This is a genomic window from Haliscomenobacter sp., from assembly GCF_041740695.1.
Lineage (GTDB): Bacteria > Bacteroidota > Bacteroidia > Chitinophagales > Saprospiraceae > Haliscomenobacter.
Window position 1 is genome coordinate 1 of record NZ_JBGSLK010000087.1, and the last position, 43,693, is coordinate 43,693.

At 45.8% G+C, this 43,693-nt stretch carries 36 protein-coding genes and 1 tRNA gene; 20 read left to right on the top strand and 17 right to left on the bottom strand.

What is annotated here, in order from left to right; genetic code table 11:
- Window positions 1-295: 295 nt before the first annotated feature.
- The gene (pxpB, locus tag ACEW9O_RS17635; RefSeq protein ID WP_373551505.1) at window positions 296-1,009 is read right to left on the bottom strand and encodes a 5-oxoprolinase subunit PxpB; all 714 of its coding nucleotides are present in this window, start codon (window positions 1,007-1,009) and stop codon (window positions 296-298) included.
- 156 nt (window positions 1,010-1,165) lie between these two features.
- Here pxpB and ACEW9O_RS17640 point away from each other — a divergent pair, with 156 nt between their 5' ends.
- The 5 genes from ACEW9O_RS17640 to ACEW9O_RS17660 all read left to right on the top strand — a co-directional run bounded on the left by ACEW9O_RS17640 (window position 1,166) and on the right by ACEW9O_RS17660 (window position 4,831).
- A complete protein-coding gene (locus tag ACEW9O_RS17640; protein WP_373551506.1) occupies window positions 1,166-1,873 on the top strand; it encodes a YebC/PmpR family DNA-binding transcriptional regulator in 708 nt (235 codons plus the stop codon).
- Between the two features lie 48 nt (window positions 1,874-1,921).
- A tRNA-Ile gene (locus tag ACEW9O_RS17645) sits at window positions 1,922-1,994 on the top strand.
- A 193-nt stretch (window positions 1,995-2,187) separates the two neighbouring features.
- The gene (locus tag ACEW9O_RS17650) at window positions 2,188-2,832 is read left to right on the top strand and encodes a DUF4433 domain-containing protein (RefSeq protein ID WP_373551507.1); all 645 of its coding nucleotides are present in this window, start codon (window positions 2,188-2,190) and stop codon (window positions 2,830-2,832) included.
- A 2-nt stretch (window positions 2,833-2,834) separates the two neighbouring features.
- Window positions 2,835-3,899 (top strand): macro domain-containing protein, encoded by a 1,065-nt coding sequence (locus ACEW9O_RS17655; protein WP_373551508.1) that lies wholly within the window; start codon window positions 2,835-2,837, stop codon window positions 3,897-3,899.
- A gap of 518 nt (window positions 3,900-4,417) precedes the next feature.
- Window positions 4,418-4,831: a hypothetical protein gene (locus tag ACEW9O_RS17660; protein ID WP_373551509.1), complete on the top strand. Its 414-nt coding sequence runs from the start codon at window positions 4,418-4,420 to the stop codon at window positions 4,829-4,831.
- A gap of 121 nt (window positions 4,832-4,952) precedes the next feature.
- On the opposite strand, the gene ACEW9O_RS17665 is transcribed toward ACEW9O_RS17660, so the two are convergent.
- Window positions 4,953-5,822, bottom strand: coding sequence for a formylglycine-generating enzyme family protein (locus ACEW9O_RS17665; protein WP_373551510.1), 870 nt, complete (start codon window positions 5,820-5,822; stop codon window positions 4,953-4,955).
- A gap of 231 nt (window positions 5,823-6,053) precedes the next feature.
- Between ACEW9O_RS17665 and ACEW9O_RS17670 the strand changes: the two genes are divergently transcribed.
- The 9 genes from ACEW9O_RS17670 (at window position 6,054) to ACEW9O_RS17710 (ending at window position 17,217) form a co-directional block, all read left to right on the top strand.
- Window positions 6,054-6,473, top strand: coding sequence for a hypothetical protein (locus ACEW9O_RS17670; RefSeq protein ID WP_373551511.1), 420 nt, complete (start codon window positions 6,054-6,056; stop codon window positions 6,471-6,473).
- A gap of 68 nt (window positions 6,474-6,541) precedes the next feature.
- Entirely contained in the window at window positions 6,542-7,132 is a 591-nt protein-coding gene (locus ACEW9O_RS17675; RefSeq protein ID WP_373551512.1) for a DUF6642 family protein, read from the top strand.
- Between the two features lie 82 nt (window positions 7,133-7,214).
- Window positions 7,215-9,014, top strand: a complete 1,800-nt coding sequence (locus tag ACEW9O_RS17680) for an N-6 DNA methylase (protein WP_373551513.1) — start codon at window positions 7,215-7,217, stop codon at window positions 9,012-9,014.
- Window positions 9,014-10,318, top strand: coding sequence for a restriction endonuclease subunit S (locus ACEW9O_RS17685; RefSeq protein WP_373551514.1), 1,305 nt, complete (start codon window positions 9,014-9,016; stop codon window positions 10,316-10,318). The genes ACEW9O_RS17680 and ACEW9O_RS17685 overlap by 1 nt, the downstream gene beginning before the upstream one ends.
- A 279-nt stretch (window positions 10,319-10,597) precedes the next feature.
- The gene (locus tag ACEW9O_RS17690) at window positions 10,598-11,491 is read left to right on the top strand and encodes an Abi family protein (protein ID WP_373551515.1); all 894 of its coding nucleotides are present in this window, start codon (window positions 10,598-10,600) and stop codon (window positions 11,489-11,491) included.
- 11 nt (window positions 11,492-11,502) lie between these two features.
- A complete protein-coding gene (locus tag ACEW9O_RS17695; protein WP_373551540.1) occupies window positions 11,503-14,490 on the top strand; it encodes a type I restriction endonuclease subunit R in 2,988 nt (995 codons plus the stop codon).
- A 95-nt stretch (window positions 14,491-14,585) separates the two neighbouring features.
- Complete coding sequence (locus tag ACEW9O_RS17700) at window positions 14,586-15,599, top strand: hypothetical protein (protein ID WP_373551516.1); 1,014 nt, start codon at window positions 14,586-14,588, stop codon at window positions 15,597-15,599.
- Between the two features lie 43 nt (window positions 15,600-15,642).
- Window positions 15,643-16,248 (top strand): hypothetical protein, encoded by a 606-nt coding sequence (locus tag ACEW9O_RS17705; protein WP_373551517.1) that lies wholly within the window; start codon window positions 15,643-15,645, stop codon window positions 16,246-16,248.
- Between the two features lie 57 nt (window positions 16,249-16,305).
- Window positions 16,306-17,217 carry a restriction endonuclease gene (locus ACEW9O_RS17710; RefSeq protein WP_373551518.1) on the top strand — a complete coding sequence of 304 codons (912 nt, stop codon included), beginning with the start codon at window positions 16,306-16,308 and terminating at the stop codon, window positions 17,215-17,217.
- A gap of 209 nt (window positions 17,218-17,426) precedes the next feature.
- Here the strand turns inward: ACEW9O_RS17710 and ACEW9O_RS17715 are convergent, their stop codons facing one another.
- Window positions 17,427-19,025 carry an SH3 domain-containing protein gene (locus ACEW9O_RS17715; RefSeq protein ID WP_373551519.1) on the bottom strand — a complete coding sequence of 533 codons (1,599 nt, stop codon included), beginning with the start codon at window positions 19,023-19,025 and terminating at the stop codon, window positions 17,427-17,429.
- Between the two features lie 244 nt (window positions 19,026-19,269).
- Between ACEW9O_RS17715 and ACEW9O_RS17720 the strand changes: the two genes are divergently transcribed.
- From ACEW9O_RS17720 to ACEW9O_RS17735, 4 genes are read left to right on the top strand one after another with little or no spacing between them, the layout of a single operon-like run.
- Window positions 19,270-20,022, top strand: a complete 753-nt coding sequence (locus ACEW9O_RS17720; RefSeq protein WP_373551520.1) for a TIGR04255 family protein — start codon at window positions 19,270-19,272, stop codon at window positions 20,020-20,022.
- Window positions 20,003-20,476: a hypothetical protein gene (locus ACEW9O_RS17725; RefSeq protein ID WP_373551521.1), complete on the top strand. Its 474-nt coding sequence runs from the start codon at window positions 20,003-20,005 to the stop codon at window positions 20,474-20,476. Before ACEW9O_RS17720 ends, ACEW9O_RS17725 begins: the two co-directional genes overlap by 20 nt.
- 7 nt (window positions 20,477-20,483) lie before the next feature.
- Window positions 20,484-20,840 (top strand): hypothetical protein, encoded by a 357-nt coding sequence (locus ACEW9O_RS17730; RefSeq protein WP_373551522.1) that lies wholly within the window; start codon window positions 20,484-20,486, stop codon window positions 20,838-20,840.
- A gap of 8 nt (window positions 20,841-20,848) precedes the next feature.
- Window positions 20,849-21,307 (top strand): macro domain-containing protein, encoded by a 459-nt coding sequence (locus ACEW9O_RS17735; protein WP_373551523.1) that lies wholly within the window; start codon window positions 20,849-20,851, stop codon window positions 21,305-21,307.
- Between the two features lie 351 nt (window positions 21,308-21,658).
- Here ACEW9O_RS17735 and ACEW9O_RS17740 read toward each other — a convergent pair whose 3' ends face one another.
- Window positions 21,659-21,883, bottom strand: a complete 225-nt coding sequence (locus ACEW9O_RS17740; protein ID WP_373551524.1) for a helix-turn-helix domain-containing protein — start codon at window positions 21,881-21,883, stop codon at window positions 21,659-21,661.
- 287 nt (window positions 21,884-22,170) lie between these two features.
- Between ACEW9O_RS17740 and ACEW9O_RS17745 the strand changes: the two genes are divergently transcribed.
- Together ACEW9O_RS17745 and ACEW9O_RS17750 are read left to right on the top strand one after the other, a co-directional pair.
- Window positions 22,171-22,506, top strand: coding sequence for a hypothetical protein (locus ACEW9O_RS17745; protein ID WP_373551525.1), 336 nt, complete (start codon window positions 22,171-22,173; stop codon window positions 22,504-22,506).
- Window positions 22,507-22,554: 48 nt separating this feature from the next.
- The gene (locus ACEW9O_RS17750; RefSeq protein ID WP_373551526.1) at window positions 22,555-22,845 is read left to right on the top strand and encodes a hypothetical protein; all 291 of its coding nucleotides are present in this window, start codon (window positions 22,555-22,557) and stop codon (window positions 22,843-22,845) included.
- Between the two features lie 428 nt (window positions 22,846-23,273).
- On the opposite strand, the gene ACEW9O_RS17755 is transcribed toward ACEW9O_RS17750, so the two are convergent.
- The 13 genes from ACEW9O_RS17755 to ACEW9O_RS17815 form a co-directional block, all read right to left on the bottom strand.
- A complete protein-coding gene (locus ACEW9O_RS17755) occupies window positions 23,274-25,598 on the bottom strand; it encodes a glycoside hydrolase family 3 N-terminal domain-containing protein (protein ID WP_373551527.1) in 2,325 nt (774 codons plus the stop codon).
- A 406-nt stretch (window positions 25,599-26,004) separates the two neighbouring features.
- Window positions 26,005-28,527 (bottom strand): glycoside hydrolase family 3 C-terminal domain-containing protein, encoded by a 2,523-nt coding sequence (locus tag ACEW9O_RS17760; protein WP_373551528.1) that lies wholly within the window; start codon window positions 28,525-28,527, stop codon window positions 26,005-26,007.
- Window positions 28,528-28,533: 6 nt separating this feature from the next.
- Window positions 28,534-29,826, bottom strand: a complete 1,293-nt coding sequence (locus ACEW9O_RS17765; RefSeq protein ID WP_373551529.1) for a mandelate racemase/muconate lactonizing enzyme family protein — start codon at window positions 29,824-29,826, stop codon at window positions 28,534-28,536.
- Between the two features lie 159 nt (window positions 29,827-29,985).
- Window positions 29,986-31,692 carry a heparinase II/III family protein gene (locus ACEW9O_RS17770; protein WP_373551530.1) on the bottom strand — a complete coding sequence of 569 codons (1,707 nt, stop codon included), beginning with the start codon at window positions 31,690-31,692 and terminating at the stop codon, window positions 29,986-29,988.
- Window positions 31,693-31,713: 21 nt separating this feature from the next.
- Window positions 31,714-32,724, bottom strand: a complete 1,011-nt coding sequence (locus ACEW9O_RS17775; RefSeq protein WP_373551531.1) for an ABC transporter ATP-binding protein — start codon at window positions 32,722-32,724, stop codon at window positions 31,714-31,716.
- Window positions 32,721-33,740 carry an ABC transporter ATP-binding protein gene (locus ACEW9O_RS17780; RefSeq protein ID WP_373551532.1) on the bottom strand — a complete coding sequence of 340 codons (1,020 nt, stop codon included), beginning with the start codon at window positions 33,738-33,740 and terminating at the stop codon, window positions 32,721-32,723. Before ACEW9O_RS17780 ends, ACEW9O_RS17775 begins: the two co-directional genes overlap by 4 nt.
- Window positions 33,741-33,744: 4 nt before the next feature.
- Window positions 33,745-34,884, bottom strand: a complete 1,140-nt coding sequence (locus ACEW9O_RS17785) for an ABC transporter permease (RefSeq protein ID WP_373551533.1) — start codon at window positions 34,882-34,884, stop codon at window positions 33,745-33,747.
- A 41-nt stretch (window positions 34,885-34,925) separates the two neighbouring features.
- Window positions 34,926-35,915: an ABC transporter permease gene (locus ACEW9O_RS17790; RefSeq protein WP_373551534.1), complete on the bottom strand. Its 990-nt coding sequence runs from the start codon at window positions 35,913-35,915 to the stop codon at window positions 34,926-34,928.
- 23 nt (window positions 35,916-35,938) lie between these two features.
- Entirely contained in the window at window positions 35,939-37,924 is a 1,986-nt protein-coding gene (locus ACEW9O_RS17795; protein WP_373551535.1) for an ABC transporter substrate-binding protein, read from the bottom strand.
- A gap of 47 nt (window positions 37,925-37,971) precedes the next feature.
- A complete protein-coding gene (locus ACEW9O_RS17800) occupies window positions 37,972-38,781 on the bottom strand; it encodes a TIM barrel protein (protein ID WP_373551536.1) in 810 nt (269 codons plus the stop codon).
- 42 nt (window positions 38,782-38,823) lie between these two features.
- The gene (locus ACEW9O_RS17805; RefSeq protein ID WP_373551537.1) at window positions 38,824-41,235 is read right to left on the bottom strand and encodes a GH36-type glycosyl hydrolase domain-containing protein; all 2,412 of its coding nucleotides are present in this window, start codon (window positions 41,233-41,235) and stop codon (window positions 38,824-38,826) included.
- Window positions 41,236-41,453: 218 nt separating this feature from the next.
- Complete coding sequence (locus ACEW9O_RS17810) at window positions 41,454-42,977, bottom strand: sulfatase (protein WP_373551538.1); 1,524 nt, start codon at window positions 42,975-42,977, stop codon at window positions 41,454-41,456.
- Between the two features lie 46 nt (window positions 42,978-43,023).
- On the bottom strand, window positions 43,024-43,593 hold the full coding sequence (locus tag ACEW9O_RS17815) for a gluconate 2-dehydrogenase subunit 3 family protein (protein WP_373551539.1): 570 nt from the start codon (window positions 43,591-43,593) through the stop codon (window positions 43,024-43,026).
- Between the last annotated feature and the right edge of the window lie 100 nt (window positions 43,594-43,693).

Below are 43,693 nucleotides of genomic sequence, written 5' to 3' on the forward strand. Positions count from 1 at the left end.
GTCCCTTAATGCTCGCTGCGCGAGCGGGCTCGACGGTCGCGGAGGTCTAGAGCCTACTCCTGGTCGAGCAGGCGGAAAAAGTTTAAATCACGGTAGAATCTGAGACGTGCGACCGTCGAGCTGACGCGCAGCGTCATCAAAAGATCGACGAGCGCCCACGTAGTGGCTCGTAAAATCTTAGACCAGAAAGAAATTCTCCGCTATGTTGGGCATCCTACCTCCCACTTCGTGGGCGCTCGTCGATCCCAAAATGCTCGCTGCGCGAGCGGGCTCGACGGTCGCGGGGCTCCAGATCCTACTCCTGGTCGAGCAGGCGGAAAAACTCCTCCCCTCCAATCGCATAAAACCGCACTTCATCCCCCACCCTCAACCTCACCGGCGGCTCCTCCTCCGGCAAAAACATCCGCCAGGGCGTACGCCCAATCACCTGCCAGCCCCCTGGTGAATCCAGCGGATAAATCCCCGTTTGTGCCCCCGCAATCCCGACACTACCCGCCGGAATCACGGCACGCGGCACTGCCCGCCGTGGACTAGCCAACTCAGGCGCTACTGTACCCATGTACGCAAAACCCGGCAAAAAACCCAATAAGTACACCTGATACACCCGCGCACAAAAGCGCTCGATGAACACAGCTGGAGTCAGTTGTTTTTGCGCCGCCAATTCCGCCAAATCCAATGAATAGGGTGGTTCAAAACAAACGGGAACTTCCACTGTTCGGGGACTTACTGCCGCTGTTACTTCGGCCACTTCTTCCGCCAAAACCGGCGAAATCCAAGCCTTGACCAACTCAAAAGGCAGTTGCTGTGGATAATTTTTCAACAAAAAAACCGGATCCCACAAGATGGCCAAACTACTGTACGCCGGAATCAGGTCGAGCACTCCCGGCAAATGCAGCGCCACCAAACGCTGCCAACAGCCCCGAACCTGTTGGTGAACCACTGGGTCGAGCGCCCCGCCCCAGTCGAGCAAAAGCCCCTGATCGCCCAAGGGGCTGATTTTTGGCTGCATTTCAGAACGGTTAAGCTGCATTTCACAAAGATAATTGGTTCTTGGGCTAAAAAACATTCCCGATTCCTTTACTCCTACGCCACAAGATGATATTTTTGCAGCCGTTTATTGAATCAATAGGCCTTACACACAAAAGGTCAACTAACTAAACAGGATATGGGTCGCGCGTTTGAATTCAGAAAGGGGCGTAAGCTTAAGCGCTGGGCCAGTATGGCCAAAAACTTTACCAAAATAAACCGGGATGTGACCATCGCGGTAAAAGAAGCTGGTCCTGACCCGGAGACCAACTCCAAACTGCGGATTGCGATCCAAAACGCCAAAGCCCTGAATGTGCCCAAAGACAACGTCGATCGCGCCGTTCAGAAGGCCATGGGCAAGGACTCTGCCGACTATAAGGAAATTGTATACGAGGGCTACGGCCCCCATAAGATCGCCTTCGTGGTAGAAACCGCTACCGACAACCCCACCCGCACCGTCGCCAACGTGCGCAGCTACTTCTCCAAGTACGGCGGAGCGCTGGCCAGCACGGGCACTTTTGACTTCATCTTCTCCCACGACAGCGTATTCAAAATCAAAGCGGAAGGCATCGATATCGAAGAGCTGGAACTGGACCTGATCGACCACGGCCTAGAGGAACTTTTCCCCGAAGATGATTGTATTGTGATCTACGCAGGTTTCAAAAACTTCGGCGCCATGCAAAAAGCCCTCGAAGAACGGGGCGTGGAACTGGTTAGCGCCGAGTTTGAACGCAACCCCAACGTCACCAAAGAACTGACCGAGGAGCAAAAAGCCGACGTGGAAAAACTGATCGATAAAATGGATGAAGACGAGGATATCCTCAACTATTTCCACAATATGATTTAAGATGCTTGCCCTTTGTGGCAAGTCTGCTTATATTTACAATTCTTTTTAGGTCCCTTAGCTCAGTGGTTAGAGCGTCTGACTCATAATCAGGGGGTCGTAAGTTCAAATCTTACAGGGACCACTTTTTTGGGGAGAAAGCTCGATGCAAGTCGGGCTTTTTCTGTTTACAACCCTTAAATAGCTATTTTTGAAATTGATGAAAAATTTTGCCAATCATTTCTCATTGAAAGTTATTTGATGAGCATTTGAGCATTTTCAAATCACAAGAATAAAACTAACTTTATCCACGTAATTCAAAACCGATACTGTTAGGGATGAGTATCATCAACGCCGAGCGTAAATACTGTTACCGGATCATCCACATCCAGAATTTGCCCTACATCCTGGCGCAGGGTATGGTTAGTAAGCAACATCCCCAGGCGAATGCGGAGTACATTCAAATTGGCAACCCAGAGATCATCGATGTGCGAAGCAATACTGCGGTGCGCATTGAAGGCTATGGCGACATTGGCGAGTATGTACCATTTTATTTCACGCCACGTTCGATGATGCTGTACAACATTGTCACTGGCTACCGTAGTCCATTGGTTCCCAAGCGCAATCGAGAAGAGATTGTAGTTATCCGCTGTCTGATCGAGCAACTAGCCACACTGGATCACTGGTTCTTTACCAATGGCCAGGGTAACGACTTTATTTCAAAGCATTTCCATGACTTGGAAAAACTTTCCGAGATCGACTGGGAATCTATTCAGCAAAGCAATTTCAACAAAAATGATGGAGATTTTGACCGTCCCCGGCGCTACCAGGCTGAATTTTTGGTACGGCATGTAGTCCCATTGAGCTACTTTGAATCTTTGCATGTGTACAATGAGACAGCAAAAGCCACAGTGGAAAAAATGCTTGAAACGAAAAAAATACTTAACTTCGGGGTGCAAATCACGCCAACCTATTTCTTTTAACCATGATCAACTACCAAACAGGAGACTTGCTGCAATCCCCCGCGGAGGCCTTGGTCAATACGGTGAACACTGTTGGCGTAATGGGAAAAGGTATAGCCCTGCAATTCCGGGAGGCTTTTCCACACAATTACAAAAAGTACCTTGAAGCCTGCAAAAAGAAAGAATTACAGCCCGGCGTCCTGCTGGCAGTATGGGACAACAACCTGCAAAGCGGCCAAAAATTCATCATCAATTTCCCAACCAAAGTACACTGGCGCAACCCCTCCCAATACGAATACATCGAAAAAGGTCTGGATGCCCTGCGGGATTTGCTGCTGGAAAAACCAATCAAAAGTATCGCCATTCCCCCTTTGGGTAGTGGCAATGGGGGCCTGGATTGGCAAAAAGTAAAACCCCTGATCGAAACCAAGTTAAAAGACCTGGATGTAGACATTCAAGTGTACGAGCCTACAGCCAACATTAAGGAGATCTTGCAAAAACAAGAGGCGGTCAAACCCGTACACCTTACTCCGGCACGTGCCTCCTTGTTATATGCCCTCTTCGCCTTCGAAAGTATGGGCGAGTACAGCAGCCTCTTCGCAGCCAACAAACTAGCCTACTTTTTGCAACGAAAAGGGCAAAAATTGAACTTGAATTTTACTCCTTACTATTATGGGCCTTATGCTCTGGGGGTGGAAAAAGTGTTGTACCACTTAAACGGCGTTTATCTCAAAGGTATGGAACAAGGCCAGGTCAAACCATTTGAACCATTGCAACTCAATTACGAGAAGTGGAATGAGGTGAATGCCTATGTGAATACCAAACTCTCTGCTGAAGACGCTGAGCGAGTCAAAAGTTTGGTGCAGTTTTTGGCGGGTCATACCTCTGAGTTGTCTTTGGAAATTTTGGCTACTGTGGATTTTATTCTCCAGGAAAACCCGCACTATTCATTGGATCAGGTGATGCAGGGCATCGGGCAATGGAACCTACGCAAAAAGGAGTTGTTCAAACGGGAGTACGTGGAAAATGCTTATGGGTATTTGAAAGCATATGGATTAACCATAATGGAATTTGCTGATCAAAAATGAGCCCTGCTGTTCTCTGTATACCCATAGCCAATTTCGGAATGGAAGTGGCATTATTGGATTGAATTACTTCCATGATTCTCACCGAACCTTCACCGAATTTACCTCGAATTTTTTACCCTGAATTTTTCTCTTAAGCGTTTGCTCAATTCCTATATTTCGGTTGTTGAGAAGGAGCGCTATGGCTATTTTCAAATTCTTTAATTGGTGCAAATTTCTCTTGTTACTCTTTCCATGCTTTTCTATAAAACCCATTCAAAGCCTTCAATTCTCTGAATATCAATTTTTAAAAAATCAAATCCCGGCCTACAGGGGCCACTTTTTTGGTAAAAAAGCTCGATGGAAGTCGGGCTTTTTCTGTTTTACCCTAAACTGTTGGCACCTCGCCCCCTCGAAAAAACATTTACAACCTTTCACAATGGCATTTATTTTTACACCAACATCCCCGTTTTGCATACCCAAAGATCTACTTGCGGGTCATCCTCATTAAACATTCTCGGAATAACGATAAATAAAAACAAATGGACGAACCACCATTTAGATTTTCAACAAAAAAAGCATTAGATGAATTAGCAACTGAGCTTAACCTCAGGGAAAAAATTCCACATTGGGACTCAATGGCGGGTTTATCCTATACACCAGGGAATCCAGAAGACATACAAACGTATCTTGTTTATTATGCCCAATTAAAAGACGACGATAAAAAATTCACGCTCATGGAGATGATATTGGATTCAATTGCTCAGCAATCCAATGAAACCGAGTTCATGAAATATTGGCGAAAAGTGGAACCGATTTTAATCAAAGACTATGTAATCCATGAATTCACCATACACCATTGGAAGGATATGACAACGCAAAATTTTGAAAGAAGTGATCCAATGACTCCGCTCATTCGAGATTTGATAAGCTTGTTGAAATCCAATGGCAGGTAATCGACTTGACTGTACAGGTTGGTAGTCTAAAAAGCCACTTTTTTTGGTGAAAGCCCGGCCTTTTGCTGTTTCAGCGTTACACGTTTTAAACTTGTGCTGAAACCTGCCCATTGAAATAAAACTAGAGATCAAGGGCCAGCCGGAGCCCAATATTGGGATAGCGACCATATGACACGAGGTCAAAGCGAGAAGTTGTTCGGCATCCCTCCAGTTCATGACGGTGGCTTCCTCCTCGAATTACGTGAAAAATTTGAGATGGAGTTGCCCACTCCGGAACAACAATTAAGTTATCTCGATAGTCTCGATACTCATCTTGGCACCATTCAGCTATATTCCCACTCATGTCATAAATCCCTAGCTCATTTGGTTTTTTTGTTCCAACATGCGCTGGACTATCTTTAGCATTGTCCCAATGATGGGCCACTTCATCCGCATTATTGCTCCCTGAAAATTTGAAACCTTTACTTTCCTTGCCTCCGCGAGCGGCATATTCCCACTCCGCTTCAGTAGGGAGTCGGTATTTTTTTCCTGTATCGGCATTGAGTTTTTTGATAAAATCCTCGGTGTCGTACCAACTAATGCTTTTTATTGGGAATTCATCACAATTTGTAAAGCATCCACGGTAGCTACCCGTAACTTGTTTCCATTGAGCTTGAGTAACCTCGGTTTTCCCAATGTAAAAATCTTTAACCGTAACTTGATGTGCAGGCTTTTCGTCACTTTCACAGTCGGTTCCTTGTTCATCAGTACAGCCCATCATAAAGGTTCCGCCTTTAACCTTAATCATATCAAAATCGTAATTCTTTACCGAATCCTCGCTGCACTGATCTTGAGGGTTTATTTGATCCGGCCCTTTGTCGACTCCCGATTTCGAAGCTTTCAGCTCGATGGTTAAAGGCCTAAACTTGCCTAGATGGCTACCCTGAGTAATCAAATTAAAGAACAGAGGGAGAATAGCAAGTGAAAGAGGTATCAGTTTTTTCGTGAACATCGGAAAAGCGTTTTTTATGTGGTAACGATTGTTTTGTATGAGGTGCTGCCATGCAACAGCCCTTTAATAAAATAAGTGTTAGGTCGTCGCATCCGTTCAAGGGGTTCCGTTTAGATAGGCCATCAGATCAGATGGCCTATTTTATAAATTGTAGCTTGGAAGACCAAATTGCAATAGCCTCAATTCAATAACAGTTGTAGTTTTATAACCATCACCTAAAATGAATCAGCTATGTCCGGTGCAGAACTATTCCTGAAATACAATTACCCTGAAACGAAAGAACTCTGTTTGCATTTTCTGACGCTTATAACTGCTGTTTTGGTTTTTTCACTGAATTTCGCTGAAAAAGGCATCGACTTTCAGAACTCAGCACAAGGCAAAAGGCTGGTCATTATTATGAGTTGGTGCTTGTTTGTGCTTGCGATAGTTCTTTGTGGATTGGGTCTGGTATTTAATTCTTTGGCAGCTGGTGATGCAGTTTATCAAATGGTGAATTACCTAGCATTAGCCCAGAAAGCTTATCTGTCCATACTCGCTGCTGGAACGTCTTTTGTGCTGGGGCTCATTTTGATGATGATTGCAGCAATTACAACAAAAGCGCCGAAAGTTAATACTCAGCATTCAACCTCAACCTCTCCAGAAGATCAATAATTAGGGGTTATTCACTTGTTAATTCAAAAAAGCCCTTTCAATTAATCCCATTGACAAAATCAGAAGGAATGCCTAACTCAAAAAAAATCTTTGCCCTCGAAGGTGAATGGGCCGCAGGTTTGAACCACAAAGAAACCGTCCTGCCCGCACTCCAGTTTTTGGAACAAAGTGGCGGAATCGAATTCGTACATCGTCGCGTAGCAGTTAAAGCCGCCTTCTTTGATTATCTGAATTGGGCACTTGACGAGTCAATGCAAGAATACCCTATCATCTACCTCGGTGGACATGGTGAACCAGGCTATTTGTACCTGAAATCCGAGCCAAATGAAGAAGCCGAAGAACCTGAATACCTCAGCCTTGAAGACATTGCAGATGCCTATCCCGGTCGGTTTTCAGGGAAATTTATTCATTTCGGCAGCTGTTACACTATCAATGTTGATCCCCCCATCATCCAATCTTTTTTGAAAAAAACCAAAGCGAAATTGGTTTCAGGATACCGTGGGGAGGTTGATTTTGTAGAAAGTATGTTGCTGGATATGGCCTATTTTTACAGCCTGCAAGGATATGAACGGGTCGGCGACTTTCATACAAAAATGTACAACTGGTACCCCGGTTTGTGTGATCGCTTGGGATTTGTCATCCACAGATTGGAGAAATAAACCAAAATCCCTCCCCCCTCTCACAAACGATCCCTATATTACCCACATTAAAAGCACCCTGCAAAACGACCATTGCGCCCACATGAAAAACTTCAAAGAAAAAGCCGATTTAATCTGGAGAGTAGCCGATCTCCTCCGGGGCGACTACAAACAATCCGACTACGGCAAGGTGATTTTACCCATGACCGTATTGCGGCGACTAGACAGCGTGTTGGCCCCCACCAAGTCCAAAGTATTGGCTTATCTGCCCAAAATTGATACCCTAAAAGAAAGCGCCAAAGACATTGCACTCAACAAAATAGCGAGTTTTAATTTCCACAACCGCAGCAATTACGACTTTGAAAAACTCATTGCTGCGCCCAACGACGTTGCCGTAAACCTCCGTAATTACATCAACGGTTTTTCCAGCAGCGCCCGCGAAATCATCGAGTATTTCAACTTTGACGACCAGATCGACCGCATGGACGATCCCAAAGCGGATATCCTTTTTCGCGTGGTCAAATCCTTTCAGGAAATTGACCTGGCCGACATGGACTCCATGGAAATGGGCTATGTGTTTGAAGAATTGATCCGCAAGTTTGCAGAACAATCCAATGAAACCGCCGGAGAACACTTTACCCCGCGTGAGGTCATCAAACTCATGGTCAATCTGCTCTTCAACGAAGACCGGGCCATCCTCACCCAGGAGGGCATTGTCAAAACCCTCTACGATCCGGCTTGCGGTACCGGAGGTATGCTCTCCGTAGCCGAAGCCTACCTCAAAGATTTCAACCCCAAAGCAGAGCTCAAAGTATTCGGGCAAGAAATCAACCCGGAATCTTACGCCATTTGTAAGGCCGACATGTTGATCAAAGGCCAAAACCCAGCCAACATCAAGTTTGGCAACACCTTCACTGTAGATGGACTGAGCGAGGAAAAGTTCGACTACATGCTGTCCAATCCGCCGTTTGGGGTAGACTGGAAAAAAGCCGAAAAAATCATCAGCACCGAAGCCGCCAACAAAGGTTACGCAGGCCGTTTTGGCGCAGGTTTGCCCCGCATCAACGATGGCTCATTGCTCTTTTTGCAGCACATGATCTCCAAAATGCGCCCCAACAGCACCCGCATTGCCATTGTGTTCAATGGCTCGCCGCTGTTTACTGGAGCTGCCGAAAGTGGCGAAAGCAACATCCGCAAATGGATCATCGAAAACGACTGGCTGGAAGCCGTGATCGCACTGCCCGATCAGTTGTTTTACAATACCGGCATTTCTACCTACATCTGGATCGTCACAAATCATAAAAATGCCGAACGCAAGGGCAAAATCCAATTGATCAACGCCACGGGAGTGAAGGATGAAGAACTCGTGAAGGCGGGCAAACTGGACCTCAACCGCTTTTGGCGCAAAATGGACCGCAGCCTGGGCAACAAACGCAAGTACATCATCGAAAACGGCCAGGAAAAAGGCATTGGGTTCATCACCCGGCTGTATGGCGATTTTGTGGAAAACGAGTTTTGCAAAATTTACCCCAATGCCTTCTTTGGTTATTGGCGGGTAACAGTCGAGCAGCCCTTGCTGGAAAATGGCCAAGTCGTGACCGACCGCAGCGGCAACCCCAAACCCGACGCCTCCCTGCGTGATTACGAAAACATTCCCTTTTTGCAAAAAGACGCCCAGGGCAAACTGATCCCCCAAACCATCGAAGCCTACTTTGACAAGGAAGTAAAGCCCCACCTGCCCAGTGCCTGGATCGATCACAGCAAAACCAAAATTGGCTACGAAATCAATTTCACCAAATACTTCTACGAGTTTAAACCACTGCGCCCCCTGACTGAAATCAAAGCTGAAATCCTGGCGCTAGAGGAAACCATTTTGGAAGCCGAAAAAACGATTTTGGCCTGATGGAACGATATGAAAAGTACAAAGACAGTGGGGTGGAATGGATCGGGGAAGTGCCGGAGCACTGGGAGGTGAGTTTTGTTAAAAGGTTTTCCAAAATTACAGATGGCTCTCATTTCTCGCCTCAGACCCGTGATATTGGACTACCATATGTTTCAGTTAAAGATATTGGAATCAATCAAATAGACTTAACTAATTGTAAGCGAATCTCAGAAGATGATTTTAATGCCCTCGTCAAAAATGGTTGCTTGCCAAAAGTAGGTGATGTTCTTTTAACAAAGGATGGGACAATTGGTCGGGCAGCAGTTGTTTACCAAAACTATGCCCCATTTGTAGTATTATCGTCATTGGGAATTATTTCACCAGGGCACAAGATATTTCCTGATTATCTGTATTTTTATTTGATTTCGGGAATTAATGTTGATCAAATGTATAGCTTAATTCATGGTTCTGCACTAACTCGGCTAACCATCGAAAAAATAAATAGCCTAATTATAGCAGTCCCTTCATTTGAAGAGCAAACCACCATCGCCTCTTACCTCGAACGCAAAACTGCCGAAATCGACCAACTCATCGCCGACAAAAAACGCCTCATCACCCTCTACGAAGAAGAAAAAACGGCCCTCATCAATCAGGCAGTCACAAAAGGGATCAACCCTGAGGTGAAGATGAAGGATTCGGGGATTGAGTGGCTGGGGGAGGTGCCGGAGAGTTGGGAGGTGAAGAAGTTGAAGCATGTTTCTAAAAAAATCGGTGATGGCATACATAGTACGCCTAACTATCTAATTAACACTGAATTTCATTTCATCAATGGTGTTAATCTATCTAATGGGAGGATACTATTAACAGATAAAACAATGTCTGTGTCAAAAGAAGAGTACGAAAAATATAAAATTGATTTAGATAAAAACACCATACTTATATCATTAAATGGTACAATTGGGAAGTTGGCAATTTACAATGACGAGCTAGTCATACTTGGGAAAAGTGCTGCATTTATAAGTTTACAAAATTCTATATGCCCAATTTTTATTTATTACATACTCCAGTCGGAATATATTAATAATTATTTTGAAGATTCGTTTAGTGGCACTACTATAAAAAATCTTTCACTTTACACTCTAAGAAATACTCCTTTATCTTTTCCTACTTTAGAACAACAGAAGATAATTGTTAAGCACATCAAAAAAGAATGTAGTTTATTCGATGCCAAAATCGCCAAAACCCAAAAACTCATCGACCTTCTCTCCGAATACCGCACCGCACTCATCAGCGAAGTAGTCACCGGAAAAGTCAGAGTAACGTAAAAATACCTTGCAAATAAAAAAAACAGTTGTATCTTTGCAACAACCGTACCCGTTTTGCTTCCCGTCAGATCAGCAGGCGGGTCTTTCTTTAGATCCTAAACCGTAAAGACAATACACCCTCCATGCCTCTCACTGAAGCACACTTGGAGGGTTTTCTCTTTTAAATGCCCTCGGGAAAGTAAAAATGATTTTAAAGCCAGTTAAAAGGCTCGATTATTTTCAACTACTTTTTATTTTTGTTAAATTTAATGTATTCTTCAAATAGATTAAGCCACTGTAATGTCAAAAGCTCCCAAAACGATACAAGACCAAATTAATCTGCTGTTGAGCAGGAACATGACTTTTTTAGATGTAACCCATGCTCCTCATTTTTTATCCAACATCAGCTATTATCGTCTGAAGGGATATTGGTGGGAAATGCAGGATGACAAAGTAAATCACCATTTCAGAAATGGAAGTATTTTCGAGGATGTAATTGATCTATACAACTTTGATCGGCATTTTAGATTGATTACCTTCAATGCCATTGAGCGAATTGAGATAGCGCTTAGAACTAAGTTAATCTATCATCTTTCCATCGCTTACGGCGCCGAATGGTATTTAAACCCATCTATTTTTGATAAGCCAAAAGAATACATGGCGCTTTTGTCTAAGACGTTTACAGACGTAGGTAGAAGCAGTGAAGAGTTTATCGTAAAACATTTTGATAACCACCCCGATGAACATCCAGAATCTTGGAAAGCTCTGGAAATCTTGACATTGGGAACATTATCTAAGATTTATCAAAATTTGCAGCATCAACTTCCTGAAAAGAATAGGATCGCCAGAGAATTTGGACTGTTCAATCAAAAAATCCTTGTGAGTTGGCTATTGACTATAACTTTTATCCGCAATGTAATTGCACATCACAGTCGGCTTTGGAACCGAGTAATCATCAATAAGTACGATTGGCCTAAAAATACTCCTCAACCTATCCTAACTTATACCCCTGACAATCATCAACGAAGAAAAATTTTTCCGATCCTTTCAGCGATTTTATACTTGAATGATCAAATCAGCCCTGGGCATCACTTAAAAACAGAGTTTACTCAACTATTTCAAACATTTAACAATGTTCCTTTGGCAAAGATGGGTTTTCCCAGGACATGGCAAAGTGAACCAATTTGGACATAATTTTCACCACCATGAGCCTCACCACCGAACATACCTTTGAAAGCGCCATCGTCCAAACCCTGGTCGAACGCGGTGGCTACACCGAGGGCAACGCCCCGGACTACAGCCCCGAGCTAGGTTTGTTCAAGTACAAGGTCATCCAATTCCTGCAACAGTCCCAGCCCAAACGTTGGGCCAAAATCACCGCCATTCACGGTGCCGATGCTGACAATCGGGTCATTCAGCGCCTGTACAAGGAGTTGGACTTGCGGGGCAGTTTGGATGTGTTGCGCAATGGTTTTGTCGATTACGGGGTACGTTTCCAAATGGCCTTTTTTCAGCCCGCTTCCGGGCTCAATCCCGATGCGGTTGCCCTTTACCAACACAATCAACTCAAGGTATACCGCCAGGTGTATTACAGCAAAAGCAACCGAAACTCGGTAGATGTAGTGCTGGCGCTCAATGGCCTTCCCCTGGCCACGTTGGAGCTGAAAAACCAGTTCACCGCCCAGAATGTACAACACGCCGTACGCCAATACAGCACTACCCGCGACAACAAGGAACTGCTTTTTGCATTTAAAAAACGCAGTTTGGTTCATTTTGCCATAGACCAGGACGAGGTATTCATGTGTACCAAAATCGAAGGCAGCAAAACCAACTGGTTGCCTTTCAACAAAGGCTACAACAACGGCAAGGGCAATCCACCTAACGCCCAAGGTTACCGCACGGCCTACCTCTGGGAAGAAATCCTGGCGAAGGACAGTTGGTTGGAGATCATCCAGCGCTTCGTCCACCTCCAAACCGTGGAATTTGAGGTAGAGGGCAGCCTGTACAAACGCGAAAAACTCATTTTTCCCCGTTTTCACCAGCTCGACGCCGTGCGCAAAATCAGCGATCACGCCACTCAACACGGTGCGGGCAGCAACTACCTCATCCAACATTCCGCGGGGTCGGGCAAGAGCAATTCCATTGCCTGGTTGGCCTACCGCCTGTCGAGTTTGCACAATACGCAGGACGAGCGGATTTTTGACAGCGTCATCGTGGTCACCGACCGCAAGGTGCTCGATCAACAATTGCAGAACACCATTTACCAGTTTGAGCACAAAACGGGCGTGGTACAAAAAATCGACAAAGACAGTAGCCAATTGGCCGCTGCGCTGGGTTATGGCACGAATGTCATCATCACCACCTTGCAGAAATTTCCCTACATCGTGGACAAGGTCAGTGAGTTGCCTGAACGCAAATACGCCGTCATCATTGATGAGGCGCATAGCTCGCAAGGTGGAGAGGCCAGCAAAAAACTCAAAGAAGTGCTGGCCATCCAATCGTTGGACGAGGCCGAAGAAGAAGAACTGGACGACTACTCCGGGGATGACTTTGTACGCGAACAGGTGGAGCGTTCCGCCCGCACCCGAGGGCAGCAGTCCAATATTTCATTTTTTGCCTTCACTGCAACCCCCAAATACAAAACGCTGCAAGTCTTTGGGCACCAAAATGCCGAAGGCAAGCCGCAACCCTTTCACCTCTACGCCATGCGTCAGGCCATTGAAGAGGGTTTTATTTTGGATGTACTGCAAAATTACACGACCTACGAGTTGTACTTCCGCCTGACCAAAGCCATCGAAGACGATCCCAAACTCAACAAACGGAAAGCAGCCAAGGCAATTGGCCGTTTTGTGTCCCTGCATCCCCACAACCTGGCACAAAAAACGGAAGTCATCCTTGAGCATTTCCGGCAGGTGGTGGCTAAAAAAATTGGTGGCCGGGCCAAGGCCATGTTGGTGACGGGTTCAAGGCTCCATGCCAAACGCTACTTCCTTGAGTTCAACAAATACATTCAGGACAAAGGTTACCAAAATGAGATCAAAGTATTGGTGGCTTTTTCGGGTAAGGTGGTTGATCAGGATACCTCTGCCCAAGGTGTATCTGAACCCGAGCTTACGGGCTACGGCGAAAGGGAACTCCCCGCAGTATTTGAAAAAGAAGAGTACAAAATTTTGATCGTGGCCGACAAGTACCAAACGGGTTTTGATCAGCCCTTGCTACACACGATGTACGTAGACAAAAAACTGTCGGGTGTCAAAGCCGTACAAACCCTATCGCGCCTCAACCGCACTTGTACAGGTAAGGAAGACACTTTTGTGCTTGATTTTGTCAACGACCGCGATACGATTTTCAGTTCTTTCCAACCCTACTACGAAATCACCACCGTCACCGAAGAGCTGGACATCAATCACCTCTACGACCTCAAAGCCCGACTGGATCAGTTTCAGGTGTATTGGGACAGCGAAATTGAGGCTTTCGCCCAGGTCTATTTCAACCCCAGCACCAACCTCAATCATCCCCGCGATCAGAAGCACCTGTATGCCTATACCGATCCTGCGGTAGATCGTTTTCGCGCCATTCCCGAGGAGGAAAGTCGGGAGGAATTCAAAAAGGGCTTGCGTACCTGGTGTGCCTTGTATTCCTTTTTGTCCCAGATCATGCCCTTCATCGATTCTGATTTGGAAAAGTTCTTTGCTTACGCCAAACTACTGCAAACCCGCTTGCCCAAGCGCGAGCTTTCCGAAAGCATGCAACTTTCTGACGAGGTAGCACTGGAGTACTACCGCCTGCAAAAAATCAAGGAAGGCGCAATCGAATTGATCAAAGGGGAAGATGGTGAATTGAGTGGCACCAGCGAAGCGGGGTTAAAAAGGCCCAAAGATGAGGAAGCGCTGCTTTCAGAAATCATCGATGTGCTGAATGACCGTTTTGGCACCGAGTTTGAAGAAGCGGATAAGTTGTTTTTTGATCAAATTGAAGCAGAATTGATGCTGGACGAAACCCTACAAAGCCAGGCCAAAGTCAATAAAATCGATACGTTTAAATACGCCTTTGAAGACCTGTTCATCAGCAAATTACTCGACCGCATGGACCAGAACCAGGAGATTTTTGAGAAAATTCTGGAGGACAAGGCTTTCGGGGGCTTGGTGAAGGAGTTGATGATGAGAAAGGTGTATCGGAGGATGAATGAGTAAAAGAGCTATCTAACTACATACCATTAAAATTATTTCCGTTGTGGTAATGATGCACTACAACGGCATTCAATAATTATCCACAAACTGATCAAACCATGAGCAGAGAAATTTCCCTTTTTGCTGATTACCAGCAGCGTGAAAACGCAGTAAGCAATTACTGCGGGTTAATGATGAAGTTGATTTATGAGGAGAGCCCTCGGAAGTTCGAGGAGTTGCTAACAACTCTTGTCCCAGATGCGACTGGTCTTATTGTTGGCCCATCATTTCATCAACAAACAAAACAAGGAAATGGTATTCCTGATTTATCCATTAAACAGCAGTCCTTTACGATTCTTTTTGAGAATAAATTATTCGACTGGTTTCACTCCGGACAGATTAATCGTCATGTAGAGGGATTTGATGATTCTGTTAAAATAAAAGTGCTATTCCTATTGTCGTCCGAGTTTAAAAATCCCGATAGTTTAGAGCAACAATTCCAGTCTCAAAAAGAAGCAGCTAAATTACACGGCATAATATTACAGCCAATAACTTACGAATATTTTGTTGATGCTTTGGAAAGTGTGTGTAAAACGGAGTTCTTACAGCGACTGATTGAAGAGTTTAAAATGTACTTGGATCGATATGGGCTTTTACCTAAATGGCGCTATCTCTTAGATGTCGTTAACTGCGGGGGCACGATGACGGAGGTGCTTGATAATGTGTACATGTGTCCAGACAAGGGAGGCCCATACAGTCATCGGAGAGCCAAATACTTTGGCCCATACGCCAATAAAAAGGTAGCAAAGATTTATGAAATTGATGCATTAGTAGTAGTATCCTCTAATTTGGAAGAAGCCAAAATAAAATGGAATAACTCAAAGGACACTGATGAGGCACTTTGCGAACGTGCCAAAGAAAAAGTAAAATTCTACCGCCTTGAAGAAAATGAGAATACACCACTTCAAGTGTTTTTATTAAGCGATGGGGCTACTACTAATTTTGAAAAAGACTCTGACGGCGGGATGCAACAATCCAAAAAATACTTTTGGGACATAGCAAGAAATCATCCCAATTCAGGTGCTCTTGCTAAGGAATTGGATGGTAAAAAATGGAGTAACTATAAAGCGTAATTCTTGTCCCGCTGAAACTCGGCGGGACACTAACCTATGAACAATGATTAAAGAAATTAACATCCCTGGCCTTTTCAGCCGATTACAAAAAGACGCAGAAAAACTCATACTCAATTCGGATGACTCTTATCTGAGAGCTTACCCAGAGTTCATCCGCTACTTTGAAGGCATTGATACCATCAACCAGCATCACCTGACCATTGGCATTCATTTTACCTATGGCTGGATGCCTACTATTTTCCAGTTCCAGTCAAATGCATTTGAGGAAGCCACTGACATATTGAACCGAGCCAAAAAGGGAGAAATCCCTAAAGTTGAAGAATTACAAACACTCAAACAGTTGCTCAACAACTCAATGGTTGGCACCTCCAAACTTTTACATTTCATCAATCCCGATAAATTCGCGATTTGGGATAGCAGGGTATTTCGCTACCTGACCGGAATGGAACCTCATCAAAACAGGATCGGGAATTGCAAAAGTTATTTGGAGTATTTGACTTTGTGCCAAGATTTGATTGTTCAGGATGGGTTCTCAACTTTACGTGAAAGAATGAAGGATTATGAGATGACGGATTTAAGAGTTGTGGAATTTATCATGTTTATGAATGGAGGAGCCAAAGGGCTGGTAGATCAGGAAGATGGAGGGTAGGAATTGATGATTCAAATTTTTAAGGCTAAAAAACCACATTCATAAAATTTTCTTTCCATGCCAATTCCAGACTACCAAACCCTCATGCTTCCCCTTCTTCGCCAGGTGGCAGACCAGCGCGAGTACAAATTTCGTGACCTCATTGAAGCTCTGGCTTCTGAATTCAAACTAAGCGAAGATGAGCGCAAAGAAATGTTGGCCAGTGGCCAACAACCCATTTTTGACAATCGGGTAGGATGGGCGCGCACCTACTTGAAAAAAGCGGGCCTGCTGGATTCTATCCGGCGTGGTTATCTGACCATTTCACCCCAAGGGCTGATGGTATTGAAACAAAACCCGGTTCGCATTGATGTTAAGTTTCTGCGCCAGTTTCCTTCATTCCTGGAATTCCAAGGTGCTGGCCGCAGCAACAGCGAAGAAGAACCCAATATCGAGCCGAGCATCCAGACTCCTGAAGAGCTTTTGGATCAAGCTTACCAGCGCATTCGCAAAGACCTGGCTGCGGAATTACTCAGCAAGGTACTGGAATTGTCGCCAGCCTTTTTTGAGCGCCTGGTTGTTGAGCTTTTGGTCAAAATGGGCTATGGTGGTTCTATCCAGGATGCAGGCAAAGCCGTAGGCCGCAGCGGTGACGAGGGCATTGATGGCACCATCAAAGAGGACAAACTAGGGCTGGACATCATCTACATCCAGGCCAAACGCTGGAAACCTGGCAATGTGGTAGGTCGGCCAGAAATTCAGAAGTTTGTCGGAGCACTGGCAGGACAAGGGGCCAAAAAAGGGATTTTTATTACTACCTCCAGTTTCACCCGCGAAGCATTGGATTATTCACCAAGGAATGAAACCAAAATTGTGCTCATTGATGGGGCATATTTGGCACAGTTGATGATTGACTATAATTTGGGCTGTGCTACGGACCAGGTGTACGAGGTGAAGAAGGTGGATGGGGATTATTTTGGGGAGGAGTGAGTTGTCATACAGTCGTTGTGGACAATTAATTCTACGGTCAAACCAGCCTTTTTTCTCTCACAAAGCTTGTTGAATAATTCGTGATTAGTAAACCAGTATACCGCAACTAGTATCTCATCTGTTGCTTCGTCAAGGCAATTCAAAATCTCTTGTCGTATGTTGTTAAAGTGTACTCTTACCATAGTCGTTCATAAAAATGGTCATGTGTTTTAATGGATTCGCTCTAAGGAAGTATCATATATATACCCCTCTTTTCCATTAAAAGAAACTTTAGTCCAAATGCCGGAAACAGAAACTAGTTTGACTTGAGATTGCTTTGGAACATCTACAACAATCTTATAATCGAGTGATGGACCTTCCCTTAAAACCATATTGTTGAACCTAACAATTGCCACTTTAAGCGAAGTCGTTGAAGGTTCAGTGAGTGGTTGAGGCTTAGAAAAATTTTGCGGTACAGAGTTAGCAGTTAAAACATCTTCAAATATGAAACCAGTTAAATCATTGACCTGTACCTGAAACCAAACGCCATCTTTCTTTGCTACAGATACCTTCGATCCCATCGGCAGTTGAAGAATAACTTTACTACCCAAAGAAGCTGATTCGTACATGTTGACTGTTGTGAATTTTGTGAACATTATTTTATCGACTTCAAGTTTTTTATTTGACGAATTAGCTGCGGTGGTATTTGTCTTATTCCCATTAGAAGAAATGTCTTTGTAAGAACTTGAAGGAGTAGTCACTGGTTTTGGGTTTTCTACTGTCCCTATAGAAGTCTTTTTAGGAATTGCCGATAGTGCATCCTCAAAAAGATAGCCTTTCATGGTTTTGTATTCAACATAGCACCAAATTCCTTCTTTTCGGATAAACACGACTTGCGAATTTTTCGGAATTTGAGCTATGATTGCGCCATCTAAAGAAGGTGTAAAGTATAGGTTGGATACTGAAAATTTTGTCAATACTTGATTGCTTTCATTACCCAGCTTCCCTGAATTTTTGATTTCTGGATTGGTGATTATTACCTTACTTGATTCTTCTTGTTTGGATTTGTAAGTTGTTTCAATAACATCACCCTGAAAAATGATGGGCTCATGACTATAATTTGAAAACGAAACCTCGTCTTCGAGATAGCTAGAATTCACGTAACCTTCAATAGTGCCATACGTGATTTGACACCAATTCCCTTCACATCCTAAGATTAGAAGTTTTTCACCTTTTGAAACTGTATTAATGACCGGATATTTGACAGAAGAACCAGACCTAATATTTAACTTTTCAGTATTTACGACTTTGTAATTGTATAGGGATGATTTTTCTGGGACGTACTTTATCTCAGAGCCGCTGCTAGTTGAATTAGAGTAATTTGAAGATGAACTTTCATTGTAATAGTTATTCAGATAAGTTTCTTGATTGCCTGTCGCTGTTTTTCCTGTGGATGGATTCGTGTTACCTGGATAACTCCAATTATTTAAAGGGTCTCCATCAGCAGCTGATCTGTAATGAGGCTTTACGTAAGTACCGTCTTGCCTGTAATATCCTTCAACTTTAACAGGAGAAGAGGAAGATGAAGAACTTTTTTCATAATGGTTTTTTAAGTATGTATCGGGATTACCTGTCGCAACTTTTCCCGTATAAGGATTAGTATTACCAGGGTAACTCCAATTATTATAAGGATTTCGATCTGGAGAGGATCTATAATGAGGTCTGACGTAGGTACCATCTTTTCGGTAATAGCCACTTACTTTTACTTGAGCAAAAATTGTAACTGCAAAAAAAAGTGACATTAATAAGAAAATAATATTCTTTTTCATCGAGTCTAATTTTAACGTTTAAATACAATACGGATTTCATGCTATAAGGTTTCATGCTATAAAAGAAAATATCTTCATGAAAGCCACTTACCGCATATTCTCAATCACATCCAACTGTTGGTGGATTTGGAATACATTATGAGTTTGGTGAAGCAGGTGGTATAGGTTTGATTAAGAAAATTCAACTAACCCCTTTAACAATCAAAATAAGCGCTTATATTTGATGCCAATCAATTACCCATCCATGGTCAAAAAGCTACCCAAAGCGCCACTACAAGAAGTCATTTTTGAAGTCCGTTGGGCCTTAGATTTAAATCCGGAAACCCAACACATTCAGGACAATGGCTATGAATATGCTGTGGGTAAATTTGAAAGTTACATTGAAGATAAGTTTCCGGTTGTAATCAAGAAGATTCCAGATGATTTTCCGGGCTATCCTCTGCACCATCCTGTCCACCAATTTTGGAGTGCGGAACGCACTTGGCCTGTGGTGCAATTGGGACCTGGAATCATGACCCTGAACGACACAGACAAAAACTACATTTGGGAAGACACCTTTTATCCTTGCTTAAAAGAGGTACTGAATCAACTTAGTCGTGCTTATGCCAAAAAGAAAACTTTGAACTTTATGACGTATACTTTACGTTATATCGATGTGGTCAAAATTGCGGATTACGATTTCGAGAATTGGCCAAGTTTTATTCAAAAAAATCTAAATTTTACTTTTGAGAACCAATTCGATGCAAGAGGTCTTCTTACGCAGTTCAATTTTCAACAAACCTTTGAACAAGCGGATGGAAGTGGGCTGAAAATTGTGTTGGCAAATGGTAAAAATGATAAGCAAGAACCGGTTTTCATTTGGCAAATTGAAATGACTCGAACGCAAAGAGTAGATTTAGATGCACTTTTGGAGTGGGTTGGAGCTTCGCACAAGGTTACTTCACAAGCATTTCATGACATTTGTAAAACACAATTCTATGGTAGCTTCAATCAATGATGCTGGTGTAAAATCTCCTAAAATTGAAGTGTCAACCCGGTTAGGTGAATATGACTTGGAACGCAATACCGAGCTGTTCGCGGGTAGTACGGTCTTTGCAGGGGCACCCTCTCGTACCAAGATGCGTAACACTTGGAGTAAATTATTGGGATTTAAAAATTTAAAGAAGGACTGGGATAGCTACGGTGCCGCCGCACCAGACTTAAATGCAATCAACAATGCCATTGAATTTGTGAATAAAGCTTATGAATTGAATCTCCCTATTTATTTTGTGGCTCCAGGAGTCAATGGAGAAGTTATGATCGAATTTAAAGCTGGTGATGATAAAGCAGCTGAAATATACTTTAACCCAGACAATAGCACAGAAATGCTCCTATTTGTAGGAGATGATGGCTTTTTTGAAGGTACGCTAGATAAGGATCTCAATCAATTAATAGATTTCATGCATAATTAGTTTTACGTTGGAAAAAGAACCGATCCTACGCTCCGACAAGCTTCTTAGGCGGGTTCAATTTTTGGACCCCAATTTCATCAAAGATGATGGAACGCCCTCGTCTTCAAGCTTCCAACCGAAAAAGAACGAGGATGGCTTGTCGGTAGATATTGAGCGCCTTACAGCCTACCCAAGGGCCATTGAAAATGCCAGCCGATTTCGACTGTTTAGCCTTGATGCAGCCATCACCGAAGATTTAGGCCTCATTAACGAGCACGACCCGATTGAAGGAAATGATGCTCATGCGCTGATTAAAGGTGATATTACCAAGAGTGTTGCAAGAAAATTGGCAGCAGCAGCGAGGCGTATCCACTACCCAGATTGAATTGAACCATGATCAACTACCAAACAGGAGACTTGCTGCAATCCCAAGCCGAGGCTTTGGTCAATACCGTAAATACCGTTGGCGTAATGGGCAAAGGCATCGCTTTACAATTCCGGGAGGCTTTTCCACACAATTACAAAAAATACCTGGACGCCTGCAAAAAGAAAGAACTACAGCCCGGCATCTTGCTGTCGGTATGGGACAATAACTTGCAAAGCGGCCAAAAACTCATCGTCAATTTCCCAACCAAAGTACACTGGCGCAACCCTTCCAAATACGAATACATCGAAAAAGGACTGGATGCCCTGCGGGATTTGCTGCTGGCGCAAGCGATCAAAAGCATCGCCATCCCGGCCTTGGGCAGTGGCAATGGTGGACTGGACTGGCAAAAAGTAAAATCCCTGATCGAAGCCAAGTTAAAAGACCTGGATGTAGACATTCAAGTGTACGAGCCCACGGAGATGTAGCCTACTTTTACGGAGATTGGACAGCGGCAAAACCATTCCCAAACACATCCTCAATGTTTTCAACGAAGAGGAATTGAATCGATCAGCAACTGTCGCAAAATTTGCGACAGCTCAAATAGAAGGAGCCACTGAGGTTTTAAGATAAGTGCTACCCAAATTGGAGCTACCTTAAGCGGCAGAGCCGCCAAACGTCGATAGCTTTTTAATGCACCATGCCGGGTTTAAGGTGCAGCGCACCGGAACGTCAGCGTCTTTGTTCCGGTACGCTGCACCTTCACCACAACATCTGGCACCTGGTGCTATCGACGTTTCGCGGCGCTGCCGCTGGTCATTGAGTTTAAGATTACATGTTTATTCCGTTTCCTCTCCCCCTTCCTTACTCGTCCCTTCACGCACGTACTTAAATACATCCGACTTAAACACATACCATTTCTTCAGCCGCTTGAATCCCTTCATGCGCCCTTCCCTCAGTTCCCGTTCAACGGTGTTTACGCTGACTTTGAGTAGTTCAGCAGCCGATTCCAGCGTCATCAGCTCTTCTGCCACGTAAAAGATATGTTTCTCAGACTCACTCATAAACGAATAGCTGAAAATTAAATTTAATCAAAAGTATTTCATAGGTACTTTTTAGATACTATATTGGTATCGTTTTAGTACTTTATTAGTTTTATAGCCTTGATTATTCAAAGCTTTTAAACGTAACCAATGGTCAAGATATGGAAAATTCAGCAAACTACAATTGCATCGGTAAAAACTGTTTGGTGCATGCACATGCTCCACCAGTGAACACCATTTCTTTCACAAAAACTAACATACTCACGGAACTTTTCACCCCCATTATTTGTCCACAAAACACCACACTCATGACCAAGAAACATCGGGGCCGCATCCAGGCCCAAGGCAACGGCGTAGAAAAATCGGTTACCTGGAGCCAGGATGAACCCCTTTCGCGGGAGCAAGGCAAAACGTTGCTCCAACAGCTCAAGGGGCAGCTCAGCGAGAAGGAACACGCCGAGCGTGCCGAGCAGTTTGAGCAGGCCGAGCGTTACATTGAAGGGGCCAACGGCATCCCCGCCCCGGAGCGGCGCACCTTTCAGAACCGCAAAACCAGAGATGTGCGGGTCGACATTGAGGTGCTGGCGGGTCGGGCGTTTGTTGCGGTGGCAGTTTTAGTGGTTTTATACTTTATTTTGAACTAACATTGTGGATGAAGGCGTTTTTCTTCACCCACGTAAAATTGTACAACAATGGATCAACATACTTCAAACTGGGTCAATTTTTTGGCTCAAATCGCCCCGGATTACCTCCTCATCCAAGAAGCAGCCGATGGCAATCCCCTCTTGCGGGTACAGGTAGGCGAACAACGCGTGTGCATCATCAAGGAAGTGGAGTCAAACTTCAGTTTCTGGATCGAACGCTATGAGGGCGAAACTGGCGAAAGCGGTGATGAACTGGTGGTAGATACCGGAATGGATGCGGAGCAACTGCGGCTGGCGCGGAATGTGGTGGAGGCGTTTTTGAAACGGAGAGGGGTGTAGTTAGGTGCCCACATCCCTGGGTTTTGGCGGTAACAAGGAGCAATAAGAGTTTTGATTTAATTAATTTTTTTTACCGCAGAGTTTCGCGGAGTAAACGCAGAGTTTCGCAAAGGTTTATTGGTTTTTAGGAGTTTTGCCACCTTTGGTGGCTGGAGGTCGAATACGATTAAAATTTGATTGTTTGGCATTTAGTGTTCATTTAATGCGCCTCTGAGTACTCTTTGCCACCGAAGGTGGCTTAAACTCTGAGAAACTCTGCGTTTACTCCGCGAAACTCTGCGGTGAAAATGTTGTAGCTGAATGGCTTTTTTGCCAAAAAACATGGTAATCCATTCATATTCAATGCAAATAAATCAGAATTCAAGTTATTTACCTTTTTCGCAGCTTCGCTCCAGCAGCTCGAAATAGAACCGATCGATTTTTGCCCCTCACTGCCTCATCACCTCAAACCGATCACTCAAATAATCCGTTGAACTTTTTCCAACCTGCACTTCAAATTCACCCGCCTCCACGATGCGTTTCATGTCCAATCCGTAATACTGCAATTTATCCGCAGTGATGTTAAAGGAGATCGTTTTGGTTTCTCCTTTTTTAAGCTGAATCCGGGCAAAATCTTTCAATTCCTGCACGGGCCGGGTGACCGAGCTAACCAGATCGCGGATGTACAACTGCACAATTTCATCGCCATCCCGCTCGCCTGTATTGGTGACGGCCACACTCACTTTAAGGGGTTCGCCCACAATTACTTTTTTGCTGCTCAAGCTCAGGTTGCTGTAGTTGAATTGGGTGTAACTCAAGCCAAAACCAAATGGGTACAAGGGGGAATACGGCCCGCTGATGTAATCACTTTCGTGAACATAGGGTTTGCGGTTGTAATACACCGGCAATTGCCCCACATGTCGGGGGATGGTGACGGCCAGTTTGCCACTGGGATTCACTTTGCCAAACACCACATTGGCCACAGCGTTGCCCTGCTCCTGGCCCAAATACCAACCTTCGATGATGGCGGGAGCCTGTTCTGCTAAATAATTGATGGAGAGGGGGCGGCCATTGATCAGCAGCACCGCCGTTTGTTTGTTCAACTCAAAAATGGCTTTGGCCAAATCATTTTGTCTACCGAGGAGGTCCAGGTCAAATCGGTCTCCGGTATGGTTTTTCCACTCTTCGCGGCAGGTGAGTTCATTGCCGCCCATGACCAATAAAACCGCATCGCAAGTTTTTGCCAATGCTACCGCTTCGGCGATTCGGCGGTTCTCCGCTTCGATCGTTTTGTCCTCCGCTTTGATGCTCGTGTCGTTTTCATAAATCTTGTAGCCCTCGGCAAATACCACTTCAAACTTTCCTTTTCCGTAGTTGCGCAAGCCCTCCACGATGTTTACGCCGGGCGAAATGTCATTTGAATAGGTGCCATAATGTACTTCATCGGCGTTGGGCCCGATGATGGCCAGGCGCTTGATTTTTGTATCGCTGAAGGGCAGGGTCTTGTTGTCATTTTTCAACAGAATCATTCCTTTTTCGGCAGCTTGTAGCGCCAGTTGACGGTGCTTCAGTTTGGCCTCTATTTTTGTTTTTTCATCCATCGCCTGGATGTAAGGCTGTTCAAACAGGCCCATGGTGAATTTATTCCGCAACACCCGGGCCACCGCCGAGTCCAGCGTCGACTCCTTGACTTCACCCGCTTTAATCAGCGCGGGTAAAAAACGAAAACAGTAATTTTTCCAGTTGCTGGGACATTCAAAATCCATTCCGGCATTGATGGCGCGTTTTCCGGCTTCCGCCTGGTTGAGGCTGGAATGCTGGCGGTACACCATCCGGTTGACCGCATCGTAATCGGAGATCACATAACCCGTAAAACCCCATTCCCCCCTCAGCACATCATTGAGCAACCATTTGTTGGCGTGATTGGGCACCCCGTCAATTTCATTGTAGGAGGCCATGACGGTGCGCACCTTGGCTTTTTTAACCGCCATTTCAAAAGGGAAAAAATGGTTTTCGCGCAGCACCCTTTCCGACAAATTTGACGGCGCGAGGTTGGTGCCGCCTTCGGGTTGGCCATGGCCCGTAAAATGTTTGGCGCAGGCGATCAAGTGCTGGCCATCAATTTGGGGCGAGCGGCCTTGTAAGCCCAAAATGGCAGCAACGCCCAGTTGTGCGACGTGGTAGGGGTCTTCGCCGAGTATCTCGTCGGCTCTACCAAAACGAGGGTCGCGCAACAAATCGATCACGGGGGTAGCGGCATGGGTCACCCCAAAACCGCGCATTTCTTTGGCCACCGCACCAAAAACCGCTTCAACCAAGGTGGTATCCCAGGTACTGCCCAGTGAGGCGGAAACGGGAAATACGGTGGGTTGATCCTCGTTGCCCACAAATCCGTGGCAACCTTCGGCATTTGAAATGGCGGGGATGCCCAGCCGGGTCTGCTCTACAAAATATTTCTGAATGGCGTTGAAGCGGGCCATGTACGCGGCATCATTCATGCGAACGTTGAATTGCAGGAAGCCGATGCCATTTTTTACGGTATCGCCCAAAGCGGCGATGGCGTTTTTGAGTTCGGCAGGGTTGCTTAAATCCATTTTTGGATGCCAAATGTCGATTTGTCGGCATTTGTCCTCCAGGGTCATGCGGGCCAATAGATCTTTGATGCGCAGTTCAATCGGGGCGGCTGGGTCTTTGTAAATGGGTTTGGGGCTAACTTGCGCGTGGAGCATTGCGCAGACCATGAAAAAAGACAAAAGCAGAGCAAAGTTTTTCATAAGCTTATCATTTTGTATACATTTAGCATCGTGCTTTTGGTTCAGCACCCCAAACCCCTAAAGGCAGGGGCGATTGGTTCTGGTTTTGAACATGGCGATAAGCCCCGCTAGGGGCGAAATATGGGTAGTCTATTGCGATATCCAGGATTTCCCGAGTCCCGTAGGGACGAAATGTGGGTATTTTGTCTCGAAGGATACCCATATCGCGTCCCTACGGGACTTTGAGAAACATCTGGACCGTTATTAACTACCCATATCACGCCCCTAGCGGGGCTCCCGTTGCGCGAAAAACCAGAACCAATCGACCCTGCCTTCAGGGGTCGGGGGTTGGAAAGCCTCAGCACAATCCTGCGCTGAATGCACCTTTTTTACTCAAGTCAACGGGGTTGAGCCGAAAGCGAGGTGCTTACTTCAAAATATTCACAATCTCCCTAGGAATTACTTTCCCATGGGGCACAATGAGCTGAGCCTCACAAGTATTGTTTGTTTTGATCAGGTCCTTACTTCCGGCTACTTCTACTTTCGCGGTGATGTTGAAGGTGCCCGTTGGGGTGATCCAGTCTTTTCCATTCAATCCCTGCGCACAGGCAAGCTCCATTCCGGCGATTGGGATGGACGTGGAGTTCGAATAGTAATAAGCAACCTCTTTGCCATCTACGTAAAAGCGCACAATGTGTTTGTCTCCGGCGCGGGTTGCGGCGGTTCCTGCATTGATCAAGGAGGCCATAAACACCAGCGGTTCGCCCGGTTTGGGAAAGGTGGGCATGGTACGAATGTTCGTCACCAGCAAATCGGCTTTTGCTTTGGCAGGGTTCAGGTTAAAAGTCGCCTTGAGGGGTAGCACATTCGAGGCACCCCCGACCTGCACAACATATTCTCCTGCGGGCACCAGGTACGATTTTGTTGGTTCATTGTAAACATACAACTCCTCCGGGCTCAGCTTTATGGTGATTCTTTTGGATTCGCCGGGCCGCAGCATTACTTTTTCAAAGCCGCGCAATTGTTTGACGGGCATGGCCAGGGCTGGCGTGATTTTGCCCGTAGACAGGTACAGTTGCGCCACTTCCTCGCCAGCCAGCGTTCCAGTGTTTTTTAGATCAAAAGAAACTTCGATCAAGTCGCCTACCCTGGCATTCGGACGATTGATGCGCATGTTTGTATACGCGAAAGTCGTATAGCTCAATCCGGCACCAAAGGCAAATTCAGGCGTCAATTGTTGGGTGTCGAACCAGCGGTAACCCACGCCACGGGTCACCAGATTCCTAAAGTCGGTACTGATGGGGATAATTTGCTGGTCGTCTTTGGGGATGGAGGCTGGTAGTTTTCCGGAAGGATGATAGTGGCCAAACAGCACATCGGCAATGGATCGGCCACCTTCCTGGCCGGGGTAAAAGGCATAAAGCAATCCTTTTACATTTTTTAAAACCGGGGTGACACTACAGGTGCCGCCGGAAATAACCACCAGAATGATATTGGGATTCACCTTGGCAATTTCGTTGATCAATTCATTCTGCAGGCCGGGCAGCAAAACGGTTTGTGAAGGCCGGTCGGGTCGGGAAAGGATGCCGCCGCCTTTTTCATCGGCTTCTTTGTCCAAAAAATACCCCTCCCCTTCCATGGTACTGTCCAGCCCGGCGACAAACACCACGTATTCCGCTTTCGCCGCAGCGTCAAGAGCCGCCCGGAACTGCGACCTGCTCGTATCACTCATGTTGCAGCCTTTGGCGTACAGCACGCGTTGCTCACCCACAATGGTTTTGATCCCCTGAGTCACCGGGATGCGGTAAGCGGGCAGCACTTTTGAGCTGCTGTTGCCATCCAGCGGTAAAAATGCCGCGTTGGGGCCGATCACGGCAATGGATTTGAGCTTCTCTTGGTTGAGGGGCAAGATGTTTTGCTCGTTTTTTAGCAACACTAAACTTTTTAGTCCACTTTCATAAACCAGTTCCCGGTGTGCTTTGCTGTCGATCACGTTGGCAGGCACCGGAGGCACGCCATCAATCATACCCGAAATGATTTTGGTACGCAATACATTTTTTGTGGCTCGGTTGATCAGGTTGGTGTCAAAAAGGCCCGTTTTAACCCCGGCGGGTAACTCTTTGATGTACAGGTCGTTTCCTTCGCAAAAATCAAGTTCGGCATTCAGGGCTTTGCCCGTTTCTTTGAACCCACCCCAATCACTCATGGTGTAATAATTGAAACCCCAGTGATCGCGCAAAAGGGTCTTGATCAGGTATTGGTTTTCTGCGCATTTGTCCCCATTGACCCAGTTGTAGGCACACATCACGGAAATGGCGCCTCCGTACTGAATGGTTCTTTTCCAATGCGCGCCCCAAAATTCGACCAGGCTTCTTTCATCACTCAGGTAATTGTTGGTTCGGCGATTGACTTCGTACGTGTTTAAATTGTAGTGTTTGATGGAGCCAAAAACGGAGGTGGTGTTTTGACCCAGTACAAAAGCTGCGGAAATCCTGCCGCCAAGGAAGGGGTCTTCACCTATCGTTTCCGGCGCACGGCCAATCCGGGGGTCAATCAGCATGTCCAGCGTAGGCCCGGCGATTCGGTCTTTGCCCCTGGCGGCCTGTTCCAGGGAGATGGCCCTGCCCACACGGGTAATCAAACCAGGATCCCAGGAGGCGGCCATGGCGATGGTAACTGGAAAGGAAGAAAAACCTTTTGCCTTGTTGCCAATCCCATGGGGCCCGTCACTCCCTTTGAACTGGGGTATCTTGAGTCTGGCGTTGCCATCGGTCAGGTAATACAATTGCTCAATTTTCTCCTGAGCACTCATTTTTCCAAGCAGATCATCCACCCTTTTTTCCAAGGCATCAATCGTTTCAATGGATTGAGCAAATGTGCCGATGGAGCACAACAAACCAGCTAAAATCAGAATGTTTTGCAAAATAGTGGTGGTGAATTTATGCTTCATTGTAGACTATTTTTTAATGGCATCAACCGGGATGCCGAAATGAGTGCCAACCATTGGTTTGTCGAATTGAGGAGTAGGTTCGAAGTAGCCGGGAATGATCAGGTGCTGCTTTACCACTTCCTCATTCAATTCTACGCCAAGTCCTGGCTTTTCCGGAACGGTATATTCCCCTTTGTTGATGATTGGTTTTTCAACCCCTGTAACCAGATCACCCCACCATGGCGTATCCACCGCGTGGTTTTCCATGCTGATAAAGTCATCAACCAAACAGGCACAATGAAGGCTTGCTATACATCCAACCGGGGAGCCCGCAAAATGGAACATCACCGGAATCCCGAACATGTTGGCGTAATCCGCAATCTTTTTTGTCTCAATAATCCCCCCTGAAGTTTCCATATCCGGGTGGATGATGTCAACCGCATGATTTTCGATCCAGGGGCGGAAAGCCTCCAATCCAAAAAGATCCTCGCCATTGAGGGTGGGTGTTGGCGAACCGTCGGTGATCATTTTATTGAGTTGGATGGAATTCGTCCGGTCCCAATTGATGACATCCTCAATGTAGGCCAGGCTGTATTTTTCCATGGCTTTACCCAGGCGAATACCATCGTCAACGTTGAGGTATCCAAAATGATCTGCGCCCAAAACTTTATCATATCCAATCACACTTCTTACTGCTTCAACGTATTCGCCCCAATAGGCCAGCCCTTTGTCGGTGGGAGATTGCCCACTCAGTGCTCCCGGTTTGTCCTGAATCAATCTTTTTTGCAAATCCATTTTATAATGGGTGAAGCCCATATCCAGCCGCTTTTTCATAAGTGCTTTGTACACTTCCGGATCGGATTCGGAAGGTGTATCACAGTATGCCGTAATCTTGCTCCGGCGTTTTGATCCGAATAGCCGGTAGGCGGGTATGCCCAGCACTTTGCCCGCAATATCGCACAAGGCCATATCGATCGCACTGTAGCCTCCGCCGTTGCGACTCTGACCAGCCATGGGTTTGATGCGCTTCAAAATGCCCTCGATATTCAAAGGATCCTGGCCTACCAAAAAAGATTTGTAAATCAATGCCTGGCTGAGTCGTCCACTGTCCCGAACTTCGCCAAGCCCGTAGACATCCTGGTTGGTATAAATTTTTATGATTGGATAATTCTCTCCTCCGGCTCTTACTGTACACCCTCTAATGTCGGTAATTTTTAAGTCTGCTGGTCTGGAGGCCGATTCAGCAGGATTGATGGCCAGGCCAGTCAATGATAAGCCCGCAAGGCCTGTAGAATTCCTTAAAAACGCGCGTCGTTTCATTTTGAAGGTTTTAGCGTTGTTAAAAAGACTGTTTTGTGCTGTTAAGCTCGAGAAAAACAGCATATTCCAGGCCTTTTGTGCGGTATTTATTTGCTACAACGTTGTCGAAAGATGTTTGTGCCATATCCTGTTGCGTTGCTGTTTCATCATTTTATTTGTTTAAGCTATACTAATTGCGATTTCGCTAAGGTCACCTACTTCTGTCCATTTAACAATGAGCTGTCTGAAACCACCATTACTCATTTCGGGTTCCACCTGTTCGGCGGAGATGACTTCAAACACCGCCGCTACTGGTTGAAGAATCGTAGCAACAATTTTTTCTCCATCCTTCAACAGTTCGGCGCTATTGCCGTGAAGCACAATTTCTGCATCAGTAAGCATTTGCCACTGTACCAATTTTGCTTCACCCGCCCATTCAATTTTATCGGTAATCAAGACTGTAGCGTTATCAAGCATTTTTATAGAACGAATCACTGAAGTGGCATGAGGCGTATAGACCTCCGTAAGATCAATGCTGGCTTCCGGGTCATTCCCCGTTGCGGCATAACTGATTATTTTGGCTTTTGCCAGCACCCGCTGAATACCGTTGTTTAAGACCAGGGTATTGTGGGATTTGTTGTTCAGCCGGAAGTAATTCCAGCGTCCGCCAGTTTCCGAGCGATTGAAATATTCAGGCAAATCGTAACTGTCGCGGCCCAAATCGATGGCCCAACGAACCCCTTTCCTATCCAACACAAAGGAACCAATATCGAGGTGGGCATGGTCGGCCTGGTTGAAACCACCCTTAAAAGCGATAAAAGTTGCTCGGGGGTTGGCCCATTCACTGCGGAATACCCCCATGTTGATGTCACTGAAATTCCGGTTCAAGGGCAACTGGGGCACATTTAATGGTGCGGGCACATACCAAACCAAATTGAACGCATCGCAATACGTACGGTCGCTTAGTGATTTTTTCAGTAAGCGGTGGTTTTCGGTGATAAAAACGTCGTTGTTGAAGTATTTCCCCAACCAGAACAGGGTGGGTATGGGGTTGTAGGTTTCAGCCGCGTCGGCAAAATTGAAAAACTTGTCAAAGGGGCCAGCCGTGTAGATCGGGAATAAACCGGTTTTGTTGAAACCTTCGGTTTTTGAAAGGCCAAAATCATCACCAGTCACTTTGAGTAAGGCATCGATTAGTAAAACACTGTACCAGGTTGTGTACTGCCAGTAATCGGGGCCAGCTTCCCACCCGCCTTCTTTTCCATAGCTGTTGAAGGCAATGGGCAAAAATTTTACGGTTGCGTCAAATACCTCTTCACAAAGTTGGGGCTCTTCATCAGCGACTGCAAGCGCGCCAATAATCAGGCCGCCATTACAAACCTGGTTCCAATTGAACTTGTGCCCAGCCCACCAAATGTTCTTTTTGTGTTCTTCGATACCCGGTTGAATGCCTTTGCTGATCATGGCATTTTTAATGGCGGTAAGGTCTGCTTTGGGTAGCACGTGGTAAAGCCAATCGTACCCAATGGCAAAGGCAGTAATGAGTTCGGCAGTATCCAGAAAATGATCTTTGTTCCAATGCGGAAAAGCGGCGGCGGAGATCAATTCATCCTTTGCCCTGATGGCGTATTTTTCATCGCCGCTTAACAGGCAGGATAAGGCCAGTATGGATACCCGGGAATGGATTTCCTGACAATTTTTCAACATGCGCGGGCCAGTTATTTTAAAAGGCACCACGTCTTCATCCAATAAAGCAGTCGCTTTGTTGATCAATCCACTTTTTAGTGCAGCAAAGAAGGGATCGGTCTTTTCAAGCCGTTTCAACTCGCTGATCCGTTCCTGATTGATGAACAAGCGAGGGTGTTCATGCGTAATGATTTCTATCATTTTTCTGTTTTTAGACATGCGCTAAATTCCTTTCAAATCCAAATCAAAATGACAGGCTACTTGATGCTCCGTCCCGATGTCCCTTAGTGCAGGATACTCCGTTTTGCAAATTTCCTGCGCATATGGACAGCGTGGATGAAAATAACATCCTGATGGTAAATTAGAGGCATCGGCAATGCCGCCCTTTAGCATTTTTTCCGGCTTTGTTTTGGTACTTGTCCGGGGAATGATGGACAAAAGCCCTTCGGTATAAGGATGTGCCGGATGGTTAAAAATGTCTTCACTGCGACCCATCTCCACAATTCGACCTACATACATGACCGCGAGCGTATCACACATGTAGCGAATTACGCTTAAATCGTGTGCGATAAACAAGTAGGTGAGCTCAAATGACTGCTGGAGCTCTTTCAGTAAATTCAATATTTGCGCCTGCACCGACACGTCGAGCGAGGAAACCGGCTCGTCGGCCACCACCAATTGAGGTTGGGTGACCAAAGCCCGGGCGATGCCGATACGCTGTCGTTGACCACCGCTGAAAGCATGGGGATAACGATCCATGTAATCGGGGCTTAAGCCTGACTTTTGGAGTATTTCGGCAATTTTATTTTTGTACTCATTCAAATCACCTCTGCCGCTGGCCCGCAAGGGTTCTCCCACAATTTGCTGAATGGTCATTCGGGGATCAAGAGAAGAATAGGGATCCTGAAATACCATTTGAATTTTTTTTCGAAGCGGGCGCATTTGTCGATTGGAAAGGGGAACCAATTCGATTGGGCCCAGCTCATTGTCGTAAAAGGTAATGCTTCCACTGGTTGGGTTCATCACCTTCATGATCAAGCGGCCCGTAGTGGTTTTCCCACAACCACTTTCACCCACCAAACCAAATGTTACGCCTTTGTAAAGTTTGAAACTCACGCCGTCAACTGCTTTAACCAGCCCCTTGGTTTTATCAAAAAAGCCGCCCTGAACCGGAAAGTACATGCACAAATCCACCACCTCAAGAAGGAGTTCTTTTTTTGTTGGTTCCATCATTTCTCACTGTTAATTGACGTGCTATACAGGTGGCAGGCGACGCTCCAGGTTTCAGAAACAGCATACTGAAGCGGTTGAATTTTATCACAAACCCCTTTGATCACTTTTGGGCACCGTGGATGAAATTTGCAGCCAGTTGGATGGTTGTAGGGGTCAGGAATCCCCCCGCTCAGAACTTCCAATTTCTGACCCTCGTAGGCTTTGTCTATCCGTGGAATTGAATTCAGCAATGCTGCGGTATAGGGATGTTTTGGTGCGCGAAACAAGTCATCAACCGGTGCATGTTCTACAATTTGTCCCAGGTACATGACCATTACCTCATCCGCAATATTGGAAACTACGCCCAGGTTGTGTGAAATATAGAGAATCGCGGTATTCAGGGTTTTCTGACGTTCGGCCAGCACTTCAAGAATTTGGGCCTCGGTCGACACATCCAGTGCCGTCGTTGGTTCATCGGCAATCAGCATTTCCGGGTTACAGGCCAATGCCATGGCAATCATGGCCCGCTGGCGTTGTCCTCCACTTATTTGGTGCGGATATTGGTTGATTACCTTTTCCGGCCTGGGCATTCCCACCGAACGGAGGCTTTCAACCACCATTTGCAGGGCGTCCGCTTTATTCACTTTTTCATGCAGGATCAATACTTCCGAAATTTGATTTCCGAAGGTATGCATCGGCCCAAACGAGGTCATGGGTTCCTGAAAAATCATGGCAATTTCTTTCCATCGAATCGATCGGATGAGTTCGCCAGTGGTATTCAGCTTTTGAATGGCGAGTTCCCCGTGTTTTGGTGAAAAAAAGTTGATTCCTCCCGAGGTAATTATCCCGGGGGCTTCAATGCGCAACAAGGTGCGGGCAGTCACACTTTTGCCGCTTCCACTCTCGCCAACCACGCCCAGCACTTTACCTTTTTTCAGTTGAAATGAAACCCCATTTACCGCAGTTACCGTGCCTTGCCGCAGTTTAAACTCTACCTTCAAATCTTTTACTTCCAATAAGTTATTCTCTGTGGTCATCGGCTTAATTTTTATAAGGATCGGCGGCATCGCGGATTCCATCACCAACAAAATTGAAGGCCAATACGGCAATAACAACCAGTAAAGCCGAAATCAACAACCAGGGATAGGCCGATATAGCGGCAAGGTTTTGAGCATCTTGTAACAATACCCCCAAACTTACGGTGGGTGCACGCAATCCAAGGCCAAGGAAACTAAGGGTAGTTTCGCCAAGAATCATTTTAGGAATTTCAAGGGTCAGGCTTACGATGAGATAGCTCATAAAACCGGGCAGCAAATGGGTAGTTATGATTTTCCATCCTGAAGTCCCACAAACTTTGGCCGCAACAATGTATTCTTCTTCCCGAAGTTGGAGCAGCTTTGACCTCACCTGGCGCGAAAGTCCGGTCCAGCTGCGCAGCGCCAATATTACCGTAATGGCAAAATACACTTTGAGGTTTCCCCAATCTTGTGGAATAACTGCACTCAAAGCCATCCACATCGGAATGGTGGGGATACAGGAAATAAACTCGACCAATCGTTGAACGATGTTGTCAATGATTCCACCATAATACCCGGCAATACCACCAATAACAGACCCAAGGATAAAAGCGATAAAGACCCCCAATAAACCCACGGTCAGAGAAATTTGTAAACCGGAGATGTTCCTCGAGAAGCAATCGCGGCCAAGCACATCGGTTCCCATCAGGTTGATCGAAGTTTGAGGATCGACTCCAAACAAATGAATGTTTCCTTTGACCAAGCCCAGCCAACGGTATTCGGCACCTTTTACAAAAAAACGGACCGGATAGGGCTTGGATTTGTCCGGTTTAAATGTTCTTTCGAAAGTTTCGGTATTTAAAATTATATCTTGTTTATAGACAAAGGGCCTGCTCAATTTTCCTTGATGAAAAATGCGAATTTTTGACGGAGGGGCATAAATGTATTTTGAGTCCTCCCAGGCGTCATAAGGGGTTATGATCGGGGAAAAAAGAATGCATGCATAAAAAATCACAAGTATATACAGCCCTACAATCGCCAATTTATGGTCTTTAAATTTTGCCCAAATCAATGCCCATTGCGATGCAGAATGAAGCGCATTGAATTTATTCGGCTCGCTATTTTTCGGTTTGCGGAAACCCCGGAAAAATGTTGGTGTCTTCATGCTCATTCTTTTAGAGCTTGTTTAAGTTCTTAAACAAGCTCTTAACCCAAACGAATTCGGGGATCGGTAATGGCCAATACAATATCCGAAATGAGTAGGCCAATAATGGTCAAAATGCTTAAGATCATGATGCACCCGGCAGCCAGGTACATGTCTTCGCCCAACAATGCCCGGTACAACAATGGCCCAATGGTGGGAAGCCCCAATACAATTGCGGCAATGGTTTCGCCGGAAAAGAGCTCTGGAAGTAACCATCCACCCGAACTGATGATTGGATTCATGGCAGCCCTTACCGGATATTTGTGAATAAGGGTGCTTTCCTTTAGCCCTTTTGCCCTTGCGGTAGTGACATATTGCTTTCCCAGCTCATCCAACAACGTGGCCCGCATGGTGCGGATCAGTGCAGCCGTCCCCGCTACGGTGATGACAATAATGGGTACCGGCAAATGTTTCATAAAATCAATCGCCTTGGCCATTGACATGGGCTGATCCATAAATTGGGGAGATTGCAATCCCCCGATACTGATCCCAAAGCCCTGGTAGGCAATCCACATCAGGATTAAAGCCAACAGGAAACCCGGAATGGCCATGCCCATAAAGCCCAATAATGAAGCCAAAAAATCACCTACTGAATATTGTCGGCGCGCCGAATAAATCCCCACCGGAATAGAAACCAGGTAAATGACCAGCAATGAGGTAAAAGACAACAACAAAGTAGCCGGGAGCCGCTCTACAATAACCGACTCCACTTTTTTTGTATACAAAAATGAAACGCCCATATCCCCCCGAACAAACCGATAAAACCATTTACCATATTGCACAATAAAAGGCTGATCAAGGCCATAGCTGTGCCTTAGCGCAACCATGGATTGATTGTCGACCGCCATTCCGGATTTTTCCAAGCGGGCGATATACGAGCTTAAAAAGTCGCCCGGAGGGAGCTGGATGACCAGAAAGCTAAAAAACGATACGAACAGCAGCACCAAGGTGCCCCATAACAATCGTTTTATGATGTATTTGATTAGTTTCATTTGGAATGTGCTTGTGCTTAGCGCTAGGTGTGGTCTTCAGGTTTGTCCCAATAGTAGGTTTGGATCATGTAGGATTTTGCCCACACCGTGCCATAACCCATCTTTATGTTGTCCGGCACATTTTTCAGGCCGTTCTTGATCACTACGGGCATGGGTGCATAACCAACCGTTCCAATACAGACCAATTGTTTGGTAAAAAAATCCCAAACCTGGTGGCCATACCTTTGGTATTCTTCGTCATCTTTGGCATGGTACCATTTGGCCATGGTATTGAATTGATCTTTCCATATTTCAGGAGGTTCAATGCCGTCTTTTCCCTCGGAATAATACCAGTACCACCAATCCATGGCGTAGAACAATGCGTTGTTGGGGTTCCATTTTGAAACCCAGGGGAGGTAAGCGGCGATTTCTTCCACCTGGTCAGCATTCCAACAGGTACAATCGTGTTCACCCGACATACAGCGTTCTTTGCGGAATTGGTTGTCGCTCTCTCTCAAGATGGTATCCATCCCCGTTTTGCTCCAGTCTTGCCTCACCAATTCAATCAACTCTAATGGAAAATCCCGGATGGTGTAGATGATGATCGTTTTTAACCTTTTGCCATTGGGCATCAGGCGAAATTGTTTTTTGTTGTCCCACCTCAGTCCCATTTCATCCAATAAGGCATTCGCTGCTGCTAAATCGTAGTTGGCACAATACGTTTGCCAGCTCGGATCAAAATAAGATACCTGGGGATCAAGGGTGGCCTGGCATTCTTTGGCCAGACCGAAATAGAGGGTATCATTGACCCTTTTGCGGTTGATGGCCAAGGACATGGCTTTACGAAACCGTACATCGTTGTATATCTTGTTTAAAACCGGGTCTTTGTGGTTCAGGTTGAATGAAAACATACATTCAGAGGAGCTGGACATTTTCCATTTTTTAATCGTAAAATCACCTCTTACCTGGTTCTTTTGGTAAATTGAAATTTCAGAAAGTACCGTTTTTCCCATGGTAATGCCGCCCGTTGCAATCCTGGCATCCCGCAGTTTACGATCTTCCACAACCGACATATAGACCCGATCAACATAAGGGAGCTGGTTTCCTTCCTGGTCAATTTCAGCATAATAAGGATTGCGCTCAAACACTTCGTGGGTAGTATTGGTCAATATCCTAATCCAGGGTGAAAGATTGGGTTTGCCTTCATGAGGGTTCATGTACTCTTCCCGTTCCTTGTAAAGCTGAAACCAATATTGGTAACCAAACGATTGGGCAAGCTCGTTTGCTTGGGGATTAAAATCGATGTGAAACTGTTTCATGTAATGTGCAGGTTGACCAAAAAAACTGGCAAAGCACATGTACTCATGAGCGCTCAAATTGAGGAGTGGCCGGAATGGCCCTGCAAAAGAAATGCGAAATACCCATTTGCTGATTTTTTCGAAAACTGCGTATTTCTCTCCTGTTTTCCAGGCATTTCGGGGGCCTTCGGGGTACAATTCTTTGTTGTTTTGCTCGTGCTCCCACCACCAGATGACATCATCGGCGGTGCATTCAACCCCGTCCGACCATCTTAAGCCTTCCCGGATGTAGAACGTAAAAGAGGAATAGTCTTCGTTGTGTTCCACTTTCTCACACATGTGAGGGCGGATGATTTTACCTTCGTTATCGGTTTCCTGAGGGGAGGCGACCAAAGCTCCGTCCAGGAAAAAGCGGCCTCCCTGGCCAGAGGTTTCATCATATATTGTGCCCCCATAATTCCCAATCGTCGGCACTGTTCTGACAAAAGGGTTTTTAGGCAATCGGTCGCTAACCGGCGGCAATTCCCCTGAGGCTACGCGTTGGGCGAGCATGGGAGCTTCCTGATAGGCGGAAAGGCCGGATGGATGATCCCTCCCAGGGATGATTTTCTTTACAGCAGGCGGGCTGGCTTCGGGCGCATTGGAATTGCAAGACCCCAAGGCCAGCCCTGCCGTTGTATACATGGCATTCAGGATAAACAATCGTCGCGAAAATCCGGGAGTATCAGACATAGCCAATTCATTATCCTAATGAATAAATGAGCACACTACTGGACATATTACTCAGCATACACTTCTGCCCGAATCTCCTTCAAATATTCAATTGTTTTTGCGGTCTCTTCGGTCAGACTAAATTCACCGGAGCCGGTATTGATCCATGGACAGGCACAGGATACTGCACCCTCATAATTGGTTTCACGAAGAACCCTGAAAAACGCTTTGTGTATTTCACGGTATTCCCCCACATTGGGCTGTGCGCCTCCCGCTGCTGATCTGCCAGCAATATGGCAATGAAGGTTCCAGGATGGTTCCTCTTTAATGACCTCAAATGATTCTTTGTTTCTGAGAAAATAGTTGAGGTCGGCCATCAATTTAACCTGCGGATGGTTGAGCAATTTCACAAACTTTAATCCCTCCGCATAGGTTGGAAATAAAGAATCCGGATCAGCCATGGGTTCCAGGGCAATATTCATGTTATTTTTGGCGGCTTCATCGCCTAAGAGATTGGCATAGCGAATGGCCTCCTGCATGGCTTTTTCAGTTTCAGCTTTTCTGAAAAATTTACCATAAATGCCCGCAGTTTTAACCCCTAGTTCACCAAGGCGCTTCATCATTCTTTTGGTCCAAAATTCAAGAAGCTCCCAATCCGCATCAGGTGAGTTACAAGGAGCATTAATCCAGTGACTCGAAACAAACATCCGCGGCATACCCAAACTCAACAACTCTTGTTTCCTGGCTACCCAATCATGGTCTGTCATCAAGGGGTCAATTAATTTTCCAGCCGGAATTTCCGAAGCTTCAAATCCGGGAGCAATTTTTGTTGGCTCCATAATGGGTGAATCAGCAAACAATACACTAATTTTAAACATGACGTAGGTTATTTTAATTGTTAGCAAAAATCAAGACAGGGTCTAACCTAGGGTTACCTGCACCGCATATTTTTTCCCCGCTTCAATATTTGTAATCACGGGCTCATCCAAACAAACACCATCGACCAGAATTCGAATTGCGTTGTGTGCAGATGCCCTGATCATTTCAATGTGAAATTCTGCTCCTCTGAAATACCGGGTAATCATCGCCTCTGGCCATGCGGAAGGGAGTTGAGGTTCTATCCTCAAACCATTGACATCACCCCGCAATCCAAATAAACCATCAATTAAACTACGGTAAAACCAATGTACAGTTCCGGTATTGAACAATTGGCTCGACCTTCCGGCGGTACGGGGAAATTGCTTGTAGGCACCCCGGTAATAGTTGGGGATAAATACCGGGAGTTGACCCCGCTGAATAAGATCATCCTGATTGGGCCCCGGGATCATTTTGCGGAGCAAACGGTAAGCGCGCTCTTTCTCTCCCACCGAATAAAGACCATGAATGTAGAAAGCTGAGGCATGGTTATACACCGAGCCATTTTCTGCCGATCCGGGAAACTTTTGAGTCACCCGCCCAATATCGTCACGCATGGCCGCAAACGGCGGGCCAATCTTTTCTACACCATACGGCGATTCTAAGTGATCTTCAACTGCCGCAATCAACGCCCTGCGCTTAACCCCATCGGTGATGCCACTCAACAGTGCCCAACCCTGGGGATTGAGAAAAATCTGCCCTTCCTTATCCTGGCTTGTTCCAAAAACAACATTGTCATCCGTAATCCCACGGGCATACCAATTGCCATTCCATAAATATTTATTTACGGCAGTGGTCATTTCGTCAGCCGCTGAAAGAAATTCATTGGCTAATTCAGGTTGATTGATTTGTTCGTTTATTATGGCCCACACTTTCAAGGCATAAATAACCGCAATGGAAAGCCACCCGGAAACACCAATACCTTTGTAGCCAACCATATTCATTGGATCGCACCAATCGCCCTGGTTAATGAAGTTTAAGCCCCGCTTATCCCGGTCTTTTATCAACCAGTACATTGCGCGGTTAATGTGCTCAGCAACCGCAGCGGCCTCTGTCGTTTTAGCAAAAGGAACAATTTCGTCAAGAATTGAAAAATCGTTGGTTTCGTCTAAATAAGCTTTGATACAAATCGGCAACCACACACAATGGTCGGTATGCGGCACCTGGTTGATGTATTTTAATGCTGCATTTTTTTCTATTAAAATGCCGTCCGGCATCTCGCCGTTTAAATGTTGCTGGCTTAAAGCAATCAAAAAAGCTTGCCTTGTCGTATTGGGGTTGATATAGCTCATCCCCATATTGTCCTGTAAATAATTACGGGTTTGTGGGTCGGTACACAAGCGATTGGTTTCGCCGTGGTAAAAAATCTGACGGGGCAACCAATGGTTTACAAAATTATCCAATTCTGCATCCGGCGTTTTTATTTTCAAGCATCCCCGGCCTTTTGCTACATAGTCTGCATATTCTTTTTTGGCGAGGCTGAATCCATCTTCATGGGCATTTTTATGTGTACCAAAATAACGTTGCCGTATTCCAGCAATTTCCGGTTCGTCTTTGGCCGGGCCAAAAACAAACCGATATTCCTCGGTCATACCAGCCGCTACGCTTATGCGATATTGCATACAACAGGCCGGTGTTTCGTACCACGCATTTCCTTTTGCCAGTTCTTGTTGCTGAATGGCGGATGGATGGTGCAATCCCCCTTCCCCTTCAAATATTTCCTGGTTTACTTCCCATGAATCAGGAATCCGGTCCGCTATTAAAAAGGTTTTATCCTTAAAGTCTTTGTTGTTAAAATAGTCGGTATACTTTTGGTAGGGAGTGACCGACGAGCAAACGATCCCACACAAATCTGCTCTGTATTCGCCGGACTGATTCATCCACGACATGTATCCGACCGGAAAATACGGATAGATACTCAAGCGGCGGTTATCAGATGAAGTATTGCTGACTTTAATGCTCCAGAGCTCTACGAGGTCGTTTTCGGTAAGGCTCAAACACATTTCAATAAGCAGGTTATTTTTTCTTATTTTCCAATGAATATCGTTTTTGCCTACGGAGAAAGTGAAACTTTCTACTGTGCTGCGAACTGGTTCAAATGGCACCGAGAACAATTGCCCGGTATCTTCATCTTTGATGTAAAAGAAGCGGCCCGGATGATGTGCGTAATAAGGCTGTTCCGGTTGCATAAAAGTTTTAGCCTCCAGATTAGGCGCATGAGCGTATTTGGCTGGTTCAGGCTGCATGAATTGAGCCACGGCATACCCCCGACAGTTCATGTGAATCATCATCCATTTATTCCAAAGAAAAGCCGACGCCCTTGGAAGACTGGTTGGACTCAATAGTTCGAGGCGATTGTTGTCATCGGCAGCTTGGATTAATGGTGTATCCTCCATTGGCTTTACGATCTGTTTCATCAAATTTTTTTAGCCGGAGTTGGCTGTTGACCCGATACCCTAAAGTTTGTGACAACCAAAAGCAAAAAAGCCAGATAAATCACTTTTATGTTGTTGATTCTCATCGTTGTATTTTTTTTGACGCTGTTAATTTCAAAAAAAATTACGATGCCGCTGATCTTTTGTGCGGTATTTATTTGCTACAACGTTGTCGAAAGATGTTTATGGTTCCATTGAAATTACCAGTCATCCCGCCCACTCCTACTTCCAACATCGCCATCCACATACCCTGGATTTTTATCCGGAAATTTTGCCTTGACCCGGGTCAGCCATCCTTGGAGTTTATGCTGCATTTTTTTGGCTATTGCGGGCTTGACCTGAACCAGGTTATTGGTTTCACTAATATCGTCTATCAAATCATACAATTCAATCGATTGGTCTTCATGGTTGTAGATCAATTTGAAGGGATGCTGAATGATGGCTGATCCGGGTTTGCCGCCTTGATTGCTGTAATGCGGATAATGCCAGTATAGTGCCCGTTTTTTAGCTTGGCCGGGTTTTGCGATTAATTTCAAAATATCCTCACCATCCACATCCTGATCTTTTTGAGTCGACTGGCGGATGGCATTTGCAAACGTGGGATAAAAATCAATGGTATTCACTGGAACATCCGAAATTTGCCCGGCGGTTATTTTTCCAGGCCAGCGCATAATTACTGGTACCCGAATGCCCCCTTCGTACAACCATCCCTTACCAGCCCGCAGCGGATCATTGGTCGTTGGGCTGCCTTCTGCCGTGCTTAAGCCACCATTATCGGAGCTGAAAAGCACCAGGGTATTCTCGGCAAGGCCTGAGGCGGCAAGTTGATCCAGAATCCGTCCCACATTGTGATCCATGTTCTCCAGCATCGCCGCATAAACCGGATTAGACTGGACAGTCCGCTGTTTCCAGCCCGGTTCAAAAGCCATCCAAGGTTCATTTTTTCGAAACAACTGATCCGGCTGGATTCCCATTTGCCGCTGTTTTTGCTGGTATTTTTCAACCAAAGCCCGCGGGGCCTGCATCGGGTTGTGCACCGCATACAAGGAATAAACCAAAACAAATGGGGCGTCGTCCTTTTGCTGTTGGAGAAAATTCAGACATTCATCGGTCAGCCGATCCGTCAGGTATTCCCCCGGAGGGCCATCCGCTAAACGTGGGTTTAAATAAGGGGTGAAAAAACCACCCGTTGAATCATTCTTAAAGCCGACTGGTGCCCCCTTGCTCGTCCCCCCTTTGTTCACCTGAAACCCCTGTGCTTCGGGCCAAAACTGCTCTTGTTCGCCGAGGTGCCATTTGCCCGCCGAAAAAGTACGATAGCCATTTTCCAGGGCCAGTTCGGCAAAGGTTTTTTCGGACAAAGCCAATTGATCCGCAATAGGTTTTGCGATCATCTTTTCATAGGGTCGCGCTTTCCCATCGGCTTGCCTTCCGCGCAGCCAATCCGTCACATCGGTTTTAACCGGATATTTCCCAGTCATCAAACTGGCCCGAGAAGGGCTGCAAACCGGGGCTGACGCGTATCCATTCCTAAATTGGATGCCTTCTTTGGCCAAGCGATCTAGATTTGGCGTCTCATAAAAAGTACTGCCATAACAGGACAGGTCCTTCCAGCCCAGGTCATCGGCGTAAATGATCACCACGTTGGGCTTGGTTTTGGACTGGCCAAAAAGCGAATGCCATCCCAGCACTCCAAGGAAAAGAATAAGACCGATTCGGCGCATTGGCAATGAATTAAAAAGGCATTAAATTGAAATTGACCTACCTGGATTAAGCCCAAGCCTTTTCCCCCACTTTATACTCCACACAGCCATCAAATCTCCCTGGAATGGGATTGTAACGCAGCGCTTTGGTCATCCCAATTTCCGAACTGAAATACGCAAAAGTGGCCAGTTGTTTGATCAGGGTGAAATAGTGCGGCGGAGCGTCTTCGGCTTTATTGCTTTCGTATTCAGTGGCTGTTTTGTCCGCAGCAGAAAGCAGTTCGTACCGTTGCACGGCATTGAGCGCGGTGAAGATATTTTTGAATTTCGCTTGACTCTCGGTTTGGATTTTTTTCAAACCTTCCAAAAAGATTTTTTGCTCCGGCGCTTCGTAACAATCCTCCACCATCAGCATCATGAAGGCACCCGCTCCAGCTTGTTTTGCCCCGGGGGAGTCGGTTGTATCTGGCAGGATGGTATCGGCAATGTCGTCCAGCAGCGCTTCGTCGCCCTCTTGAAACAGGGTGCTTTTGGGCGATGATTTATTCGGGGAGCAACCACTCAGGATCGCTTCTGCGCCGATGATGGTTCCGCCGAGGAGGAGGGAGGTTTGGTAAAGTGCTTGTCTGCGATCCATAAGGATGATTTGAGGAGTTGAGAGGGTTGAGGAGGTTGAGAAGGTTGAGAAGGTTTAGGCTCCGCGAGCGATTTTGACAAAGTCCTTGTCTAAGTCGCTC

Coding starts and splice junctions, on each gene's coding strand:
- ACEW9O_RS17800 (WP_373551536.1), bottom strand. CDS start 38,781: ATGTTTAAAATTAGTGTATTGTTTGCTGATTCACCCATTATGGAGCCA.
- ACEW9O_RS17695 (WP_373551540.1), top strand. CDS start 11,503: ATGAGCCTCACCACCGAACATACCTTTGAAAGCGCCATCGTCCAAACC.
- ACEW9O_RS17750 (WP_373551526.1), top strand. CDS start 22,555: ATGGATCAACATACTTCAAACTGGGTCAATTTTTTGGCTCAAATCGCC.
- ACEW9O_RS17805 (WP_373551537.1), bottom strand. CDS start 41,235: ATGAAACAGATCGTAAAGCCAATGGAGGATACACCATTAATCCAAGCT.
- ACEW9O_RS17665 (WP_373551510.1), bottom strand. CDS start 5,822: ATGTTCACGAAAAAACTGATACCTCTTTCACTTGCTATTCTCCCTCTG.
- ACEW9O_RS17815 (WP_373551539.1), bottom strand. CDS start 43,593: ATGGATCGCAGACAAGCACTTTACCAAACCTCCCTCCTCCTCGGCGGA.
- pxpB (WP_373551505.1), bottom strand. CDS start 1,009: ATGCAGCCAAAAATCAGCCCCTTGGGCGATCAGGGGCTTTTGCTCGAC.
- ACEW9O_RS17690 (WP_373551515.1), top strand. CDS start 10,598: ATGTCAAAAGCTCCCAAAACGATACAAGACCAAATTAATCTGCTGTTG.
- ACEW9O_RS17670 (WP_373551511.1), top strand. CDS start 6,054: ATGTCCGGTGCAGAACTATTCCTGAAATACAATTACCCTGAAACGAAA.
- ACEW9O_RS17655 (WP_373551508.1), top strand. CDS start 2,835: ATGATCAACTACCAAACAGGAGACTTGCTGCAATCCCCCGCGGAGGCC.
- ACEW9O_RS17660 (WP_373551509.1), top strand. CDS start 4,418: ATGGACGAACCACCATTTAGATTTTCAACAAAAAAAGCATTAGATGAA.
- ACEW9O_RS17735 (WP_373551523.1), top strand. CDS start 20,849: ATGATCAACTACCAAACAGGAGACTTGCTGCAATCCCAAGCCGAGGCT.
- ACEW9O_RS17755 (WP_373551527.1), bottom strand. CDS start 25,598: ATGAAAAACTTTGCTCTGCTTTTGTCTTTTTTCATGGTCTGCGCAATG.
- ACEW9O_RS17760 (WP_373551528.1), bottom strand. CDS start 28,527: ATGAAGCATAAATTCACCACCACTATTTTGCAAAACATTCTGATTTTA.
- ACEW9O_RS17785 (WP_373551533.1), bottom strand. CDS start 34,884: ATGAAGACACCAACATTTTTCCGGGGTTTCCGCAAACCGAAAAATAGC.
- ACEW9O_RS17765 (WP_373551529.1), bottom strand. CDS start 29,826: ATGAAACGACGCGCGTTTTTAAGGAATTCTACAGGCCTTGCGGGCTTA.
- ACEW9O_RS17680 (WP_373551513.1), top strand. CDS start 7,215: ATGAAAAACTTCAAAGAAAAAGCCGATTTAATCTGGAGAGTAGCCGAT.
- ACEW9O_RS17745 (WP_373551525.1), top strand. CDS start 22,171: ATGACCAAGAAACATCGGGGCCGCATCCAGGCCCAAGGCAACGGCGTA.
- ACEW9O_RS17810 (WP_373551538.1), bottom strand. CDS start 42,977: ATGCGCCGAATCGGTCTTATTCTTTTCCTTGGAGTGCTGGGATGGCAT.
- ACEW9O_RS17650 (WP_373551507.1), top strand. CDS start 2,188: ATGAGTATCATCAACGCCGAGCGTAAATACTGTTACCGGATCATCCAC.
- ACEW9O_RS17705 (WP_373551517.1), top strand. CDS start 15,643: ATGATTAAAGAAATTAACATCCCTGGCCTTTTCAGCCGATTACAAAAA.
- ACEW9O_RS17685 (WP_373551514.1), top strand. CDS start 9,014: ATGGAACGATATGAAAAGTACAAAGACAGTGGGGTGGAATGGATCGGG.
- ACEW9O_RS17640 (WP_373551506.1), top strand. CDS start 1,166: ATGGGTCGCGCGTTTGAATTCAGAAAGGGGCGTAAGCTTAAGCGCTGG.
- ACEW9O_RS17720 (WP_373551520.1), top strand. CDS start 19,270: ATGGTCAAAAAGCTACCCAAAGCGCCACTACAAGAAGTCATTTTTGAA.
- ACEW9O_RS17700 (WP_373551516.1), top strand. CDS start 14,586: ATGAGCAGAGAAATTTCCCTTTTTGCTGATTACCAGCAGCGTGAAAAC.
- ACEW9O_RS17725 (WP_373551521.1), top strand. CDS start 20,003: ATGGTAGCTTCAATCAATGATGCTGGTGTAAAATCTCCTAAAATTGAA.
- ACEW9O_RS17740 (WP_373551524.1), bottom strand. CDS start 21,883: ATGAGTGAGTCTGAGAAACATATCTTTTACGTGGCAGAAGAGCTGATG.
- ACEW9O_RS17790 (WP_373551534.1), bottom strand. CDS start 35,915: ATGAAACTAATCAAATACATCATAAAACGATTGTTATGGGGCACCTTG.
- ACEW9O_RS17675 (WP_373551512.1), top strand. CDS start 6,542: ATGCCTAACTCAAAAAAAATCTTTGCCCTCGAAGGTGAATGGGCCGCA.
- ACEW9O_RS17770 (WP_373551530.1), bottom strand. CDS start 31,692: ATGATAGAAATCATTACGCATGAACACCCTCGCTTGTTCATCAATCAG.
- ACEW9O_RS17775 (WP_373551531.1), bottom strand. CDS start 32,724: ATGATGGAACCAACAAAAAAAGAACTCCTTCTTGAGGTGGTGGATTTG.
- ACEW9O_RS17795 (WP_373551535.1), bottom strand. CDS start 37,924: ATGTCTGATACTCCCGGATTTTCGCGACGATTGTTTATCCTGAATGCC.
- ACEW9O_RS17780 (WP_373551532.1), bottom strand. CDS start 33,740: ATGACCACAGAGAATAACTTATTGGAAGTAAAAGATTTGAAGGTAGAG.
- ACEW9O_RS17710 (WP_373551518.1), top strand. CDS start 16,306: ATGCCAATTCCAGACTACCAAACCCTCATGCTTCCCCTTCTTCGCCAG.
- ACEW9O_RS17715 (WP_373551519.1), bottom strand. CDS start 19,025: ATGAAAAAGAATATTATTTTCTTATTAATGTCACTTTTTTTTGCAGTT.